The sequence below is a fragment of the Acidovorax sp. Leaf78 genome (assembly GCF_001422735.1).
GTDB lineage: Bacteria > Pseudomonadota > Gammaproteobacteria > Burkholderiales > Burkholderiaceae_C > Acidovorax.
Genome location: NZ_LMLZ01000020.1, coordinates 173,015 through 229,706 on the forward strand (window position 1 = coordinate 173,015; position 56,692 = coordinate 229,706).

The 56,692-nt window shown below is 66.2% G+C and carries 47 protein-coding genes and 1 tRNA gene (2 of these 48 cut by a window edge); 20 read left to right on the top strand and 28 right to left on the bottom strand.

Annotated elements, in window-relative coordinates:
* Positions 1-506, bottom strand: partial view of a lysophospholipid acyltransferase family protein gene (locus ASF16_RS12450; RefSeq protein WP_056169098.1) — the 5' portion only. 277 nt of this gene lie to the left of the window's left edge; only the first 506 of its 783 coding nucleotides appear in the window; the start codon lies at positions 504-506; the stop codon falls past the left edge of the window.
* Between the two features lie 146 nt (positions 507-652).
* Between ASF16_RS12450 and ASF16_RS12455 the strand changes: the two genes are divergently transcribed.
* Positions 653-1,144, top strand: a complete 492-nt coding sequence (locus tag ASF16_RS12455; RefSeq protein ID WP_056167346.1) for a tetratricopeptide repeat protein — start codon at positions 653-655, stop codon at positions 1,142-1,144.
* Positions 1,141-2,226, top strand: coding sequence for a hypothetical protein (locus ASF16_RS12460; RefSeq protein WP_156372061.1), 1,086 nt, complete (start codon positions 1,141-1,143; stop codon positions 2,224-2,226). The genes ASF16_RS12455 and ASF16_RS12460 overlap by 4 nt, the downstream gene beginning before the upstream one ends.
* A gap of 76 nt (positions 2,227-2,302) precedes the next feature.
* On the opposite strand, the gene ASF16_RS12465 is transcribed toward ASF16_RS12460, so the two are convergent.
* On the bottom strand, positions 2,303-4,132 hold the full coding sequence (locus ASF16_RS12465; RefSeq protein ID WP_162241077.1) for a M48 family metallopeptidase: 1,830 nt from the start codon (positions 4,130-4,132) through the stop codon (positions 2,303-2,305).
* A gap of 210 nt (positions 4,133-4,342) precedes the next feature.
* On the bottom strand, positions 4,343-5,254 hold the full coding sequence (locus ASF16_RS12470; protein WP_235507356.1) for a helix-turn-helix domain-containing protein: 912 nt from the start codon (positions 5,252-5,254) through the stop codon (positions 4,343-4,345).
* A 25-nt stretch (positions 5,255-5,279) separates the two neighbouring features.
* On the opposite strand from ASF16_RS12470, the gene ASF16_RS12475 reads away from it, so the two are divergent.
* Positions 5,280-6,785 carry a cytochrome P450 gene (locus ASF16_RS12475; protein ID WP_235507357.1) on the top strand — a complete coding sequence of 502 codons (1,506 nt, stop codon included), beginning with the start codon at positions 5,280-5,282 and terminating at the stop codon, positions 6,783-6,785.
* A gap of 400 nt (positions 6,786-7,185) precedes the next feature.
* Here the strand turns inward: ASF16_RS12475 and mtgA are convergent, their stop codons facing one another.
* From mtgA to ASF16_RS12495, 4 genes are all read right to left on the bottom strand, one after another.
* Positions 7,186-7,920 carry a monofunctional biosynthetic peptidoglycan transglycosylase gene (mtgA, locus tag ASF16_RS12480; RefSeq protein ID WP_056167355.1) on the bottom strand — a complete coding sequence of 245 codons (735 nt, stop codon included), beginning with the start codon at positions 7,918-7,920 and terminating at the stop codon, positions 7,186-7,188.
* A gap of 144 nt (positions 7,921-8,064) precedes the next feature.
* Positions 8,065-8,913 (bottom strand): shikimate dehydrogenase, encoded by an 849-nt coding sequence (gene aroE / locus ASF16_RS12485; RefSeq protein WP_056167358.1) that lies wholly within the window; start codon positions 8,911-8,913, stop codon positions 8,065-8,067.
* Positions 8,914-9,041: 128 nt separating this feature from the next.
* Positions 9,042-9,902, bottom strand: coding sequence for a TonB family protein (locus ASF16_RS12490; protein WP_056167361.1), 861 nt, complete (start codon positions 9,900-9,902; stop codon positions 9,042-9,044).
* 53 nt (positions 9,903-9,955) lie between these two features.
* Positions 9,956-12,034: a ribonuclease catalytic domain-containing protein gene (locus ASF16_RS12495; RefSeq protein WP_056167363.1), complete on the bottom strand. Its 2,079-nt coding sequence runs from the start codon at positions 12,032-12,034 to the stop codon at positions 9,956-9,958.
* A gap of 135 nt (positions 12,035-12,169) precedes the next feature.
* On the opposite strand from ASF16_RS12495, the gene ASF16_RS12500 reads away from it, so the two are divergent.
* Positions 12,170-13,735, top strand: a complete 1,566-nt coding sequence (locus ASF16_RS12500; protein WP_056167366.1) for a Wzy polymerase domain-containing protein — start codon at positions 12,170-12,172, stop codon at positions 13,733-13,735.
* 45 nt (positions 13,736-13,780) lie between these two features.
* Here the strand turns inward: ASF16_RS12500 and ASF16_RS12505 are convergent, their stop codons facing one another.
* The gene (locus ASF16_RS12505; protein ID WP_056167367.1) at positions 13,781-14,389 is read right to left on the bottom strand and encodes a YqiA/YcfP family alpha/beta fold hydrolase; all 609 of its coding nucleotides are present in this window, start codon (positions 14,387-14,389) and stop codon (positions 13,781-13,783) included.
* A 111-nt stretch (positions 14,390-14,500) separates the two neighbouring features.
* On the opposite strand from ASF16_RS12505, the gene ASF16_RS12510 reads away from it, so the two are divergent.
* The 3 genes from ASF16_RS12510 (at position 14,501) to ASF16_RS12520 (ending at position 18,872) form a co-directional block, all read left to right on the top strand.
* Complete coding sequence (locus tag ASF16_RS12510) at positions 14,501-16,954, top strand: serine/threonine protein kinase (protein WP_056167370.1); 2,454 nt, start codon at positions 14,501-14,503, stop codon at positions 16,952-16,954.
* A 190-nt stretch (positions 16,955-17,144) separates the two neighbouring features.
* Entirely contained in the window at positions 17,145-18,332 is a 1,188-nt protein-coding gene (rodA, locus tag ASF16_RS12515) for a rod shape-determining protein RodA (RefSeq protein WP_056167372.1), read from the top strand.
* Between the two features lie 75 nt (positions 18,333-18,407).
* Entirely contained in the window at positions 18,408-18,872 is a 465-nt protein-coding gene (locus ASF16_RS12520; RefSeq protein ID WP_056167375.1) for a hypothetical protein, read from the top strand.
* A 51-nt stretch (positions 18,873-18,923) separates the two neighbouring features.
* Here the strand turns inward: ASF16_RS12520 and ASF16_RS12525 are convergent, their stop codons facing one another.
* Positions 18,924-19,697 carry a hypothetical protein gene (locus ASF16_RS12525; protein ID WP_056167377.1) on the bottom strand — a complete coding sequence of 258 codons (774 nt, stop codon included), beginning with the start codon at positions 19,695-19,697 and terminating at the stop codon, positions 18,924-18,926.
* Positions 19,698-20,014: 317 nt separating this feature from the next.
* Between ASF16_RS12525 and ASF16_RS12530 the strand changes: the two genes are divergently transcribed.
* The 5 genes from ASF16_RS12530 to ASF16_RS12550 all read left to right on the top strand — a co-directional run bounded on the left by ASF16_RS12530 (position 20,015) and on the right by ASF16_RS12550 (position 24,584).
* Positions 20,015-20,353, top strand: coding sequence for a YegP family protein (locus tag ASF16_RS12530; protein ID WP_056167380.1), 339 nt, complete (start codon positions 20,015-20,017; stop codon positions 20,351-20,353).
* Between the two features lie 91 nt (positions 20,354-20,444).
* Positions 20,445-21,929 carry a metalloprotease TldD gene (gene tldD / locus ASF16_RS12535; protein ID WP_056167384.1) on the top strand — a complete coding sequence of 495 codons (1,485 nt, stop codon included), beginning with the start codon at positions 20,445-20,447 and terminating at the stop codon, positions 21,927-21,929.
* A 211-nt stretch (positions 21,930-22,140) separates the two neighbouring features.
* The gene (locus ASF16_RS12540; protein WP_056167386.1) at positions 22,141-22,680 is read left to right on the top strand and encodes a hypothetical protein; all 540 of its coding nucleotides are present in this window, start codon (positions 22,141-22,143) and stop codon (positions 22,678-22,680) included.
* A gap of 352 nt (positions 22,681-23,032) precedes the next feature.
* Positions 23,033-24,154: a 3-deoxy-7-phosphoheptulonate synthase gene (locus ASF16_RS12545; protein ID WP_056167390.1), complete on the top strand. Its 1,122-nt coding sequence runs from the start codon at positions 23,033-23,035 to the stop codon at positions 24,152-24,154.
* Positions 24,155-24,272: 118 nt separating this feature from the next.
* On the top strand, positions 24,273-24,584 hold the full coding sequence (locus ASF16_RS12550; RefSeq protein ID WP_056167392.1) for a hypothetical protein: 312 nt from the start codon (positions 24,273-24,275) through the stop codon (positions 24,582-24,584).
* 144 nt (positions 24,585-24,728) lie between these two features.
* On the opposite strand, the gene mpl is transcribed toward ASF16_RS12550, so the two are convergent.
* Positions 24,729-26,156: a UDP-N-acetylmuramate:L-alanyl-gamma-D-glutamyl-meso-diaminopimelate ligase gene (gene mpl, locus ASF16_RS12555; RefSeq protein WP_056167397.1), complete on the bottom strand. Its 1,428-nt coding sequence runs from the start codon at positions 26,154-26,156 to the stop codon at positions 24,729-24,731.
* A 341-nt stretch (positions 26,157-26,497) separates the two neighbouring features.
* Between mpl and ASF16_RS12560 the strand changes: the two genes are divergently transcribed.
* From ASF16_RS12560 to ASF16_RS12590, 7 genes are all read left to right on the top strand, one after another.
* A complete protein-coding gene (locus tag ASF16_RS12560) occupies positions 26,498-27,097 on the top strand; it encodes a hypothetical protein (RefSeq protein WP_056167400.1) in 600 nt (199 codons plus the stop codon).
* Entirely contained in the window at positions 27,094-27,675 is a 582-nt protein-coding gene (locus ASF16_RS12565) for a TlpA disulfide reductase family protein (RefSeq protein WP_056167402.1), read from the top strand. The genes ASF16_RS12560 and ASF16_RS12565 overlap by 4 nt, the downstream gene beginning before the upstream one ends.
* Positions 27,676-27,823: 148 nt before the next feature.
* The gene (gene accB / locus ASF16_RS12570) at positions 27,824-28,276 is read left to right on the top strand and encodes an acetyl-CoA carboxylase biotin carboxyl carrier protein (RefSeq protein ID WP_056167405.1); all 453 of its coding nucleotides are present in this window, start codon (positions 27,824-27,826) and stop codon (positions 28,274-28,276) included.
* A 7-nt stretch (positions 28,277-28,283) separates the two neighbouring features.
* Positions 28,284-29,633, top strand: coding sequence for an acetyl-CoA carboxylase biotin carboxylase subunit (gene accC / locus ASF16_RS12575; protein ID WP_010466452.1), 1,350 nt, complete (start codon positions 28,284-28,286; stop codon positions 29,631-29,633).
* 214 nt (positions 29,634-29,847) lie between these two features.
* Positions 29,848-30,750, top strand: coding sequence for a 50S ribosomal protein L11 methyltransferase (gene prmA / locus ASF16_RS12580; protein ID WP_056167408.1), 903 nt, complete (start codon positions 29,848-29,850; stop codon positions 30,748-30,750).
* 53 nt (positions 30,751-30,803) lie between these two features.
* Complete coding sequence (locus ASF16_RS25480; RefSeq protein WP_082516902.1) at positions 30,804-32,585, top strand: zinc-ribbon and DUF3426 domain-containing protein; 1,782 nt, start codon at positions 30,804-30,806, stop codon at positions 32,583-32,585.
* A gap of 51 nt (positions 32,586-32,636) precedes the next feature.
* Complete coding sequence (locus ASF16_RS12590) at positions 32,637-33,533, top strand: carbohydrate kinase family protein (protein WP_056167411.1); 897 nt, start codon at positions 32,637-32,639, stop codon at positions 33,531-33,533.
* A 232-nt stretch (positions 33,534-33,765) separates the two neighbouring features.
* Here ASF16_RS12590 and ASF16_RS12595 read toward each other — a convergent pair whose 3' ends face one another.
* The 8 genes from ASF16_RS12595 to ASF16_RS12630 all read right to left on the bottom strand — a co-directional run bounded on the left by ASF16_RS12595 (position 33,766) and on the right by ASF16_RS12630 (position 43,963).
* The gene (locus ASF16_RS12595) at positions 33,766-34,218 is read right to left on the bottom strand and encodes a histone (RefSeq protein WP_369817148.1); all 453 of its coding nucleotides are present in this window, start codon (positions 34,216-34,218) and stop codon (positions 33,766-33,768) included.
* Positions 34,219-34,399: 181 nt separating this feature from the next.
* Complete coding sequence (locus tag ASF16_RS12600) at positions 34,400-35,599, bottom strand: ribonucleotide-diphosphate reductase subunit beta (protein ID WP_056167414.1); 1,200 nt, start codon at positions 35,597-35,599, stop codon at positions 34,400-34,402.
* A gap of 136 nt (positions 35,600-35,735) precedes the next feature.
* A complete protein-coding gene (locus ASF16_RS12605; protein ID WP_056167416.1) occupies positions 35,736-38,678 on the bottom strand; it encodes a ribonucleoside-diphosphate reductase subunit alpha in 2,943 nt (980 codons plus the stop codon).
* A gap of 378 nt (positions 38,679-39,056) precedes the next feature.
* Positions 39,057-39,689: a 1,6-anhydro-N-acetylmuramyl-L-alanine amidase AmpD gene (gene ampD, locus ASF16_RS12610; RefSeq protein ID WP_056167418.1), complete on the bottom strand. Its 633-nt coding sequence runs from the start codon at positions 39,687-39,689 to the stop codon at positions 39,057-39,059.
* Entirely contained in the window at positions 39,673-41,220 is a 1,548-nt protein-coding gene (locus tag ASF16_RS12615) for a sigma-54 dependent transcriptional regulator (protein ID WP_056167422.1), read from the bottom strand. Before ASF16_RS12615 ends, ampD begins: the two co-directional genes overlap by 17 nt.
* An 11-nt stretch (positions 41,221-41,231) precedes the next feature.
* The gene (locus tag ASF16_RS12620) at positions 41,232-42,914 is read right to left on the bottom strand and encodes a HAMP domain-containing sensor histidine kinase (RefSeq protein WP_235507358.1); all 1,683 of its coding nucleotides are present in this window, start codon (positions 42,912-42,914) and stop codon (positions 41,232-41,234) included.
* Positions 42,915-42,938: 24 nt separating this feature from the next.
* The gene (locus ASF16_RS12625; protein ID WP_056167428.1) at positions 42,939-43,169 is read right to left on the bottom strand and encodes a PP0621 family protein; all 231 of its coding nucleotides are present in this window, start codon (positions 43,167-43,169) and stop codon (positions 42,939-42,941) included.
* On the bottom strand, positions 43,166-43,963 hold the full coding sequence (locus ASF16_RS12630; protein WP_056167431.1) for an inner membrane protein YpjD: 798 nt from the start codon (positions 43,961-43,963) through the stop codon (positions 43,166-43,168). The genes ASF16_RS12625 and ASF16_RS12630 overlap by 4 nt, the downstream gene beginning before the upstream one ends.
* Positions 43,964-44,065: 102 nt before the next feature.
* Between ASF16_RS12630 and ffh the strand changes: the two genes are divergently transcribed.
* A complete protein-coding gene (ffh, locus tag ASF16_RS12635; RefSeq protein WP_056167433.1) occupies positions 44,066-45,445 on the top strand; it encodes a signal recognition particle protein in 1,380 nt (459 codons plus the stop codon).
* 164 nt (positions 45,446-45,609) lie between these two features.
* Here the strand turns inward: ffh and ASF16_RS12640 are convergent, their stop codons facing one another.
* The 10 genes from ASF16_RS12640 to ASF16_RS12685 form a co-directional block, all read right to left on the bottom strand.
* A complete protein-coding gene (locus ASF16_RS12640; RefSeq protein ID WP_235507359.1) occupies positions 45,610-46,449 on the bottom strand; it encodes a C13 family peptidase in 840 nt (279 codons plus the stop codon).
* 265 nt (positions 46,450-46,714) lie between these two features.
* Positions 46,715-48,748 carry a glucans biosynthesis glucosyltransferase MdoH gene (gene mdoH, locus ASF16_RS12645; protein WP_235507360.1) on the bottom strand — a complete coding sequence of 678 codons (2,034 nt, stop codon included), beginning with the start codon at positions 48,746-48,748 and terminating at the stop codon, positions 46,715-46,717.
* The gene (locus ASF16_RS12650) at positions 48,721-50,298 is read right to left on the bottom strand and encodes a glucan biosynthesis protein G (protein ID WP_235507361.1); all 1,578 of its coding nucleotides are present in this window, start codon (positions 50,296-50,298) and stop codon (positions 48,721-48,723) included. Before ASF16_RS12650 ends, mdoH begins: the two co-directional genes overlap by 28 nt.
* Before the next feature lie 181 nt (positions 50,299-50,479).
* Complete coding sequence (locus tag ASF16_RS12655) at positions 50,480-51,898, bottom strand: sigma 54-interacting transcriptional regulator (protein ID WP_056167436.1); 1,419 nt, start codon at positions 51,896-51,898, stop codon at positions 50,480-50,482.
* Positions 51,899-51,911: 13 nt separating this feature from the next.
* Positions 51,912-52,607 carry a hypothetical protein gene (locus tag ASF16_RS12660; protein WP_235507362.1) on the bottom strand — a complete coding sequence of 232 codons (696 nt, stop codon included), beginning with the start codon at positions 52,605-52,607 and terminating at the stop codon, positions 51,912-51,914.
* Positions 52,594-54,063: a sensor histidine kinase KdpD gene (locus ASF16_RS12665; RefSeq protein ID WP_082516903.1), complete on the bottom strand. Its 1,470-nt coding sequence runs from the start codon at positions 54,061-54,063 to the stop codon at positions 52,594-52,596. Before ASF16_RS12665 ends, ASF16_RS12660 begins: the two co-directional genes overlap by 14 nt.
* Positions 54,064-54,085: 22 nt before the next feature.
* Positions 54,086-55,426, bottom strand: a complete 1,341-nt coding sequence (miaB, locus tag ASF16_RS12670) for a tRNA (N6-isopentenyl adenosine(37)-C2)-methylthiotransferase MiaB (protein ID WP_056167440.1) — start codon at positions 55,424-55,426, stop codon at positions 54,086-54,088.
* A gap of 101 nt (positions 55,427-55,527) precedes the next feature.
* Positions 55,528-55,983 (bottom strand): hypothetical protein, encoded by a 456-nt coding sequence (locus ASF16_RS12675; protein ID WP_082516904.1) that lies wholly within the window; start codon positions 55,981-55,983, stop codon positions 55,528-55,530.
* 169 nt (positions 55,984-56,152) lie between these two features.
* Positions 56,153-56,229: transfer RNA gene (locus ASF16_RS12680), tRNA-Met, on the bottom strand.
* A gap of 26 nt (positions 56,230-56,255) precedes the next feature.
* A protein-coding gene (locus ASF16_RS12685; protein ID WP_056167444.1) for an enoyl-CoA hydratase crosses the window boundary here: on the bottom strand, positions 56,256-56,692 show its 3' portion. 343 nt of this gene lie beyond the right edge of the window; only the last 437 of its 780 coding nucleotides appear in the window; its start codon lies off the right edge, out of view; the stop codon is at positions 56,256-56,258.

A 56,692-nucleotide genomic window follows, 5' to 3' on the forward strand; every position in this document is an offset into this window, starting at 1 on the left:
GAGTCGCCGCTCTCCAGCGCACGCACCAGCGGCGCCAGCGGGTCCGATTCAGGCAGGGCCGTGCGCAGCTCTTCGGGCGTGGGCGCCCGCGGCGGCGCTTCGGGTGACGGGTCGGGGCCGCCCGCCGTCGCGGTGTCGGCGTCTGATGGCGGGGTGGACATGGCGTCGATCACGCTTCCGACGTCCGGGGCTACCGGTGCCGCCGGAGCGGGCGGGCGTGCTGGCGTGGCCTGCCGGTCCACATACACGGCGTTGAACACGGCGGTGGTGATCCACTGGCGAAACGGCGTCTTGGTCCAGTAGTCCTTGGCCGCGATGGGGCGGGTGATGCTGCGCAGCTCCTCCGGCAGCGCGGCCCAGATCAGCACCATGTCGGCGTGGCTCTGGTGGTTGGCGAAATAGATGCGCTGCTCGGCCTTGGGCGGGCAGCCATACCAGCGGGCCTGGGAACCGGTCAGAAACCGCACGATCCCCAGCAGGAGAAGACTCATCAACTTGGCAAGCATGGGCGGGATCATACGGGGCGAGGTGCGCAGGCCAGGGCGGGGCGCTGCTGAATGGGGGCTGCATGCAAAGAAGTCGCAGGGTGAGGAACTCCCGGCGTCCGCCTGTTACTCAGTGGTCACTGGATTGACCAGGCAGGAGCACGACCATGAACCCCACATCCGACGCAACCCACGTCGACCTCAGCACCCCGGAAGGCATCGCCGATGCATTCGTCAACCATGGGGTCACCCTGGCCTCGGCCAAGGGGATTTCCGACGATGACCTGGAGGCGCTCTATGCCGTGGCCTACGAGCACCTGGCCGAGGGCCGCGCGCAGGACGCCGTGGAAGACCTGCTCCTGCTGGTGACGCACGACGCCTGGGAGCCGCGCTTTCAGTTCGCGTATGCGCTGGCGTTGCAGATGCTGGGGCACCATGAGGCGGCCGCGCAGCATTACGCACAGGCGCTGCTGATGGACGCCACCAACGCAGGCTGCATCCTGCGCCTGGGCGAGTGCATGGAAGCGATGGGCAACGCCCAGGAAGCCGAAGAAGCGTTTCGCGCCTGCATCCAATTGAGCTACCTGAGCCCCGAGCACCACCTGGTGCGCGCGCACGCGCAAGCCCGCCTGTCCAGCCTGACCGGAGGTGCAGCATGAGCTCCCCCATCGGCGTTGGAATGGGCCGGCCGGCCAACCTGTTCTCGACCACGGGCAGTGGGCCCGCGCAGCAAACCGCCAGCACGGCAGAGGCGGCTGCGACTCAGGCACCCGTGTCCCTGACGCTGCCCCCGCCACCGCGCAGCGATGTGACGGCGGGGCAGGCCGACCGTGTTCGCTCGGTAGCCTCCGAGCCCGTCCGCGAAGGCGCGACGACCTCGACACCTTCGCGGGCAGACGCTGCCAAGACCAAGCTGCTGGCGGCTGGCGACAAGCTGCTGCAGGCCCGGCAAGAGGGCGTGGATGTCGCCAAGACATCGTTCTGGAAAAAGGCGCTGGGTGTGGCGCTCTCGGCCGTGGCGGTGGGTGTGGCCGTGGGGCTCACGGCGATATCGTTCGGTGGCGCCACGCCGCTGCTGGCGCTGGCCTGCGTGAACTTCGCGGTCTCCACCGGCGACGCCGTCTGCGCCTACCGCAACATGCGCAACATGGAAGCCATTGCCGACCACAGGCCTCCGCCCTACGAGAAGCTGCCCATGGGCAACAGCATCGTGGCCAACGTGGTCCATGGGGCACTCACCCGGTGCGGTGTGAGTGCAGAGACAGCGTCCACTGCTGCCAAATGGACAGGCATCACGGTGGGCGTGGGCCTGGCAGTGGCTTCGGTCGCTGTCAGCGCGGGGCTGTCGGGTTTGCCCGCTGCCTATGACCTGGCGGGCAAGGTGGCATCGTCAGTCGGCACCGCGGTGGCCGTCGCGTCCACCGTCGGCGGGCTGTTGACCGACGATCTGGACCGCGAATTGCTCAAGGAAAGCCTCGACGAAGTCCGTGGGGAGGTGATGGCCTTGAAGGAGCCAGAGCATGGAAGCACTGCGTTGGATCCCGACGGCGGGCTGGTGGCGTCTGCGTTGATCCGCTCGCTGGACGGCAAAGATACGGCCTCGGCCACCGAGCTGCACGAAAGCGCGCTCACCGACGCAGGCCGCACCAAAGATGCCGTGACCGGCGCCGTGGGCGTCTTCAAGGCCGTCGACCCCGCGATCGGGGTGATGAGCATGGTTAAGGGCGCGATCATGGGGTGACGCGCATCGGAATTGGCGAGCTGGCTGCAGGCGTTGCTACACGCGAGCCACAGGCTCGGCCTGTATCAAATCACCTTCAAAGCACGTCGATTCTGATCACGTTCTGGTTCACGGCACCCAGAGGTTGCGCAATGCACACCTCTGGGTATTTGTTGATGTTCTGCAGGAGCCGGGGGTTCAACGGCTCGGTGTAGAACACCGCTTTCACGCAGGTGAGTTCATCGGGCCTGGTCACCGTCTCCAGCAGGTGGGCCAGGTGCGCCTTCATGTGGTCTTCGGTATGGTGGGGCGAGAGTTCACCCGACCCATCCATGCGGAACACGACCAGATTGATTTTGAACTGGTGCCCGTCGATGGGCCTGGATTGAAGGCTACCCACCCAACACCCGTCTATCCGCGGGTTTGCGCTGATCGCGTCGCGAAATAGCGCCCGGGCCGCGGGCTCCAGAGGCTCCAGCGGTTCGTTGGCGAACCGGCTCCAGAGGTCCCGGTCGAAGAAGGCGTCTGTCCAGCGCAACGCGGCGTCCAGTTTTCGGATGGACCGTTCGATGGCTTGCGCGCAGTCGCGTTGCAAGCGGTACTCGGAGATTCTTCGCAGCGCTGGCACCGCCATCTTCTTGTTCAGCCGGACGGCGGCCTGCAGGTGGTCGATGCCGTCCTCATCGTCGCTGTCGAGCAAGGCGCAGCCGAGTTCATAGTTCAGGTAAGCGTTGGCAGGATGGTCTGCCACCAGCGCCTTCAGCGCGTCCACTGCCGTGGTGGATGTGGACAGTGACGCCATGGCAACGGCCTGCAGTGCCACGTCGTTCGGGTGGGCATCAACCTGGGCCTGCAGCCAGCGCAAGCGGTAGTGCGCGAAGTACCACGCATCCCGGTGCTTGCCGACCCATGCCGCCTGGTGCGCCTGAAAGATGGACGCCCAGTCGCTCGGAAAGGCTTCGGCACCCGCGCAGGCGCCATGCCACTGCGGTGGCTCGATGGTGACGCGAAGGTGGTCTGCGCGCTGTTGGAGGCGGGGGTGGGTGTCGTACAGGCGTGTGGGGCGCGCCTGGGCCGCTGCCAGCATCGGGGCGAAGGACGGCGCGGCGTGACGCTGTATGTGTTCGAGGGTGGTCTCCAGGATGTTCGGGGGCGGGGCGTCTGACTGGAGCTTCCATTGCACCCAGTCCCGCTGCATCGCATGCTGCTCGATGTGATGGTGCAGCTCCACCTTCACCAGCGCGTCGATCAGGCTGCTGGCCAGGCCCGCACGCTGGGCGCAGGCGTCGGCTTCGTACTCGCACTGGTGTGACCAGGCAGAAGACTGGCGCAGGAAGTACGGAATGAACCAGCGGGCCACGAGCTTTTGCGCCGACTGGATGAAACCGTCCGTACCGGACCTGTGTGCCAGTAGATAAATGCCCCACTTGTACCTGACGCGGTAGACCCAGTGGCCCGCCCGGTTGTGCCGCAGCGAGAAGTGCCCCAGCTCATGCGCCACCACAGCCCTGACTTCGCTGCTGGAGAGGCACTGCAGCAGGGGCAGCCCGATGCTGAGGGTTCGGCGCGCGCCCAGCCCCATGAACCCGGGCGATACATAGGCCGAAGCGTTGACCTCGTCGGTCAACACGATGCGGTGAATCCTGCCCCCATCTACGGCCACCGACAGCGCGTGGACCCACTGGTGCAGCACACTGCCCGGCGCGACGGCAATCGCATCCCGGTCGTCGATGGGGTCTGGCTGGATCGCCCACACGACCACCAGAAAAAGCGTGGCGCCGATCATCAGCGCAGTGGTGGGCGGATAAAAGATGGCGCTGAGCAGCGTGAATGGCACTACAGGAACGAGCGCCAGGATGTAGTAAATGCCTTCTGCGAAAAGGCACAAAACTATCAGTTTGAGTTTTTGAAAAATCGAAAATTGCATGGCGTTTTTGGAGGTGTCGCCGATTGGAATGCGAGACCCGCCGCACATACAGACCGGGCTGCGCGATGGGGGCAAATTGCAACAGATAAATAAGAGCGCAGACAGATGCGGAACTCGACAAACCAGGACCGTGATCACCCTGCAGCATGGCGTTTGCTACACGGACGAGCAAAAGACAGCTGTGACCTGCCCATTCAGTACCAACATCCGCTACACCCAAATTCTGTACACCCAGAAAGCCTCTTCTCGGTGGATGCCCTGGTACAGCGCTTGCGGCGCATACCCCGTGATCCGCCGCGTCACGCGGCACAGGTGCGACTGGTCTGAAAACCCCGCACCGGCGGCCACGTCGGCCCACTTCACCGACTCGCCTGCGGTGTCGGACGCAATGATGTCGAAGAAGGCTTGCTCCGCCCTGCCAAAGCCGCGCAGCTCGCGCAGCGGCAGCCCGGCCCAGCGCTTGATGCGCCGCTCCAGCTGGCGCAGGCTGCGGCCCGGAGCGGACATGGCCGCGCGCTGCGCCAGGTGCGCGGCCCAGTCGCCGTAGCGTTGCGTGTGCAGCGGTTGCGTGGGGCGGCAGGCCTGCCAGCGGGGCTCCAGGAAGTCTTCCAGGCACTCCAGGCGGGCAGCGTCGTCGGCCTGGCGCTGCACGGCCTCGCACATCGCGATCCACTCCGGCGGCAACAGGGTCTGCGCGTCCACCATGCGGTCGGTCAGCGCCTGCGGCTCCAGGCCGGTGAGCTGGTGCAGCGCATCGGGCATGAACATCACCATCATCGCGTGGGTGGGCCCGGCGCAATGGCTGCTGCTGGGGCGGGTTTGCGGGCCTGCCAGCACCCAGCGGCCGGGGTAGGCCTCGCGCGGGCTGCTCAGGTCGGCCATGGTGTCGGGCCGCTGGGGCACCAGGTGTTCGCTGCGGCCGGTGAACCACCAGCTCAGGCTGCACAGCGGCGTGGCCGGAAAGCGGTTGATGCGGTCCTCATCGCTGAGCACATGGCCCACCGTGCTGCGCACGATGGTGCCGCGCAGGCAGGCCGCGAGCGTGGGGCGCGCCAGCCAGAGCTGGCCCGAGGGGATCAGCCCATCGGGCTGGCGTGCGGCAGAGGAAACCAGGGTGGCCATGCGCGGCGAGTGTAGGCCAGTGCGGATGTCGAATTCGTTCAAGACCGCCTCGCCATCGCCCCGCACCATCGGCGGCATGAACCCAACCACGTCCGTCCACATTCCCATGGCTGGTGCATCTTCGGCCTCTTTGGCGGCTCCAGCGTCCAGCGCTCCCACGTTGAAAGCCGGTGGCCCGCCCCAGCGCTGGTGGGGCCTGCCCCTGCTGCGCGCCATGCGGGCGGACTACCTGGGCTTCGTGCAGCGCCTGCAGCGCGACCACGGCGATCTGACCCGCATGCGCATCGTCAACGAAGACGCCTGGGACCTGATGTCGCCCGCGCTGGTGCGCGAGGCGCTTGTCACCCACGCCGACTCGCTCATCCGCTGGGAGCGTGGCATCGCCGTTTTCGAGCAGGTGTTCGGCCAGAGCGTGCTGGTGACCGAGGGCGATACCTGGCAGCGCCAGCGGCGCATGCTGATGCCCGCCTTCAGCCCCCGGCGCGTGGCGGGCTACGCGCAGCTCATGACCGACGCGGCGCACAGCGCGCTCGACGCAGCCGTGCCTGCAGGCCAAGCCGAGGCCCTGGTGCCCATGGACACGCTCTGGACCGATGTGGCCATGGACGTGATCCTGCGCACCCTGTTCAGCGAATCGGCGCAGGCCGATGCACGCGATGCGGCGTGGGCCACGCAGACCTTGTCGGCCGCCGCCTTCCGCGAAATGTTCATGCCGTTCACGCTGCCCGACTGGCTGCCCCTGCCCGGCAAGGCCGCCAAGCGCCGCGCGCTGAAGGTGCTGCGCGGCCTGGTGCAGCGGCACATCGATGCCCGCCGGCCAGACGTTGCGTCGCTCACGGCACCGACCACCGAGCGCACCGACCTGTTGCACATGCTGCTGGCTCTGCGCGACGAGACCACCGGCGATCCGCTATCGCCGCAGGAGGTGTTCGACCAGTGCATGGTGAGCTTTCAGGCCGGGCACGAGACCAGCGCCACGGCCCTGCTGTGGTGGAGCCGCCTGATGGCCGAGCACCCCGAGGCCGCCCGGCGCGCGCAGGCCGAGGTGGATGCCGTGCTGCAAGCCGGCACGCCGGGGCCCGAGCACATGGCGCAGTTGCCCTGGCTGACCGCCACCCTGAAGGAAGCGCTGCGCCTGTACCCGCCGGTGGCGGCGCTGATGACGCGTCGCACCACCGCACCCATCACGCTGGGCGGCGTGGCCGTGCCGCGGGGCGCCATGCTGCGCATCACCCCCTGGGTGCTGCACCGTGACGAGCGCTGGTTCGCACAGGCCGACCGGTTCGTGCCCGAGCGGTTTCTGGAGGGGGCGGCACCCATCGAGAAGGGCGCGTGGATCCCTTTTGGCGTGGGCCCGCGCGTGTGCATCGGGCAGCACTTTGCAATGCTGGAGATGACGCTGCTGGCGGCCATGCTGCTGCAGCGGTACACGCTGCGGCAGCCCGAGCCGGCAGTGGCATGTGCGCCGCAGCTGCACGTGACGCTGCGGCCTGATGTGCCGGTGGTGCTGCGGTTGGCAAGACGGCAATAAGTTTTTCGAGTGTCGAAACTAAGGTCGGCACAAACCGATTTCTATTGTGAAGCTCACCTGCGATTTCTCAGAAACCGACAGATGGCGATATAGGTCCACCACTGGGGTACGCAGAGAATGATCCAAGCTAGCTGCTTCACTGTCACGAATTCGGTAAAGCTGTGGCCATAGACAGCATTTGCCGCAAGCGAGGCAGGCAACCAAGACGGGAAGTTCAGTATTGCCAGGATGGTCTCGGCATACGAGGGAGCGCTGCAGCAAGCATAGAGTGGAAGTGCGTCATAGGCGACGCCGAGGCTCCAGACGCTAAAGAGACAGACCATTGCAATGTTGACTATTGCCGCCCAACGCTCTGTTCGCGTGAATTTCACCGGTTGATACCTCATGACGTAACGTGCCCTCACGGCAGCTCCGCACTCCCCATCCGCGCCATGATCGTGCGGGTGCGCCCTGCCAGGTAGGCCGAGCCTGGCGCTTTTTCAAACCGCTTGGGGGCCGGCAGCATCACGGCCAGGCGGGCGGCTTCGCCGGCGCTGAGTTTGCTGGCGCTCTTGCGAAAGTAATGCTGCGCGGCCGCCTCGGCGCCGAACACGCCTTCGCCCCATTCCACGCTGTTGAGGTAGATCTCCAGGATGCGCTGTTTGGAGAGCAGTTGCTCCAGCAGCAGTGTCAGCACGAACTCCTGGCCCTTGCGCAGCAGCGTGCGCTCGCCCGACAGCAGCAGGTTCTTGGCCAGTTGTTGTGTGATGGTGGAGCCGCCGCGGATCTTGGGCGCACGCTGCGGGCGGTCTGGGGCGCGGGCCTGGGCCTTGCTCGCCTGCGCCTCGGCCTTGGCATTGCGCTCCCAGGCTTTTTCGATGGCGTTCCAGTCCACGCCGTCGTGGCTGACGAAGCCGTCGTCTTCCGAGGCGATCACCGCGCGCTTGAGGTTGTCGGAAATGCCGGCATACGGCACCCATTCCTGGCGCCAGCGGACATGGCCGGTGCTGGACAGCTGGGCCCAGGCTTCGGACCGCTGGAAGCTGGTGGATTCCGGGTCGATCACGGTCATGGCCGCGATGCGGACCACGAAGAACAGCTGCAGCGCCACGAACGCGAGCACCACCAGTCCCAGCCAGCGCAGCACGGCTTTCATTGGAGCGTTTTTCTCTGTGTTGGGTGTTGTGGACGGATGGGCCTGCCCTCGCAAAACCGTTCGGGTTGAGCTGGTCGACGCCTTGCGCGGCGCTCAGACACGCTCAGCGTGAACGGTTCAAGGGGAATCATGCCGACCCGTTGCTCAAACGGCCTGCTGCATTTCCTGCAGCACCTGCGCCGACGGCGGGCGCACGCCGCGCCACAGCAGGAACGCCTCGGCCGCCTGTTCCACCAGCATGCCCAGCCCGTCGCGCGGCGTGGCGCCGTGCTGGCGGGCCCAGTCGAGGAACCCCTGCGCGGCGGGGCCGTACATCATGTCGTAGGCCAGGCTGCCGGGGCGCAGCACGTGGGCCCCCACGGGCACGCCCGCGCCGGCCAGGCTGGTGGCCGTGGCGTTGATAATCACATCGAAATCGGCCTCTACCGCTTGCGGGGTGAGCGCCAGCAGCTCTGATTTTTGTAGCGTTGCCAGCGCGCTGTGCGATTGCACCAGCGCCTGGGCTTTCTCCAGGGTGCGGTTGGCCACGGTGATGTGCCGCACGCCCGCCAGCAGCAGCGGGCCCAGCACGCCGGCCGCGGCACCGCCCGCGCCCACCAGCAGCACGTCGCGCCCTGCCAGCGATACGCCAGCGTTGCGGGTGATGTCCGCCACCAGGCCCAGGCCGTCGGTGTTGTCCGCGTAGATGCTGCCGTCCGCGCGGAAGGTGAGGGTGTTGGCCGCACCTGCCAGTTGCACGCGCGCGCTGGATTCGGTGGCCAGGCCCGGCGCGTCGATCTTGAACGGCACGGTGACGTTGCAGCCGCGCCCGCCCTGGGCCGCGAACTCCCGCACCCCTTGGGCGAAGCCGTCCATGGGCACCAGGCGGCGCTCGTAGGTGAGCGATTCGCCCGTCAGTTCGGCAAAGCGGGCGTGGATGGCCGGCGAGCGGCTGTGCGCTACCGGGTTGCCCATCACGCAGTACAGATCAGCGGGGAAAGACGAAGAGGTCATGGGAACAACAACAACGGGGGCTGCATGCAGGGGGCGGTGCCGGGCGAGGGCTGCCGCGGAACTGGCTTTGCCAGGCCGCTGGCAGCGTCCCCCCGGGGGGAAGGCGCCGCAGGCGACTCAGGGGGGAGCTACCTCACACTCGTCTCCAGCGTCTGGTCCCGGGTGAACTTGAAGCGCGCCACCATGGCGATCTGGTCGGCTTTCTTGCGCATGTCGGCGTCGAAGGTGCCAAAGGGCCCGGCGGCGCGGGCGATGGCCTCGGCGCGGCGGTCCAGGGTGGCGTTGCCCGAGCTTTGCACGATCTCGGTGTCGAGCACGCGGCCGTCGTGGTTCACGGTGACGATCATGGTGAGCTCGCCGTACAGCTTCTTGCCGCCCTGTTCGGGGAAGTTCTCGGTGCCCTTGTCTTCGACCTTGCGGCGCAGGCCGTCGTAGTAGATGGCGTAGGCCTCCTCGCGCGTGGCGGGGCTGATATAGCGCTTCTTGGGGCGCGAGTTTTCTTCGTTGATGCGCTTTTCGATCTCGGCCAGCAGCTTGACGAGCTGGCGGCGCTTTTCCTGCTCGGCCACCTGCTCGGCGCTCTGGCTGGGTTTGCGCGGGTCGGGCTCGGGCAGGGTGGCCAGCTGTTTGCGCAACTGGGCCAGCAACTGGGCCTGCTGCTCCTGCATCGCGTCCATCTTGCGCTGCGCTTCCTCGAAGTCGTCGCCGATGGCGGTGAGGGCCGAGTAGGGCAGGGGGCTGGTGGCCCGGCCCTTCTCGGCATCGCCGCCGCCTGCCAGGTTGGACTGGGCAATCGCCTGGGCCTTGTCCGGGCGCTCGTTCGACTTGGCATTGACCAGGATGACTTCGAGTGGCGTGTCCTGGAACACGCGGTTGAAGCCCTCGGGGTCGATGAAGCGCACCGAGATCAGCGCAGCGTGCACGGCGATGGACACGCCCAGCGCCAGCTGCAGCGTGCTGAAGGTGCGGAGAAAGGCGGGGAGTTTCATCGCCGGCAATTATCAGGGGGTGTTACGGGGCTGTCGGTGGCTGTTGCAGGCGGTCAGGAAGCCGCGGCTGCCGCAGCGGCTTCGGCGGGGGCCTCGTTCACATCCACCGCGATGGCGATCGGGCCGGCCACGGCGTCGTCGTCTTCCTCGGCGTCCTCCACCGGACCGTCGTCGCTGCTATCGGCCGGATCGTCCAGGCGCTCGATCACGGTGCCGTGGATGTCGAGGGTGATCTCGTCCGCCTCGCCCAGCTTGACTTTCAGGCGCGCGCCGCGCGGCAGGTTCTGCGCGCCCAGCACCGGGAAGACCAGCGGAATGTCGTCCGCCCGCACCAAAAAGCTGCCGCCCGGACCTTCCTTGAAGACGGTGGCATTCAGCTCGGTGATGCCGTTCTGCTCCACGTACTTGAGCGTCCAGAAGCGCTCCATGCCGCCCTGGTAGCCGTTGTAGGCGCTGTAGGCGGCATCGAAGCTGCTGATGATCGAGAACAGGTCGGCGTCCTTGGGCTTGAAGGGCGCGGCCAGCGCGGCGGTCTTGCCGTGGCGGGCGCAGGCAATGATCTGCCACTGGTTGACCAGGTCGGTGTAGCGGCGCAGGGGCGAGGTGGCCCACGAATACGCTTTGACGCCGATGCCTGCGTGCGGCAGCGCCTTGGTGCCCATGCGCACCTTCACGCCCGGCGCCATGCTGGCCTGGTTGCGGTAGATGCCGGGCACACCCAGCTCGGCCATCCAGCTGCCCCAGGTGCTGTTGGCCACGATCATGGCCTCGGCCACGATGAGGTCGAGCGGCGCGCCGCGCTGGCGCACGCTGATCTGCACCTGCTCGTCGCCCGTGGGTTCGGCACCGTTGTTACCGACCAGGCGGAAGTTGTAGTCCGGCCGGTTGAAGTTCTCGGGCTTGCCGCGCACCACTTCGCGGCGGGCCTTGAGGTCCTTGGCCAGGCGGTGCAAAAATGATAGCTGCGGGCGCAGGTCAGACAAGCGCTGCGGGTCGTTTTGGTGCTCGAACGCGGGGTTGGACAGCCATTCTTCCGTCACCACCGCGTCGAGCTGGTCGTGGCGCAGGTTGGCAGCCACATGCACGCGCTCCAGTTTGGTCTCGGAGCTCTTGAACTCCAGCGTGGCTTCGTCGATGGTCACGTACAGCGACACGGCCGGGTTGGCGCGGCCCTCGTCCAGCGTGTAGGTCTGCACTACGTCGTCGGGCAGCATGGTGATCTTGTAGCCCGGCATGTACACCGTGGACAGGCGCGCGCGGCCCAACTGGTCGATGGCGCTGCCCGGCTGGATCGCCAGGCCCGGCGCGGCGATGTGGATGCCCAGCACCACGGTGCCCGTGCCCAGGCCCTGCACCGACAGCGCGTCGTCGATTTCGGTGGTCTGCGAGTCGTCGATGGAGTACGCCTGCGCGGTGGACAGCGGCAGCTCGTCGGCAATGACGGGCGCCGTGACGGCCGGAAAGCCCGTGCCCTTGGGGAAGTTCTCGAACAAAAAGCGCTTCCAGTGGAACTGGTAGGCCGAGTCGATGGCGCCGGCCTTTTGCAGCAGGTCGAGCGGCGCGGTATGCGTGGCGCGGCTGGCGTCCACCACGGCCTTGTACTCGGGCGCGTTCTTGTCCGGCTTGAACAGGATCTTGTAGAGCTGGTCGCGGATGGGCTGCGGGCATTCGCCGCGTCCGAGCGCTGCCGCCCACTCGTCGATCTGCGCGAGCAGGGCCTTTTTCTTCTCGATGGCGGCCAGCGCCTGCTGCAGGATCTCGGCCGATGCCTTCTTGAACCGGCCCTTGCCCGCGCGGCGGAAGTAGTGCGGTGCGTCGTACAGGCGGAACAGGGCGCCGGCCTGCTGGACCAGGGTGGCGTTCTCGGAGAAGTAGTCCCGCGCCAGATCGGCAAAGCCGAATTCGTCTTCGGGCGCGAACTCCCAGGCCAGGTCCAGTTCGATGGACTCGGCCACGGCCTGCGCCTGGGCGATGAGTTCCGCCGGGGCGGGCTTCTCGAACTTCAGGAGGATGTTGGCGGCCTTGACCTTGACCCGCTTGCCGGAGTCGAGTTCGACCTGGGCCGATGTATCGGCCTCCGACAGGATACGGCCGGCCATGAATTTGCCGGCTTCTTCAAACAGTGCATGCATGGCGGGGATTGTCCCATGGGCGGGGGTGGGCTTCGGCGGGGCGCTCTGGTGGCGGCCCGGGCGGCCCGCTGCCCCTATGATCCGCTGACGCCGCGCCCGGCCTTCCCACCCTCTACCTGCCTTTTTGCCGCCGAGATGCCTTTTTCCGTCGCACCGTTGTTTGTCCTGGCGGTAGCGCTGCCTTTTCTTTTCTCCATCACCGACTCCCCCACCGGCAACTTCTGGCCGCTGCTGGTGTCGTGGGTGTGCGGCGGCGGGTTGCTGCTGATGGTGGCTGTGCAGGCGATGCGTCATGGTGCCCAGGGGGCCGTCGCCCGCCTGGGCTGGGCCCGCCTTCTGGCGCTAGGGCTGGCCGTGGCGGCCGCGGTGGGCAGCTTCATCGGGCTGATCCAGTACCTGGTCGGCGACGCGGGCCTGGCGCCGTGGATCCATGCCTCCACCATCGGGCAGGCGGTGGGCAATCTGCGGCAGCGCAACCAGCAGGCGTCGTTGCTCAGCCTGGGCCTGTGGGCGATCCTGTGGTGGGCATTGCATGCGCCGACATGGCGTGCGGCTCCAGACCCCGTGACAGAGGCCACGCCGCGCCGGCGCCTGCTGCAGGACATGGCCCCGGTGCTGGCCGTGGCCGCCATGGCCTGGATGGCCCTGGCGCAGGCCGCGACGGCATCGCGCACCGGCGCCGTGCAGTGGCTGCTGGTCGTGGCGCTGGTGGTGTGCTGGCGGCGCACCGGGCCGGGCGCTGCGCTGCGCCTGGCGGTGGCGGCGTTGGCCGTCTTCGTGATTGCCGCCTGGGCGTTGCCCGAGCTGCTGTGGCAACTGCAGGGCGTGCGGGCAGATGCGCTGTCCCAGCGTTTTGCGGGCGATTCGCACTCCTGCACCAGCCGGCGCGTGCTGTGGTCCAACATGTTCACCCTGATCGCGCAAAAGCCCTGGCTCGGCTGGGGGTGGGGCGAACTGGACTATGCCCACTACGTCACGCTGTTCCCGGGCGAGCGTTTTTGCGTGCTGCTGGACAACGCGCACAACCTGCCGTTGCACCTGGCGGTGGAACTGGGCCTGCCTGCAGCGGTCGCCCTGTGCGGTGGCACGCTGATCTGGGTGCTGTGGAGCCAGCCGTGGCGCGAGACCCAACCCGCGCGCCAGCTGGCGTGGGGCGTGCTGGCGGTCATCGGCCTGCACAGCATGCTGGAGTACCCGCTGTGGTACGGCCCGTTCCAGATCGTGACCTTGGCGGCGCTGGCCCTGCTGCTGTGGCCCCGCCGCAGCGTGGTGTCGGCCGGCGGCGCAGGCGTCGTGCTGTGCGGCGCGGCCCTGGTGTGGGCGCTGTGCGCCCTGGCCGCGTGGGACTACCACCGCGTGAGCCAGCTGTACAAGCCCTATGCCGACCGGGCAGCCGCATACCGTGACGATACGCAGAACAAGGTGGGCAACCCTATGATCTTCCGTGCCCAGGCCGACTTTGCCCGGTTGACTACCATGGCGCCCACCCGCGACAACGCGGTCCAGGTGAACGCCCTGGCCCACCAGATGCTGCACTATTCCCCCGAGCCCCGCATACTGGAAATACTGATCGACAGCGCCCTGATGCTGGGCCAGGACGACGAGGCCGCCTTTCACATGAAGCGCTACCGGCTGGCCTACCCGCGCGAGTACAGCCGTTACGTGGGTGGGCGCGCAGCCAAGGCATCCGCGCCGGGGTGATGGCCGGGCGAGCCGGGCGATGGGCTTGCTGTGACCTGCTGACGGTCAGGCCAGCGCCAAAAAGTCCACCACGGCTGGCAGGTACTCCTCGAAATTCACCAGCGCATGCTCGCCGCCCTCCTGCAGCAGCAATCGCGCGTGGGGATAGCGCGCCACCATCTCGCGCCAATCCAGCACCTCGTCCCCCTTGGCGATGATGGCCAGCTCGCGGCTGGCCGGGGCCTGGCCGGACGTGTCCAGCGCCTTGAGCTCGTCGATGTATTCGGGCCGGAAATAAAAACTCTCTGCCGGGTCGTGCCAGCTGGTCTGCTCGCCGATGTAGCGGGTCAGGTCGCGCGCAGGGTGCACGGCAGGGTTGAGCATCACGCTCGGGCACCCCTTGTGGTGCGCCACCCAGCTGGCGTAAAAGCCACCCAGCGACGAGCCGACCACGCCCATCGCCGCGCCGGGCCACTGGGCAATGCCCTGGGCCACCAGTGCCATCGCCTCGCGGGGCGAGGGCGGCAGTTGCGGGCACCACCAGGTGACGCCCGGATGGTGCTGCGCCACATGCGCTGCCATCTGGCGGGCCTTGGCAGACTGGGGCGACGAGCGAAAGCCGTGCAGGTACAGAAGGTGGGTGGTGGGGTGGGTGGTGGGATGGAGGGTGGTCATGGCGCGGAAAACGACAGGGCAGGGGAATCACTGCTCCAAAAATGGACAGGCGGGGCATAAGATGCACGGCATGGGCGCCGTGTCGAAGGGCCCGCTGCATTGATTCCCACCATGACTGATTTTGCCCCGCTTTCCACTGCCAAACGCTGGGCCCTGGGATCCAACAACGAGAAGCCGCCTGCGTCGGTGGGTCGGTTCGAGCTCAAGAAGATGCTCGGCCGCGGCGCCCAGGCGACCGTCTGGCTGGCGCTGGACCCGCGCCTGCAGCGCGAAGTGGCCATCAAGCTCATGCGCCCGGTGCAGGAAGAGGACGCTTCGGTGCTGGAGCAGTGGCTGCGCGAGGCGCGGCATGTGGGGCGCTTGGCCCACCCCTTCATCGTGCCGGTGTTCGAGGCCGACGTGCAGGGCCGCCAGCCTTTCATCGTGTTCGAGTACGTGCCGGGCAAGACCCTGGCCGAGCATCTGGCGCAGCAAGGCCGCTGCACGCCGCACGACGCGGTGGCGCTGATGGTGGACGTGCTCGATGGCCTGCAGGCCGCGCACCAGGCGGGCATCGTGCACCGCGACCTGAAACCGTCCAACATCATGATCGACACCCAGCGACACGCGCGGGTGATGGACTTTGGCATGGCCGCCCCGGTCCAGGCCGAGCAGGATGCGCAACTGGCCAGCGGCACGCCCGCCTACCTGTCGCCCGAGGCGGCGGCTGGCGCGGCGCCAGCGCCCGCCATGGACGTGTATTCCGCGGCGCTGGTGCTGGTGGAGATGCTCACCGGCCAGCCGTTGATCCACCAGAAGGACACCTGGCAGGCGCTGTACCGCATCGCCAACGAAACCCTGCAGCTGCCGCAGGATCTGGGCCCGGGCGTGGACGACGGCCTGCGGGCCATCCTGCAGCGCGCCATGGCACGCCAGCCCGGCGAGCGCTATGGCTCGGCGGCGGATTTTCGGGATGCGCTCCGCACCTGGGCGGCGCCAGCCAGCGCGTCCAGCGCCGCAAGCAACGCCACGCTCGACTTTCTACTGCGGCGCATGCGCCACAAGAGCGACTTCCCGGCGCTGTCCGACTCGGTGGCCCGCATCCAGCGCGTGGCCAATTCGGAGGACGACAGCATCAGCGACCTCACGCACGAAATCCTGAAGGACGTGGCGCTGACCAACAAGCTGCTGCGCCTGGTCAACAGCGTGCACTACGCCCACGCCGCGCGCGGCACCATCAGCACCGTGTCGCGGGCGGTGAGCCTGGTGGGCTTCAACGCCGTGCGCAACATGGCGCTCAGCCTGGTACTGCTGGACCACATGCAGGACAAGGCCCATGCCAGCCAGATGCGCGAGGAGTTCCTGCGCGCGATGATGGCCGGCTCGGTGGCCGCCGAGCTCTGCGAGCCCGGTCAGGCCGCGGAAGAGGCGTTCATCGGCGCGATGTTCCAGAACCTGGGCCGCATGCTGTGCGAGTTCTACTTTCCCGAAGAAGCGCGCCAGATCCGCAGCATGGTGGCCTCCGGCCGCATCGAAGGCGGCGAAGAGTCCGCAGCTTTGCAGGTGCTCGGCCTGGGGCTGGAAGACCTGGGCGTGGGCGTGGCCCGCGTCTGGGCGCTGCCCGACAGCCTGCAGCGCTGCATGCGCAAACCGCTGGGCTCGCCCATGCAGCGCGCGCCCGAGCAGGGCGTGGAGCGCCTGCGCTGGGTGGCCCTGGCAGCCAATGAGGTCGCCACCACACTGCTCTTGACCGAGCCGGGCCAGGCGAATGCGCACCTGGGCCAGGTCGGCGCGCGGTATTCGCGCACGCTGGCGCTGTCGGCCCAGGACATCGCCGAAGCCACCGTGCGCGCCCGCCACAAGCTGGTGGCGCTGGCCGAGGCGCTGGACCTGCGAGTGGACCCGGGCACGCCGGCCGCGCGGCTGCTCAAGCTGCCCGTGGCCGCGGGGGCCGCGGCGGGTGGGGCGGCGGTGCAGGACGATGCGCTCAAGACCCACGAGCTGCGCGAGAGCGAAACCCAGCCGCTGCCCGCAGTGCTGGAGTCGCAGGCCCGCAGTGCGGTGTCGGTGGCTCAGATCAACGAGGTGCTGGCCGCCGGCATCCAGGACATTACCAATGCCATGGTGGAGAGCTTTCAGCTGAACGACGTGCTGCGCATGATCCTGGAGACCATGTTCCGGGCGCTCGGGTTTCGCCGCATGGTGTTTTGCCTGCGCGAGGCGCGCACCGACATGCTGACCGGCCGCTTCGGGCTGGGCGAGGGCAGCGAGGCGGCTGTGCGCGCGCTGAAAGTCCCGCTCAAGGTGCCCGGCGACCTGTTCGCGGCGGTGTGCCTGCGGGGCGCGGACACGCTCATCAACGATGCCACCGAGCCCCGCATGCAGGCCCGGCTGCCGGCCTGGTACCGCAGCGGGCTCGACGCCCCCTCGTTCCTGCTGCTGCCCCTGCAGATCAAAGGGCAGACCTTTGCGCTCATCTATGCCGACCAGTCCACGCCCGGCGGCATCGTGGTGGACGACAAGGCCCTGGGCCTGCTGCGCACCCTGCGCAACCAGGCTGTGATGGCCTTTAGGCAGGCGGGTTGAGGGGGCTTGGAGCGGCTGGCAAAACGCTTCGGGCGTCGTTGCCGCGTCTGGTCGTACTACTTGCACTGCTTGTACTGCCTGCGACGCGGCGGCTGGTCAGAACCGTTTCGCTGTGTTTTGTTGTCCGTTCTGAATGCCGTTAGGGCCGCTCGGGCTGCTGCGGCCATTGGGGGTCGCCGATAATCGGAGGATGTCCGCCGTTTTTGACAAACCCACGCTCGCGCAGCGTTTCATGCCCCTGTTCCGTGGGTTCGACCTGCCGCTGCTGCTGGTGGTGATGCTGCTGGCCGGTGCGGGGCTGGTGGCCATGTACTCATCGGGCTATGACCATGGCACGCGCTTCATGGACCATGGCCGCAACATGCTGATCGCGGGCGCCATCCTGTTCATGGTGGCCCAGGTGCCGCCGCAAAAGCTCATGGTGTTTGCGGTGCCGCTGTATGCCGCCGGGGTGGCGCTCTTGGTGGCGGTGGCGCTGTTCGGCATCACCAAGAAGGGGGCCCAGCGCTGGGTGAATGTGGGCATCGTCATCCAGCCCAGCGAGATTTTGAAGATCGCCATGCCGCTGATGCTGGCCTGGTGGTTTCAAAAACGCGAGGGTACCCTGCGCCCGCTCGACTTTGCGGCGGCAGGGCTGCTGCTGCTCATCCCGGTGGGGCTCATCATGAAGCAGCCCGACCTGGGCACATCGCTGCTGGTGCTGGCCGCCGGGCTGTCGGTGATCTTTTTTGCCGGGCTGTCGTGGAAGCTGGTGCTGCCGCCGGTGCTCATTGCCGGGGTGGGCATCTTCACCCTGGTGCTGCTGGGCGACCAGCTGTGCGCCGACGGCGTGCGCTGGGTGGTGCTGCACGACTACCAGCAGCAGCGCGTGTGCACGCTGCTCGACCCCACGCGCGACCCGTTGGGCAAGGGCTTTCACATCATCCAGGGCATGATCGCCATCGGCTCGGGCGGGGTGTGGGGCAAAGGCTTCATGGCCGGCACGCAGACGCACCTGGAGTTCATCCCCGAGCGCACCACCGACTTCATCTTCGCGGCGTTTTCCGAGGAGTTTGGCCTGGCAGGCAACCTGTTCCTGACCGTGTGCTTCCTGCTGCTGGTCTGGCGCGGCCTGGCCATCGCGGTGGGCGCCACCAGCCTCTTCGGGCGTCTGATGGCGGGCGCGGTGTCGATGATCTTCTTCACCTATGCGTTCGTGAACATGGGCATGGTCAGCGGTATCCTGCCCGTGGTGGGCGTGCCGCTGCCTTTCATCAGCTACGGCGGCACCGCCATGGTGACCCTGGGCATGGCCCTGGGCATCCTGATGTCGGTGGCGCGGGCGCAGCGGCAGGACCCGAAGGATGCGCGGCCTGCGCTGCTGGGGGCGTCTGGTTAGGTCTCCGCAGTGGCAGGTGAGCCACGTTCACCCATTAGCAGGCCAAGCCCAGTAGCCCCGCGGCTAGACTGTGCAATGCAAAAAATTCCGTTCAGCGCCAGGGCTGCGATTCGTTGGCTGGCCTTGGCCGTCGTGTGCTTCGGCATTGCCACTGTCGGCAAGACGGTGATTTTGTATCAGCTCACGCGCTGGGGGCGGCTGGTCTGCCCGGAGGGCTGGTGGCGCTCATCGCCTGGAATCTGTGCCTTTCCACCCGTATCCATTTCCATCTGGTCGCTGAGCTACGCTGCAGTGTCGACGCTGCTCCTGTGCGCTGCCGTGGTGCTCGCCCCCGCGCACAAGCTGAGAGTGTGTGCAACGCTCCTGATGGCGTTGGTGTGTTGGCAAGCCAGTGTGCTCATCTTCAATGCCTTCTCCTGGGTGGCTCTTGGCTCGCTCTGCGCGGCCCTTGGCATCGCGACGTGCTTCAGTCTTGGCGCCTTGGCCTCGCACAACACCCGTTCCGGCGACAAAGCCCTGCCCATCCGCACCCGCGTATAAGGCGCCACCCGTATGACTAGGTGGCACTGCAATCGCCCGGCGCGGTTTAGTTCACCAGGGGCGACCCACCACGAAGCGCACCGGTTGCCGCACGGTCTTCATGCCGTCGTACAGCTCCGCCTGCAGTTCGCCCTTGGCCGGCGGTGCATCGAACTTCCATGTCTGGCTGTAGTCCGCGTTCGTGCGCTGCCAGCCGCCGCGCTCGGCCTTGATCATCTGTCCGGACGGCAGCTTGAGAGACAGTGTCTTGATCCGCAGGAGCGTGTCGTTGCCCTGGAAGTGCACGCTGGTGCCGTCGATCTTGAACTGCAGGATGTCGACGCTGCCCAGCTTGAGCGGACCAGGGCGTTGGGGGTCCAGCGCCTGGGCGGCCTTGCTGGTGCCGTTGGCCACGCTCAAGGGCAGGGTGCCCTCGAAGATCAGGCCGCTCACCGGTTTGTCGGGCAAGCGGTTGATGACCAGATTGAAGCTGCGCGTGCGGCCATCCGCAGAGAACTTGGCGAACCCGCTCATCTCGGCATTGCCGAACGCCTGGCTGCTCTTGTCGGCGAAGACTGCGGTGACCGTCACATCGCCCTTGTCGGGGAAGCCGCCCGACGTTTCGACAAACTGGAGTGAGCGGCTCGTGGCGACGGCGTGGACCTCCACCTTTTCTTGCGATGGGGACGCGCCAAACGCCGTGAGGTTCTTGTCACGGCCCGGCGGGGCTTCGATGAAGGTGACGCCCGTCACTTTCAGATCAACGTCTTCGCGGGCATGCAGGACAGGGCTGAAGGCGGCAAAGGCTGCCATCAGGGGGAGGGCAAAGGCTGGAAGGTGGCGCATCGGTAGGGGTGCTGTGGGGGAGAAAGGAAATCCTGTCGGGGCGAGAATTTTCTCTCACAGTTCGATGGTTCGGGAGGGCTGGTTTTGGCTCCTGGCAACCGGCAGTCGTCGCGCAAGGGTTGGCGGCAAGGCGCAGCGGCTGCGGGCCATGGGGGAGCCCGCGCAGTGCGGGATGCGCGCGTGCGTCTGGCTGCCTTGCAGTACATCCCGACCCGACCAGGGGTCTCTGCCCCGGCGTTGCATGTGCTGCGGCAAGCGGGTACAACGCGGCTGGCGGTCCCCGCATTTCTTGGCCTGTGCAACCGGAGGGCATCCCCATGGCGGCGAAGTTCGAGCTGAAGAAGTCGAAGAACGACAAATTTGTGTTCAACCTGCTGGCCACCAACGGCCAGGTCATCCTGACCAGCGAGATGTACGAGTCCCGTGCCAGTGCGCTCAACGGCATCGAGTCCGTGCGCAAGCACGCGCCGCAGGGCGGCCGGTTCGGGCGCCTGAGCGCCAAGGACGGATCGCCTTATTTCACCCTCAAGGCCGGCAACGGACAGGTCATCGGTCAAAGCCAGATGTACGCCGGGGCCAAGGCACGGGATGCGGGCATCGAGTCCGTGCAGGCCCATGCGCCCGAGGCGGGTGTGGACGACCAGACGGCCGCCTGACGGCAGTTTTGCGCAGGCGTCTTGCCGGGTCCGCGCAGGGGCTTGTGCAGCGGTGCCGTGCAGTGCGGGGCGGCGCGCCTAAAATGCCCTGATGACTCTCCGCACCTCCACTGCCGCCCCCCAGCGCGCGGCGACCAGCCAGCGCATCGATGTTGCCCGCGAACTGCTGCTGACGCCGTTCGGTCTCGATGAAAGCCACCTCGCCCGTGCCCTGGCCGAGATCCGCACCCACCAGGTGGACGATGCGGACCTGTACTTCCAGTACACGCGCAGCGAAGGCTGGAGCCTGGAGGAGGGCATCGTCAAGACCGGCTCGTTCAGCATCGACCAGGGTGTGGGCGTGCGGGCCGTCAGCGGTGAGAAGACCGCGTTTGCGTACTCGGACGACATTTCCGAGGCGTCGCTGCTGGATGCCGCGCGCACCGTGCGGTCGATTTCGGCTGCATCGCGCTCTGGTAAAGCACGGGTAGCTCCTAAAAAGGTAGCGGCAGGCCGCAGCCTGTATCCGGGCGTGGACCCGATCGCCTCGCTCGACAGCACCGCCAAGGTGGCGCTGCTGGAGCGGCTGGAGCAGCGCGCCCGCGCCAAGGACCCGCGCGTGGCACAGGTCATGGCGGGCCTGGCCAGCGAATACGACGTGGTGCTGGTGGCCCGCGCTGATGGCACGCTGGCGGCCGATGTGCGCCCGCTGGTGCGGCTGTCGGTGACGGTGATCGCCGAGCAGAACGGCCGCCGCGAGGTGGGCTCTGCCGGCGGTGGCGGCCGCTTCGGCCTGGCGTACTTCGACGACGCGCAGATGAACCAGTACGTGGACGAGGCCGTCAACGCGGCGCTGGTGAATCTGGAATCCCGCCCCGCGCCCGCTGGCGAGATGACCGTGGTGCTCGGCCCCGGCTGGCCCGGCATCCTGCTGCACGAGGCTATCGGCCATGGGCTGGAGGGCGACTTCAACCGCAAGGGCTCGAGCGCGTTCAGCGGCCGCGTGGGCCAGCGCGTGGCGGCCAAGGGCGTCACTGTGCTGGACGACGGCACCATCGCCGACCGCCGCGGTTCGCTCAACGTGGACGACGAAGGCAACGCCAGCCAGCGCAACGTGCTGATCGAAGACGGTATCCTCAAGGGCTACATCCAGGATTCGCTCAACGCCCGCCTGATGGGCGTGGCGCCCACCGGCAACGGCCGCCGCGAGAGCTATGCGCACATTCCCATGCCGCGCATGACCAATACCTACATGCTGGGTGGCGACAAGGACCCCGCCGAGATCGTTGCCAGCATCAAGAAGGGCCTGTACGCCACCAACTTCGGTGGCGGCCAAGTGGACATCACCTCGGGCAAGTTTGTGTTCTCTGCCAGCGAAGCCTACTGGGTCGAGAACGGCAAGATCCTGTACCCCGTGAAGGGCGCCACCATCGTCGGCAGCGGCCCGGAGTCGCTCAAGAAGGTCACCATGATTGGCAACGACATGCGCCTGGACAGCGGCGTGGGCACCTGCGGCAAGGAAGGCCAGAGCGTCCCGGTGGGGGTGGGCCAGCCCACGCTGCGCCTGGAAGGACTGACGGTGGGCGGCACGGCCTGAGGCCTGAGGCCTGACCTGGGTTCCCGGGCTGTGCCATTCAGCACGGCCCAGGCTGTCGGCTGATCGGAACTGAGTAGAACGGATCAGAACCAATCAAAACTGAGCGCAACCAATCGGCAGCACAACGCTGCGGTGTTGCAAGCGCCACCATTGGTGGGTACGGGATGCATAAATTGCGCGGGCCCTCCTTGGAGCAGCGCAAAATGTCGCCATGCCCGCCACGCTCCCGAGCCAGCAGTTGACCCTTCAGTCGTTTGGCGACATCAGCCGCTTTCTGCGCGAGGGGGTGGCCGATGAGGAGTCCCGCCAGCTGCGCGACAGCCTGGGCGCACTGTCGAGCCAGATCGACGAGGCCGTGCGCACCCGGCGCACCAGCAGCGACACGTCAGCCATCATGCAGCGCGTGGTGAGCCTGGCGCAGTGCGCGCGCGAACACCAGCTGTTCCTGACCGGCCTGGGGTCGGCCTGGCATGCCTTGTACGAGTTCGGCGCCTACCAGCGGGCCCTGCGCGAGCTGCGCAATGCCATCGCCCACTGGCAGCAGATGCTGGAGCGCCGCAGCGCCAAGGAACGTGCGGGGTTCGACCATTTCGAGCTGCTGGCCTGGCGCACGCTGGGGGAGGCGCTGCTGCTGATCGACATGTACGAGCACCACAGCGATCCGCCCAGCGATTTGTCCGATGTCGAGCGGCGGGACAAAGTGCCTGCGCTGCAGCGCGTGCGGGAGTGGTTTCGCCGGTGGCGGCGCTGAACAGGCCTGCCCTTGCAGGCACTCCCCACCAACCCGCTGAAGCCGCGCTGAAAACGTGTGCCGCGCGCCCTCTGGCGCGGGCTCTGGCGCACCGCCCTGTTGTGCGGCTGCAACGCACACCGCTTGCTGCACTGCCGCGCTCCTGTGCTACATTGCCTTCCATGCAAGTTCGCAGCGCGTTTTATTTTTGGTTTTTTATCTCAGTCCCCGGCGGATGAGAGGCTAACGCGCAAGCACACACAACCTCCCCATACCAACCGCCGACGCTGCAAAGCCCGGCGGTTTTTGTTTTTCCAGCCCCCTGTTTTTCCCTTTCTTCACCCAACCAACGACTCCACGAGGAAGCAGCACCATGACGGTCTCCAACACCCCCACCAGCGATGCCTGGTACCGCAGCGTCGAGAAAACCAGCCAGACCGACGACGAACGTATCAAGGACATCACCGTGTTGCCTCCTCCAGAGCACCTGATCCGCTTTTTCCCCATCAGCGGCACGCCGGTGGAATCGCTGATCACCCAGACCCGCAAGAACATCCACAACATCATGGCCGGCGAGGACGACCGCCTGCTGGTCATCATCGGCCCCTGCTCCATCCACGACCCGGCCGCCGCGCTCGAATACGCCCGCCGCCTGAAGGTGGCGCGCGAGCAGTACAAGGACACGCTGGAGATCGTGATGCGCGTGTACTTCGAGAAGCCCCGCACCACGGTGGGCTGGAAGGGCCTGATCAACGACCCCTACCTGGATGAAACCTACCGCATCGACGAAGGCCTGCGCATCGCGCGCCAGTTGCTGATCGACATCAACCGCCTGGGCATGCCGGCGGGCAGCGAGTTCCTGGACGTGATCTCGCCCCAGTACATCGGCGATTTGATCAGCTGGGGCGCCATCGGCGCGCGCACCACAGAAAGCCAGGTGCACCGCGAACTGGCATCGGGCCTGTCTGCGCCCATCGGCTTCAAAAACGGCACGGACGGCAACATCCGCATCGCCACCGATGCCATCCAGTCTGCAAGCCGCGGCCACCACTTCCTGTCGGTGCACAAGAACGGCCAGGTCGCCATCGTCAACACCAACGGCAACAAGGACTGCCACGTCATCCTGCGCGGCGGCAAGGCCCCCAACTACGACGCCGAGAGTGTGGCCGCCGCCTGCAAGGATTTGGAGGCCGCCAAGCTGCCCGCCACCCTGATGGTGGACTGCAGCCATGCCAACAGCAGCAAGCAGCACCAAAAGCAGATGGACGTTGCGCGCGACGTGGCCGGCCAGATCGCGGGCGGCTCGCGCAGCGTTTTCGGACTGATGATCGAAAGCCACCTCACGGCCGGCGCGCAGAAGTTCACGCCCGGCAAGGACGATGCGGCAGCACTGACCTACGGGCTGAGCATCACCGACGCCTGCCTGGGCTGGGATGATTCCCTGCAATCGCTGGCCGAACTGTCGAACGCTGTGGTTGCGCGCCGCGCGCGTTGATCGAAGCTGCAAGGGCAAGGGGCAGGCCGCGGGCCGTGGCCCTAAACTGATGGCCGTGGGGCCGGTGCACGGGCACTAGCCCCCCACGGCCCCGGTTTCAGAAGAAAGGCAACCCACCATGCACAGCGAAGTCTCCGTCCGTCTGGCCGGCAACCAGGAATTCCGCATCGATTTGAAGAACGCCGAGCCCATGGGCCACGAGGCCGGCCGGCGCTGGCTGGATGAGCAGTTCACCGTGCTCGATTGCGAGCCACTGCGCGCGAGCGGCAAGGTGCTGCTGGCCGACAAGGTGCTGACCGTGGCGCGCGCCGCAGGCGAGAAGCTGCTGGCCGACCCGGCCTGGCTGCAGGACTTTGCGCGGGCAGCTACCGCTGCGCTGGCCAAGCCGGTGGTGCGCGTGGACGTGCCCGCGATGGCCGTGACGTTCTGATGCCGGGCTGCCACCCCGCGGCGGGGTGTGCCTTGATCTGCAAGGCGGCCGGTGTGTGGTCAACGCATCGCACGCCTGGAGTGTGTTGAGGCGAGGATTTAGCAGTAAAAACCGCTCTACCGCTCGTCCAACAAGCGCTAGCAGCTATTTATTTTGTAGCGCCTGCAACAGCTTGGCGTGGATACCGCCGAACCCCCCGTTGCTCATGCACACGATGTGATCGCCCGGCCTTGCGGCTTCGGCAACCTGCTGCACCAGGGTGTCGATGTCTGCGGCCGTCTGGGCGCGCTGCCCTGGGCCCACGCCCAGCGGCGCCAGGGCTTGTGCAGCGTCCCAGTCCAGCCCTGCGGTGTGGCAGAACGCCAGATCGGCCGGCTCCAGAGACCACGGTAGCTGCGCCTTCATGGCGCCCAGCTTCATGGTGTTGCTGCGCGGCTCGAACACCGCCAGGATGCGGGCATCGGTGCCGCCGATGCTGCGGCGCAGACCGTCCAGCGTGGTGCGGATGGCCGTCGGGTGGTGCGCGAAGTCGTCATACACCGCGATGCCGCGCACGGTGCCGCGCAGCTCCATGCGCCGCTTGACGTTCTGGAACGCGCCCAGCGCCAGCGCCGCCTGCTGCGGGCCCACGCCCACATGGTGCGCCGCGGCGATGGCGGCCAGCGCGTTGAGCTGGTTGTGCACGCCGGTCAGGCCCCACTCCACGCGCGCGACCTTCTGGCCCCGGTGCAAGACGTCGAACGCATGGGGCGCTCCGTCGGCGGAGAAATCGCTCACCGCCTCGCCGAAGCTGCTCACCTCGCTCCAGCAGCCCTTGTGCAGCACACGCACCAGGCTTTCTTCCAGCCCGTTGACCACCACGCGGCCCGACGGCGGCACGGTGCGCACGAGGTGGTGGAACTGCCGCTCGATCGCGGGCAGGTCGTCAAAGATGTCCGCGTGGTCGAACTCCAGGTTGTTCAGCACCGCGGTGCGGGGGCGGTAGTGCACGAACTTGCTGCGCTTGTCGAAAAAGGCGGTGTCGTACTCGTCCGCCTCGATGACGAAGAGCGGGGCCTCGCCCAGCGCCGCGTTGCCCGGGGCAGGGCGCCGGGCAGCGCCCAGACGGGCCGACAGGCCGAAGTTGAGCGGCACGCCGCCGATCAGGAACCCGGGCTGCTGGCCTGCGCTGTCCAGAATCCACGCCAGCATCGACGTGGTGGTGGTCTTGCCATGCGTGCCGGCCACAGCCAGCACGTGCCGACCCTGCAGCACGTGCTCGGCCAGCCACTGCGGCCCGCTGGTGTAGGGCAGGCCGGCCTCCAGGATGGCTTCCATCAGCGGAAATTTCGCCGTTCCGTCCGGCAAGCGGGCACGGCTGACCACATTGCCTACCACGAACATGTCCGGCTTCAGGGCCAACTGGTCGGCGCCGAACCCTTCGATGAGGTCGATGCCCAGCGCGCGGAGCTGGTCGCTCATGGGCGGGTAGACGCCTGCGTCGCAGCCGGTGACCTTGTGGCCCGCCTCGCGCGCCAGCGCAGCAAGGCCGCCCATGAACGTGCCGCAGATGCCCAGTATGTGTATATGCATGGGCGCAGATTCTAAGAGCGTGCCCAGGGTGCCCTGGCAGTGGCGGCGTGCATGGGCATGTGGTGGGCGCGACCTGGCTGCAGCAGGCGCAGGCGTCGGGCCAGTGCAGAGGCGGGCGGCAATGGCGCCGGGATGGCATGGGCGTTGACCCGACGCTGCGCAGGGTGCATATGTGAAGTGAAAATTGCCCCTGCCGCTCATGTGTATTGCGCTGAAAGCTATAAAAATAGGAGCATCTGCCGGGAATGCGCCCCATCCCGCCACGTCCAAGGGTCAACCCTCACCCCGGGCGGCACTTGGAGCCACAATGCAGTGGTGTCCTTCTTCCATCCTTGCCTGCCATGCACACACCTCTGAGCGAAGAAATCGCACACACCACGGCCCGGCTGGTGGTGGAAGAAGGCCTGGAGTGGGGGCCGGCCAAGCGCCGGGCGCTGCGCCAGATGGGCTTGCCCGCCCGGACGCCGCTGCCGGATAACGACCTCGTCGAGGCGGCAGTGCGCGAGTACATCGACCTCTTTTGCGCCGACACCCAGCCGCGCGAGTTGTTGGCGCTGCGGCAGCTGGCGCTGGTGTGGATGGAGCGCATGGCGACGTTTCGCCCGCACCTGGCCGGGGCCGTCTGGCACGGCACGGCCACGCGGCTGTCGGATATCTACATTCAATTGTTCTGCGATGACTCGAAATCTGCAGAAATAGCGCTCATCGACCACCATGTGGACTACGAGCCGCGCACGGTGACCGGGTTTCATGGCGAGTCCGTGGAGGCCCTGAGCCTGGGCAGCAAGTCGCCTGAGCTCAACGAAATGATCGGGGTGCACCTCATGGTCTACGACCTGGACGACATGCGCGGCGCGCTGCGGCCCGACTCCAAAGGCCGTGTGCCGCGTGGCGACATCGCTGCGGTGCGCCGGCTTCTGCAGGAAAATGCCGCTCCATGAACGCACCGCAATCGCCAGATTCCCCTTTGCCGGCAGCCGCGGCACACCTCCCGTCGCCCGCGCGCCGGCGCATGTTGTATGCGGGCGTGGCGGGCGCTGCAGCACTCGGTGGCGCGGGCCTGGCCTGGTGGAAGTTCCAGCCGCACGCCATCGACAGCGGCGCCGAGCAGGCGCTGTGGACGCAGGAATTCGAGCGGCCCGAGGGTGGAACGCTGGCTTTGCAGTCCTTGGCAGGCAAGCCTCTTCTGCTGAACTTCTGGGCCACGTGGTGCCCGCCGTGCGTGGAAGAGCTTCCCATGCTCAATGCGTTTTACCGTGAACAGGCCGCCAATGGATGGCAAGTGCTGGGTTTGGCGATCGATCAACCCTCTGCGGTACGCAAGTTTTTGGCACGCATTCCGCTGGAGTTTCCGGTCGGGCTGGCGGGCCTGGGCGGGACGGAGCTCGGCCGTTCGTTGGGTAACCTTACGGGGGGCTTGCCCTTCACCGTGGTGCTGGGTAGCAACGGGCGGGTGCTGCACCGTAAAATGGGGCAAGTCACACCGCAGGATCTGCAGCTCTGGTCCGCGCTGCGCTGAACTTTTTGGCTGATATCCATGCCGCCGGGGAGGGTAGGTACTGCAAATTGTCAGCAGAAGTTCATGAAAAATAACTGTGGAAGACGGTGATAGGGTGAAATTGGAGTAAATTCGCGCCCTATTCAGTTTTATAGCCGTTGGAGCTTCCATGGATCTGCGAAAACTCAAAACCCTCATCGATCTCGTGTCCGAGTCGAACGTGTCCGAACTCGAAATCACTGAGGCCGAGGGCAAAGTCCGCATCGTCAAGAGCGGTGGCGCGGTCGTTCAGCAATACGTGCCGGCCCCTGTGCAAGCCCCCGCCCCTGCACCTGCCGCAGCCGCTGTGGGCGAGCTGCCCGCCCCGACCGCCGCAGCAGCGCCTGCGGGCCACATCGTCAAGTCCCCCATGGTGGGCACGTTCTACCGCTCGTCCAGCCCGGGCGCCAAGGCCTTTGTCGAAGTAGGCAGCCAGGTCAAGGAAGGCGAGACCATCTGCATCATCGAGGCCATGAAGATCCTGAACGAGATCGAGGCCGACAAGTCGGGCACGGTCACCCGCATCCTGGGCGAAAACGGCCAGGCCGTGGAATACGGACAGCCGCTGTTCGTGATCGAATAAGGCGCTCATGTTCAAGAAGATTCTTGTTGCCAATCGCGGCGAAATTGCCCTGCGAATCCAGCGCGCCTGCCATGAGCTGGGCGTGAAGGCGGTGATGGTCTACTCCGAGGCCGACCGCGACGCCAAGTACGTCAAGCTGGCGGAAGAAGCGGTGTGCATCGGCCCCGCCCCGTCCCCGCTGTCCTACCTCAACATGCCGGCCATCATCTCGGCCGCCGAGGTGACCGACGCCGAAGCCATCCACCCCGGTTACGGCTTCCTGTCCGAGAACGCCGACTTTGCCGAGCGCGTGGAAAAGAGCGGGTTCCAGTTCATCGGCCCCACGCCGGACAACATTCGCACGATGGGCGACAAGGTCTCGGCCAAGCAGGCCATGATCCGCGCCGGCGTGCCCTGCGTGCCGGGGTCCGAAGGCGAGCTGCCCGATGACCCGGTGCAGATCCGCCGCATTGCCAAGGCCGTGGGCTACCCCGTGATCATCAAGGCCGCCGGCGGTGGCGGCGGCCGCGGCATGCGCGTGGTGCACACCGAAGCCGCCCTGGTCAATGCCGTGCAGATGACCAAGGCCGAAGCGGGTGCCGCGTTCGGCAATCCTGCGGTGTACATGGAGAAGTTCCTCCAGAACCCGCGCCACATCGAGATCCAGATCCTGGCCGACAAGCACCGCAACGCGGTGTACCTCGGCGAGCGCGACTGCTCCATGCAGCGCCGCCACCAGAAGGTGATCGAAGAGGCTCCGGCCCCGGGCATTCCCCGCAAGCTGATCGAAAAGATCGGCGAGCGCTGCGTGGCCGCCTGCAAGAAGATCGGTTACCGCGGTGCGGGCACGTTCGAGTTCCTGTACGAGAACGGCGAGTTCTACTTCATCGAGATGAACACGCGCGTGCAGGTGGAGCACCCGGTGACCGAGTGGATCACGGGCGTGGACATCGTGAAGACGCAGATCATGGTCGCCGCGGGCGAGAAGCTGCCGTTCACCCAGCGCCAGATCGAGATCCGCGGCCATGCCATCGAGTGCCGGATCAACGCGGAAGATCCCTACAAGTTCGTCCCATCCCCCGGACGCATCACCACCTGGCATCCGCCGGGCGGCCCGGGCGTGCGGGTGGATTCGCATGCGTACACCAACTACTTCGTGCCGCCCAACTACGACTCGATGATCGGCAAGATCATCGTGCACGGCGATACGCGCGAGCAGGCCCTGGCCCGCATGCGCACGGCGCTGAACGAGACGGTGATCGAAGGCATCAACACCAACGTGCCGCTGCACCGCGAGCTGATGGTGGACGCCAAGTTCATGGCCGGCGGCACCAACATCCACTACCTGGAAGAGTGGCTGTCGCAGCACAAGCGCTAGGCAGGCGGGGTACAACCCGCTGAGTCGCGTTGCGCCTTCCCCTTCTCTCGAACTACTGCGCAGGTTGGGAAGGGGGACACCTCCAGCTGGCAAGTTCTGTGCGCTGTTCAAGAGCCATGGTTTGTGCCGGGCTGTTGCTGGCGCGGCAATGGTTGGTTTACATGCTGGCCTCTGGCAACGGGGGCCGGCATTTCATTTTTTCTGAGAGTCGCCCATGTTTGAGCTCAGCCTGATGTGCCCGGAAGACAGTATCGAAGCGGTCAGCGACGCGCTGGACGCGCTGGATGCGCTGTCGGTATCGGTGGAAGACGCCGACGCGCAGACCGATGCCGAGCAGGCGCTGTTCGGCGAGCCCGGCATGCCCCCGCCCAAGGACGGATGGCAGCGCAGCCGGGTGGTGGCACTCTTCCAGACCGAGACTGGAGCCCATGAGGCGCGGGATCTGTTGGCCGTACAGGACTTCTTCGAAGGCTGCCAAGTGCTGGGTGTCGCCAAGGTCGAAGAGCAGGACTGGGTGCGGCTCACGCAGTCGCAGTTCGCGCCGGTGGACATCACGCCCGATTTCTGGATCGTGCCCACCTGGCATGAGCTGCCCGCCGAGGCCAAGCGCAGCATCCGCCTGGACCCCGGCCTGGCCTTTGGCACCGGCACCCACCCCACCACACGCATGTGCCTGCGCTGGATCGCGCGCCACGGCGCCACCGACGCGGCCCAGGGCAACCCGCTGGGGCGTGTGCTCGACTACGGCTGCGGCTCCGGCATCCTGGCCATCGGCGCCGCCAAATTCGGGGCTACCGACATCGACGCGGTCGACATCGATCCCGCTGCCGTGGAGTCCACCGCCCTGAATGCGGCCGCCAACGAAGTGGTGTTGCACGCAGGCTTGCCGGACAAGGCGAAGGGCCAGTACCAGACGGTGCTGGCGAACATCCTGGCCACCCCCCTGCGCGTGTTGGCCCCTTTGCTGTGCGGGCACGTGGCCGTCGGTGGCCACCTGGTGCTGGCTGGCATCCTGGCGCGGCAGAGTGAGGAGCTCAAGGAGGCGTATGCCCCATGGGTTCAGCTGGAGGTGTCGGACACCGAGGACGGCTGGATCCTGATGACGGCCCGGCGCTGAGCTTGCCGCTTGCCCGTGGTGGGTCGGTACCGCGCCCCTACAATCGCCCGCAGATGAGCCAGATCACCCGTTGCCCGTCCTGCGCCACCTCGTTCAAGGTGGTGGCAGACCAATTGCGCATTTCGGAAGGATGGGTGCGCTGCGGCCAGTGCAAAGAAGTGTTCGATGCGGCAGCCCACCTGCTGCCCGCGCCGCCCCCGCCGCTGCTGCCCGATGTCTCCCTGACGGATGTGCGTCCGCCCCCGGCCCCGGTGGTGCGCAAGCCGGACACAGGGCGCGCGTGGGCCGGCACGGCTCCTGTAGCGCCACTGCCTACCGCTCCCGCTCCCTCCGTGACAGTGCCGGCGGCGCCGTTGTATGCGGCGCAGGATTTTTCGTTGTTCCCGGCGGATCCTTTGGACGATGCGCATGCGGTCGTAGGCGTAGGCTTGGGTGTGGATGCCGGTGCTGCTCTGGCCTCCGCCGATGCGCCCGACGTACCCGACATAACCGATACACCTGAATTTCCTGCTGTCCCCGAGATGCCGGAGCAAGTGCTTGCGGTGCCAGAAGCGGCCGTCCCGGCATTTCTGGCGGCAGGTAGCACCACTGGCCAGCGACAAGGCGAAGATCTTCAGCTTGAGCCTCTCACGCCATTTGGCTGGCGCACCCGCCAAGGCGCAGCCACCCAGAAGGCCGCGGGGTCTGCAACCGAAGCGCACGCTCTGCCTGCACCTGCCGTGCCGGCAGACCCCATGCCGTCAGCGGCCCGCATCGATGTGGCGTCGGCGTCGCTCCCTGCAGCAGTGGTCATCGGGGCCAGATCCACACCTGTCGGGGCCAGTGAGGCGGCGATTTCACCAGTGCCCCTGGTGCCTGCCGTACCCTTGCCCGCGGGCTACGAGCTGCCCTTTGCAGATCTTCGCGACGACGAAGATCCGCTCGACATGCCGTCGTTCGAGTCGACGGTGCCTGCCGAGCTGACGCCCCTGGGTTACCCGGCGCTCGAGTTGCCCATCAGGCCTGTGACGGCGCCGCCCGCGCCCGTCGCGCCACCGCGGCTTGCGCCCAGCCCCGAGCCGCACTCTGATGACGTCTTGGCAGTCCCACCATCGTCATCGTCCGCAGCAGCTGTGCAGGTGCAGCACGCTGCACAGGGTTTGCCGTCGGTGGAGTTTGATGCGCCACCTCTGCAACCTGTGCCGCCAAGCCCCGCAGGGCTGGCGTTGGTGGAGGACGATTCCCCCGCTGCGGTGCTACAGGCCAAGCCCCGCAAGGCACCTCGGGCGGAAGCGGACGATGATGATCACGACGCAGAACCGCATGCCGAACCGCATGAAGAAGAGGTGAGCTTTGTTGTGGCCGCACGCCGCAAGGCGTTCTGGCGCAGGCCCGCCGTGCGGGCTGTGCTGGTCGTGGTCGTGCTGCTGGCCACACTGGCGCTGGCATTGCAGGTGGCCGTGCAGGAGCGCGACCGCATTGCGGCGTTGGATGCACGGGCGCGGCCATGGCTGACCAGGCTGTGTGTGCCGCTGCAGTGCGACATTGCGCCACAACGCCAGATCGCTGATGTGGTCATCGACAGCTCTTCCTTCAACAAGGCGCGGGGCGACAGCTACCAGCTCACCCTGGCCATGAAGAGCAAGGCCAGCATTGCGCTGGCGATGCCGGCGGTGGAGTTGACGCTGACCGATGCGCAAGACCAGCCGGTGTTGCGGCGGGTACTGCTGCCTGCCGACATGGGGGCGCCGTCCGAGTTGCCCGCCCGTGGCGAGTGGTCGACCGCGGTGTCGGTGGTCGTGACCACCGGCGGGGCACGTGTGGCCGGATACCGGCTGCTGGCGTTCTACCCCTGAGCCGCCCGAGCAGTCTCTTCTCCCTTTCTTTTTCCAACCTACATCACCGATATGGCTGCCCTTATTTGCGGTTCCCTGGCGTTCGACACCATCATGACCTTCGAGGGCCGGTTTGCCGAGCAGATACTGCCGGACCAGCTGCACATCCTGAACGTGTCCTTCCTGGTCCCGTCGCTGCGCCGCGACTTCGGCGGTTGCGCTGGCAACATCGCCTACAGCCTGAAACTGCTGGGTGGCGAGCCCGTGCCCATGGCCATGCTCGGCAGCGATGGCGCAGAGTATCTGCAGCGCCTGGAAACGCTGGGCATCAGCCAGCGCCATGTGGGCCAGGTGCAGGACACCTACACGGCGCAGGCGATGATCATGACCGACCGTGACAACAACCAGATCACGGCCTTCCACCCCGGCGCCATGATGCAGGCGCATGCCAACCGCATCGAGCCGGATGCAGCGGTGAAGGTGGGCATCATCTCGCCCGACGGCCGCGACGCGATGCTGCAGCATGCGGCCCAGTTCGTGGCGGCGGGCATTCCGTTCGTCTTCGATCCCGGCCAGGGCCTGCCCATGTTCAACGGCGAGGAGCTCACGCGCTTCGTCGAGCAGGCCACGTGGGTCACGGTGAACGACTACGAAGGCAAGATGCTGTGCGACCGCACGGGCCTGTCTCTGGACGCACTCTCGCGCAAGGTGCGGGGGCTGGTGGTGACCCTCGGTGCCGAGGGGTGCGACGTGTGGGTCGACGGTGCCAAGACCCATGTTCCCGCGGTGGCTCCGGCGCAGGTGGTCGACCCCACGGGCTGTGGCGACGCCTGGCGCGGTGCGCTGCTGTTCGGCCTGGAAAAGGGCTGGCCACTTGTGCGCTGTGCGGAGCTGGGCAACCGTGTGGGCGCGCTCAAGATCGCGCAGCGCGGCCCGCAAAACTACACGCTCGACTTCACGCCGCAGTGATGCGGTGATGCAGCAGTGATGCAGGGTGGCCTGTCGCTGATCGATCTGCGCTGATCGATGCTGCGGCGGCCGGCCCTGCGCTTGGCCTTGCGCGGTGCGTGGGCTGGGCATGCTTAATTGCGCAAGCTCTGGACCGCACTAGGCCCAGCGCGTTGCCGATCTTCTCGCCCTGCGTTCAGGCATAAAAAAACCCGGTGCACAGGCACCGGGTCGAGGGCGACGTGCGCCAGTATCAGGGCTTGTTGCCCGTAGGAAATGGCCAGGCTGCCTGAGGGTTCAGCGTGGTCTGTGCAGCAGGCGCTGCGGCCGCAGGGGCAGGGGCCTTGGGGGCTTTCTTGGCGGGCGAAGCCTTCTTGGCAGCAGGAGCTGCCTTCTTGGCGGCGGGTGCTGCCTTCTTYGCTGSCGYTGCCTTCTTGGCCGGTGCAGCCTTCTTCGCTGCTACTGCCTTCTTGGCGGGAGCGGCCTTCTTCGCTGGCGCTGCTGCCTTCTTGGCAGGAGCGGCCTTCTTCGCTGCTACTGCCTTTTTGGCGGGAGCGGCCTTCTTGGCCGGTGCTGCTGCCTTCTTGGCGGGCGCAGCCTTCTTGGCCGGTGCTGCCTTCTTTGCTGCTACTGCCTTCTTGGCAGGAGCGGCCTTCTTCGCGGGGGCTGCCTTCTTAGCAGCGGTCTTTTTCGCAGTTGCCATCATGTTCTCCTTGGGTCAATTTGCAAAGAGCACTTCCTGTCTTCAATGGACAAGAAGCGATCCATGGAGATGGAGGTCGACCCCATCCCCATGAACACGGGAACGCTCCACACGGCAAGGCTCTCGGGCGCTGTCGGTGTGGTGCGTGGTGTAGATATCCATGGTGGTGCAATGCTAAAAAGTGCTAGTCCCAGGACAGCGCACCACCAGACTGGTATTCAATAACCCGGGTCTCGAAGAAGTTGCGTTCCTTCTTGAGGTCGATCATCTCGCTCATCCACGGGAACGGGTTTTCTTCATTGGGGAACAGCGTCTCCAGGCCGATCTGCGTGGCGCGGCGGTTGGCGATGTAGCGCAGGTAGCCCTTGAACATCGACGCATTCATGCCCAGCACGCCACGCGGCATGGTGTCTTCGGCGTAGCGGTATTCCAGCTCGACGGCCTTCATGAACAGCGCGTTGATCTCGGCCTTGAACTCGGCGGTCCACAGGTGCGGGTTCTCCAGCTTGAGCTGGTTGATCAGGTCGATGCCGAAGTTGCAGTGCATCGACTCGTCGCGCAGGATGTACTGGTACTGCTCTGCAGCGCCGGTCATCTTGTTCTGGCGGCCCAGCGCCAGGATCTGCGTGAAGCCGACGTAGAAGAACAGGCCTTCCATCAGGCAGGCGAACACGATCAGCGACTTGAGCAGCGTCTGGTCGGTTTCGAACGTACCGGTGTGGAAGTTGGGGTCCATGATCGCTTCGATGAAGGGGATCAGGAACTGGTCCTTGTCGCGGATCGAAGGTACTTCGAGGTAGGCGTTGAAGATCTCGCCTTCATCGAGGCCGAGCGACTCCACGATGTACTGGTAGGCGTGGGTGTGGATGGCTTCCTCGAACGCCTGGCGCAGCAGGAACTGGCGGCACTCGGGGGCAGTGATGTGGCGGTACGTGCCCAGCACGATGTTGTTGGCAGCCAGCGAGTCGGCAGTCACGAAGAAGCCGAGGTTGCGCTTGATGATGCGGCGCTCGTCTTCGGTCAGGCCGTTGGGGTCCTTCCACAACGCGATGTCGCGCGTCATGTTCACTTCTTGCGGCATCCAGTGGTTGGCGCAGGTGGCGAGGTACTTTTCCCACGCCCACTTGTACTTGAACGGGACCAGCTGGTTGACGTCGGTCTGGCCGTTGATGATGCGCTTGTCGGCGGCATTCACGCGGCGGTGCGTGGCGGCTGCTGCAGGAGTTGCCTGGGGTGCTGCGGATGCGGTCATCGAAGCGTGGACGTCCTGCAGTGAGGGGGTCTGGAAAGACACGGGCGGCTGCTCCGCCGGGTGGCTCTTGTTCAGTCCACCGTCCAGTTGATTTTGCGATGAGGGCTTGACTTCTTCGTCCCAGGACAACATAGATTTTCCAGTGTTCGGATTATGAAAGCAGTGCTGCAAAAAGGAAAGCACTGCAGCGTTGTGCAGCAACGATTTGTTGCTTCACAGCACCGAAGCGAGCGTGCATTGAACGCGATGCACGCCGCTTCGTAGGACCTTACTGACAGGCCTCGCAGCTGACGTCGTCGATCGCGGTGAACTGAACGTCCGTGGCGGGTCGTGACGCGGCCTGCGCAGACGCTGCAGTGACTGCTGTTTCCTGCGCGCCGGGCTTGGATGCAGCGGCTGCAGAACCCTGCTGCGAGGCACCGTCGTTGCCGGAGGACACGGCGTTGAGCTGGCGTGTGTTCACGGTGCTCATCTCGACGTGCGTGGCGCTTTGCGTGCGCAGGTAGTACGTGGTCTTGAGGCCACGGATCCACGCCAGCTTGTAGGTGTCGTCCAGCTTCTTGCCCGATGCGCCGGCCATGTAGATGTTCAGGCTCTGCGCCTGGTCGATCCACTTCTGGCGGCGCGATGCGGCTTCCACCAGCCATTGCGCTTCGACTTCGAAGGCGGTGGAGTACAGCGCCTTGATGTCGGCCGGCACGCGGTCAATGGGGTGCAGCGATCCCTTGAAGTGCTTGAGGTCCATGATCATCACGTCGTCCCACAGGCCCAGGCGCTTGAGGTCGCGCACCAGCCCGCCGTTGATGACGGTGAACTCTCCCGACAGGTTGGACTTCACGGACAGGTTGCCGAACGATGGCTCGATCGATGCGTCCACGCCGATGATGTTGGAGATCGTGGCGGTGGGGGCGATGGCCACGCAGTTCGAATTGCGCATGCCGTCCTGCGCAATCTTCTTGCGCAGGGCGTCCCAGTCGAGCGTGGACGAACGGTCCACTTCCACATAGCCGCCACGGGCCTCGGACAGCATGTCCAGCGTGTCGAAAGGCAGGATGCCGCGGTCCCACAGCGAGCCTTTGTAGCTGGTGTACTGGCCGCGTTCGCGGGCCAGCTCGGTCGACGCCCAGTAGGCGTAGTAGCAGATGGCTTCCATCGACTTGTCGGCAAACTCCACGGCCGCTTGCGAGGCGTAGGGGATGCGCAGTTCGTACAGGCTGTCCTGGAAGGCCATCAGTCCCAGGCCCACGGGGCGGTGGCGCATGTTGGAGTCGCGGGCCTTGGGCACAGCGTAGTAGTTGATGTCGATCACGTTGTCCAGCATGCGCATGGCCACGGTGATCGTCTTCTTGAGCTTCTCGTGATCGACCTGGCCATCCTTCAAGTGCTGCAGCAGGTTGACCGAGCCGAGGTTGCACACGGCGGTTTCGGTGTCGCTGGTGTTCAGCGTGATCTCGGTGCACAGGTTGGACGAGTGCACCACGCCGGCGTGCTGCTGGGGCGAGCGCACGTTGCAGGCATCCTTGAAGGTGATCCAGGGATGCCCGGTCTCGAACAGCATGGTCAGCATCTTGCGCCACATGTCGGTGGCCTGCACCGTCTTGGACGGCTTGATCTCGCCGCGCGCAGCCTTTTGTTCGTAGGCCACGTAGGCCTTCTCGAAGGCGGTGCCGAACAGGTCGTGCAGGTCGGGCACGTCGGAAGGCGAGAACAGCGTCCAGGTGCCCTTTTCCATCACGCGGCGCATGAACAGGTCGGGAATCCAGTTGGCCGTATTCATGTCGTGCGTGCGGCGGCGGTCATCACCGGTGTTCTTGCGCAGCTCCAGGAACTCTTCGATATCCAGGTGCCACGTTTCCAGGTACGTGCACACGGCGCCCTTGCGCTTGCCGCCCTGGTTCACGGCCACGGCCGTGTCGTTGACCACCTTGAGAAAAGGAACCACGCCTTGGGATTCACCGTTCGTGCCCTTGATGTGCGAGCCGAGGGCGCGCACGCGGGTCCAGTCGTTGCCCAGACCGCCGGCAAACTTGGACAGCAGCGCGTTCTCCTTGATGGAGTCGTAGATGCCTTCCAGGTGGTCGGGCACGGTGGTCAGGTAGCACGAGGACAACTGCGAGCGCAGCGTGCCGCTGTTGAACAGCGTGGGCGTGCTGGACATGAAGTCGAAGCTCGAGAGGATCTCGTAGAACTCGATGGCGCGGGCTTCACGGTCGGCTTCGTTGAGCGACAGGCCCATGGCCACGCGCATGAAGAAGCACTGGGGCAGCTCGATGCGGGTCTTGCGCACGTGCAGGAAGTAGCGGTCGTAAAGCGTCTGCAGACCCAGATAGTCGAACTGCAGGTCGCGGTCGGCCTTGAGGGCGGCGCCCAGGCGGGCCAGGTCGAACGTCAGCAGGCGGGGGTCCAGCAGTTCGTTGTCCACGCCCTTCTGGATGAACTGGGGAAAGTATTCCAGGTACGCCTGGCCCATCGCGGACTGGGTCACTTCCTTATCCAGCACCTCGCGCACGATGGTGTGCAGCAGCAGGCGGGCGGTGGCGTAGGTGTAGTCGGGGTCTTTTTCGATCAGCGTGCGCGCGGCCAGGATGGAGGCCTTGTAGACCTCGTCCATCGGGACGCCGTCGTACAGGTTGCGCATGGTTTCCGCGACGATGGGGTCGGCCTTGATGTCGGCACCCAGGTTCACGCAGGCCGACTCGATCAGGCCCTGCAGGCGATTCAGGTCCAGCGCCACGCGCTTGTCGCCGTCGATCACATGCAGCAGCGGTGCAGCGGGCACGGCAGCCTGTTGCTCGGTGTGGCGCGCGCGCTCCTGCGTGCGGCGTTCGCGGTAGAGCACATAGGCGCGGGCGATTTCATGGTGCTCGCCGCGCATCAGGCCCAGCTCCACCTGGTCCTGCACGTCTTCAATGTGGAAGGTGCCGCCGGCAGGGCGCGAACGCACCAGCGCGCGCACGACGTTCTGCGTCAGCGTGTCCACGACTTCGCGCACGCTGGCAGAGGCTGCGCCCTGGGTGCCATGCACTGCCAGAAAGGCCTTCATCATCGCCACCGCGATTTTCTGGGGCTCGAAGGGCACCACCGCGCCGTTGCGGCGAATGATCTGGTAGTGCGGGAGCGATTGGGTGGCGGCCACTGGCGCTGCATGGGATGCAGGGGCATCGGCCGTGGCGGTGTGGGTGGTGACAGGCGTGTTCAAAGCAGCTTGCATGGGTGTCCTCTTCTATGGGCTGTCTGGGGTGTGATGCTCGGCTGGGAATGCAGCCGGGCCGGGAGAGCGGTGCGCAGGGCTTTTGTCTGGGCACACTATATATGGTGTGTCTCATGCGTTCAAGACACTACCGGTAGTGTATCGCGGTAAAACTGCCTCCAGGAGGACACGGCTTGTGCTAGGCATGCGAAGCGGGGGCTGGGCACCTCGTCGCAATCCATTGAAACGCGGGGATGTGGGGCAGACGACCCGCATGCCGACAGGCGTTGCGAGGGATTTTGCCGCCGAGGCCGCATGCTGCCTTGGGGTCGCCGGGCACTGCAACAATGTGCAAACGCACAAAGAAAAATCTTGGATGTGGCGCTGGGGCTGCAGTGATCAGCCCGGTGGTGGGTGGCTGGTCAGCGTGGTAGCAGGAAACCTGCGCAATGGCCAGCTGAGCGCATCCTGAAGGCGGCGCCAGTCGAACCCTGGCCCGGGATCTTGTTTGCGCCCCGGGGCGATGTGCTCGTGGCCGGCGATGTGCTCGATGGCATAGCGCTGCTCGATATCCCGGCACAGCTGGGCGAGCATGTGGTACTGCGCCGCCTCGAACTCCAGGCCTTCCAGGCCCTCCAGTTCGATGCCGATGGAGTCGTCGTTGCACTGGCTGCGGCCGCGGTAGGCAGACTGGCCGGCATGCCAGGCGCGCTGGTCGCAGCTCACGAATTGCCAGAGCGCGCCGGTGCGCTCTATGAAAAAGTGCGACGACACCGCCAGGCCGCGGATGCTTTGAAAGTACGGATGGGCATCCCAGTCGAGTGCATTGGTGAACAGTTCCTGCACCTTGCCGGTGCCGTATTCACCCGGCGGAAGGCTGATGGAGTGCACCACGATCAGGTCGATGGCCTGCTCGCCCTGTACCGGGCGCTCCCCGTAGTTCGGCGAGGGGAGCCGGTGTGCCCGCTGGTACCAGCCGCCGTCCCAAAGTGGGCCCGAGTCGTCCTGCTCGGCTTCAACCGATCTCGTCATTCGCATCCTGGTCGTTGGGCGCGGCAATGTTCAGGCGTGCGATGCGGTAGCGGATCTGGCGCAGGCTGATACCCAGGCGCGCCGCGGTGGCTGTGCGGTTGAAGCCGGCCTCGCGCAGGGCCCGGATGAGGATGTCGCGTTCTTGCTGGTCCAGCCAGGCCTGCAGGTCGCTGGGCAGTGGCACCGAACTGCCTGGGTTGGGGTGGGCCGCCGCAGCGGGGCCTTGCGCGGAAGTGGGCGCGTCGCCTGCAGAGCCTGCCGAGGCGCTGGTGGCGAGCGCTGCCTGCGGCGGCATGGGCCGCGCACCCGATGCGTCGTACGGCAGCGCCGGCCCGTCCACATGGAGCTCCTCTCCATCACTGAGCGCCACCGCGCGGTGCAACAAGTTTTCCAGCTCACGCACGTTGCCAGTCAGGGGATGCGCTGCAATGGCGGCCAGCGCCTGCTCGGTCAGCCGTGGCACGGCCATGCCCGATTCCTGGGCGATGCGTGCCAGCAGGGCCACGCACAGCGCGGGCAGGTCTTCGCGCCGCTCTCGCAGGGGCGGGATCACGATCTCGATCACGTTCAGCCGGTAGTACAGATCCTGCCGGAAGCGGCCCGACTGCACGTCGGCAGCCAGGTCGCGGTGCGTGGCGCTGACGACGCGCACGTCCACGGTTTCTTCCTGCGTGGAGCCCAGCGGCCGCACGCTGCGCTCCTGGATCGCACGCAGCAGCTTGGACTGCATGGCCAGGGGGAGGTCGCCGATCTCGTCGAGAAACAGTGTGCCCCCCCGCGCCGCCTGAAAGTAGCCATCGCGATCCTGCGAGGCGCCGGTGTAGGATCCCTTGCGCGCGCCGAAGAACTCGGCCTCCAGCAAGTTTTCGGGGATGGCGCCGCAATTGACAGCCACGAGCGGGCCATCGGCGCGCTGGCTGCTGGCGTGCAGCGCCTGCGCCACCAGTTCCTTGCCGGTGCCCGATTCGCCATGGATCAGCACAGGCGCCATGCCGCGGGCCACCTTGGCCACTCGCTGTTTGACGTTGCGGATGGCCATGGACTCTCCCACCATCCGCTCCAGGGCCGGGGTCGATCCGGCCAGGTCCACGGCCGCCGAGGCCGCACTTTTGTTCTGGTTGCCGCCACTGCGCGCTGCGCGTGGGGCCGGCACGCCGCCCGTGCCCTGGATGGCCGATGCCACCACCGACCGAAACTGCTTGAGGTCCACCGGCTTGGTCAGGTAGTCGAAAGCCCCGGCGCGCAGGGCCTCGACCGCGTTCTCGGCAGAGCCGTAGGCCGTCATCACCACGCAGCGCTCCTTGCGCTGCTGCTCGCGCAGGTCCTGCAGCAGCTCCATGCCGAACCCGTCGGGCAAGCGCATGTCGGTGATGACCGCATCGAAGCGATGGGCCTTGAGCTGATCGCGCGCCTCCTGCACGCTGGAGGCCGTCTGCACGCGGTAGCCCTCGCGCAGCAGCGTGAGTTCATACAGGGTGCGCAGGTCGGGTTCGTCGTCTACGACGAGGATGGAGGCAGGGGTGGCGTTCATGGCGGTGGAGGTCAGACCACGATGGTGTCGAACAGGGTGGCGGATTCGGCAGGGCGGGTCGTACGGCGAAAACCGACGGTGAAGGCATTGCCCCCGGTCTCACCCCGTGCCGTGGCACGCGCAAGGCGCTGGTAGCTGATGGAGGCGCCGTGTCGCTGGCACAGTTCTCGGCAAATATAAAGGCCCAGCCCGCTGGACCGGCTCTCGGACGAAAAGAAGGGCTCGAACAGATGGCGCTCCACCGACTTGTCCATGGGAGCGCCATCGCTCCACACCTGCAGGCTGACCTGGCCCGACGGCAGGGCGCGCGTGCTCACCAGCAGCGCATCGGGCTCCTGGCTCATGTAGCGCAAGGCGTTGTCCAGCAGGTTCACCAGAACGCGCCGCAGATGTTCGGGGTCGAACTCGACCTGGGTGCCCTCGGCTTCTAGCGTCACCACGGCCAGGCGCTTGGCCGGGTTCTGGGACTGCCAGTCGTTCCATATCTGCGCCACGGTCTCATCGAGCGGCACGGTGGATGCCGGGGCATGGCTGATCTGGTGCTGCACGCGGGCAATGTCCAGCACTTCTTCTGCGATGCGGGCCAGGCGGTCGGCGTTCTGCTGCACCATGTGCGCGAGGCGTTTTTGCGCCGGGTCGTGCAGGTCTTCTTCGAGCAGGGCGTTGGCTTGGACGATGGCGGCCAGCGGGTTGCGGATCTCGTGGGCCACGGCGGCCGACATGCGGCCCATCGCCGCGAGCTTTTCGGTGCGCAGCCGCGCCTCCATCTCCCGCAGGTCGTGCAGGAACATCACGCACAGCCGTTCCGTCTGAGTCTGCTGAGATGCCTCGCGCGTAGAAGTCAGCCAGGTGCGCACGTGCAGGCCGGTGGGGCTTTGCCCGGGGTGCAGCAGGTCGACATCGGCGGTCTGGGGTTGCTCCTGCCGAAACGTGCGCCGCGCCAGGATGATCAGGGGGCTCCATGGGGGCTCCGTGGTCAGCATGAACGGCAGCTCTGGCAGGCTGCCCCCGCCCAGCAGCTGCAGGCCCGCCGGGTTGGCGATGCGCACGGTATCGCTTTCGTCCACCACCAGCACGCCGTCGGTCAGGTTCTGGATCACGAGTGCGCTGACCTGGGTCTGCACGCGGGCCGCGACCTGGCTTTGATGGGCTAGCTCCTGCTCGCGCGCCAGGCGGGTGGCCAGCTGGTGCACCAGGTAGCTCACGATGAAATAGCCGGTGCCCGTCAGCGCGCTTTGCAGGTAGCGCGGGGCGGCGTCGCCGGTCATGCTGATGCCCTGCCACCAGGCCCAGCCCAGCAGCAGCAGGGTGGCCGCCGCCGTGGTCCCCAGGGCCAGCGTCAAGGTGCCGAGCACGGCCGCCATGAGAATGGGCAGGCCGAACAGGGGGGTGAAATTCATGATGCCGGCATGCAGCAACTGCACGAGGGCGATGGCCAGCAGGTCGACCCCGATCGAGGGCAGCCACCGGGCACCTGCCCGCGGCGATGGCGGAGCATGTCCCGCCAGCACACGCAGCATGGCGGTGGCGACCAGGTACGCTACACACACGCCCAGCACTGCTGGCTCCGGTGCCTGATTGACGATCTGCCCAATGCCTTGCAGCATCAACAACGCCAGCGCCACCACCACCCGACCGGTCAGAAAACCGCGCCACAGCCTGACAAATGGTGCGTCCACAGTGGGCGTAAACATCCCGGCGGGTGGTACTTGCATGGCTCAGGCCGGGCCCAGGCGACTGTGCTCCGGGCAGCAATAGGCCTGGTTGCCCAGCATCAGGGCCTCTGCCTTCGGAATATGCACACCACAATGCGCGCACGCGAGGATGTCCTGCGGACCTGCCAAAGGCGGTGGGGGCCTGCGTGATTCCGCGTCGGTGTCCTTGTCACGCCGGCTGCGCCAGATACCGATGGCGACGACCAGGACGATCAGCAGTACCAGGTATTTCATGCGCTGCGCCCCAGCACCACTTCCATGACGAAGCGTGAGCCCACGTAGGCCAGCAGCAGCAGGGTCGAGCCCGCATACAGCACGCGCACCGCGTTGCGCCCCCGCCAGCCAAAGCGCGCGCGGCCTATCAGTAGCGCGGCGAAGGTGAGCCAGGACAGCAGCGAGAAAACGGCCTTGTGGTCCCATCGCCAGGCGCGGCCATACAGCGTTTCGCCAAACAGCCAGCCGGCCAGCAGCGTGGCCGTCAGCAGGATGAAGCCCGCCGTCACGAAGCGGAAGGTCAGGCGCTCCAGCGTCAGCAGCGGGATGCCGCTGTGCGGGTCTTCAGCCTGTCGGATGTGCCGCTCGGCGCGGGTCATGAGCCAGGCATGCACCACCGCAGCACCAAAGAGGCCGTAACAGGCAATGCCCAAGGCCAGGTGCAGCGGCAGCCAGGCAGAAGCCGTGACATGCAGTGGCTGCCCCGGGAACACCAGGGCCAGCACCACGGCCACCGCGCCCAGCGCAGCCAGCACCCAGCGCGACTGCATCTGGGGAAAGAGCTGCCGCTCGACCGCATAGACGGTGAGCACCAGCCAGGCCGTCATCGACAGGGCGGGCGCAAACCCGAAGCGCGGTGCGTCGCCCCACAGGCCCCACACCAGGACGGCGCCATGCAGCACCCAGGCCACCAGCAGCGCATTGCGGGCTGCCGTGGTGCCCAGGCGCTTGGCGGCGACGGCGGGAACGCCATATGCCACCGCGGCGGCCAGGGCCAGCAGCCAGCTGAAGGGGGAGCTACTCGCTAAAATCATGGATCGCAGTTTAGCCTTTTGCCCCCACCGCCCGTACCTGGGCGTGCCTGCCAGCCACAACCGTTGTGTTGATCGCGCGCAGGCAACACCGGAACATTGCCCATGGCCTCCGCCCTTACCGACAAACTCTCGCGCCTCGTCAAGGAGATGCGTGGCCAGGCCCGCATCACTGAATCCAACGTGCAGGACATGCTGCGCGAGGTGCGCATGGCGCTGCTGGAGGCCGACGTGGCCCTGCCGGTGGTGCGCGACTTCATTGCGCGGGTGAAGGAAAAAGCCCTGGGCGAGGAGGTCATCGGATCGCTCAAGCCCGGCCAGACGCTGGTCTCCATCGTCAACCGCGAACTGGCGGCCACCATGGGCCAGGGCGTCTCGGACATCAACCTGGCGGCCCAGCCGCCCGCCATCATCCTGATGGCTGGCCTGCAGGGCGCCGGCAAGACCACGACCACCGCCAAGCTGGCCAAGCACCTGATCGAAAAGCGCAAGAAGAAGGTGCTCACCGTTTCTGGCGACGTGTACCGCCCCGCGGCCATCGAGCAGCTCAAGACCGTCACCAGGCAGGCGGGCGCGGAGTGGTTCCCGAGCACCCCGGACCAAAAACCGCTGGACATTGCGCGCGCCGCGCTCGACTACGCCAAGAAGCACTATTTCGATGTGCTGCTGGTCGATACGGCCGGTCGCCTGGCCATCGACGAAGCCTTGATGAAGGAAATCAAGGACCTGCACGCCGCCCTGAACCCGGTGGAGACGCTCTTCGTCGTCGATGCCATGCAGGGCCAAGACGCGATCAACACGGCCAAGGCCTTCAAGGAGGCTCTGCCTCTCACCGGCATCGTGCTGACCAAGCTCGACGGCGACTCACGCGGCGGCGCGGCGCTGTCGGTGCGGCAGATCACGGGTGCGCCTATCAAGTTTGCAGGTGTGTCGGAAAAGATCGACGGCCTGGAGGTGTTCGACGCCGAGCGCCATGCGGGCCGCATTCTGGGCATGGGCGACATCGTGGCGCTGGTCGAGCAGGTCACTGCCGGTGTGGACATGGAGGCCGCGCAGAAGCTGGCCGCCAAGGTCAAGAGCGGCGACGGTTTCGACCTGAATGATTTTTTGTCCCAGATCCAGCAGATGAAACAGATGGGCGGCCTGTCCAGCCTGATGGACAAGCTGCCGTCCCAGCTCACGGCCAAGGCCGGCGCGGTGGACATGGACAAGGCCGAGAAGGACATCAAGCGCAAGGAAGGCATCATTCAGAGCATGACGCCGCTGGAGCGCCGCAAGCCCGACCTCATCAAGGCGACCCGCAAGAAGCGCATTGCCGGCGGGGCGGGCGTGCATGTGCAAGAGGTCAACCGCCTGCTCAAGGAGTTCGAGCAAATGCAGGGCATGATGAAGAAGATGAAGGGCGGCGGCCTCATGAAGATGATGAAGCGCATGGGCGGCATGAAGGGCCTGGGCGGCGGTGGCATGCCCAAGATGCCTTTTTGAGATCACCTATCTGAGCTGCTCAACCCTCAGCCCGGATCAACGGGGCTGCCTGACGCCCTCATTCAACCCAGCAACGGACGTGCTGCATGCGTGGGCCGCTCAAACCTCTATGCCGCAGCGGTTGGGCGATGAGGGATGAGCCATCTTGAGCGCAGGCCAGGCGCTCAAGGCGCTTGCAGCCAGTCTTTCAACGGCTGGCCTGCCCAGGCCTTGGCTTCTTCGCCGACGAAGGTCTGCGGCTTGGATGCGGGCAGCTTGCGGCGCTTTTCTTGCGCGGCGATGGATTTTCTGGCTTCATCCATCCAGTCGGTCACTGACAAATTTTCGGCATCCACCTGGCCGAACAGCGCTTCGGCGAACGGCGTGTGGGTGCCATCGTATTGGCAGCGGAACGAGGTGAGACGCGTGTCGGAGGCCGTGAGCACCACGCGGTTCGGCGCCCTCAGCGGCTTGATGAATGCGCCGCTGTAGCAGGCGGACAGCACCACCAGGGTCGGTACCTTCAGCGGCGCGAGGGCATCGCTCAGCAACCTGGGTGTGATGGGCGGCTGGTTCTTGCCAGCCACGGTGATGTTGAGCAGGCCAGGGTTGGCGTGCGTGGAGATCAGCAGCAAGACCCGGTCCCGCGGTTGCACCACCTCGGCCATCTTGGACATCACCAGCGCGAAATTTTCGACCGTCGCCTGAGGCCACTCTGCGCTCTCGCCCCGTGCCGGGTTGGCCAGCTTGAGCATCAAGGCGTTGGAGTCGAGCTCACGCACCAGCTTTTCAGCCAGCAATACATCGTTGCGGAAGGCCTTGGACTGCGAGTGCATCGCAAAGCCGGCAAAGATGATGCGGCCCGGTGGCTCAGCAGGCACCACTGGCGCGGGTGCGGCAGGGGGCGCGGTGGGCGCCTCGGCCATCGGCGCTGGCGGCGCGATGCACCCTGCGGCTGCGATGGCCAGTGCCAGTAAGCTGACTCTCAAAAAGCGCCGCAGGGTATCGGGGGCAGGGGAAGACATGGGCATGGTGATCAAGAAGCTGAGACGGATGGAAAGGTGACCGCTGTCCGGTGGCGGCATGCGTCCGGCCGTGTCCAAAGCGTGCCGTATCGTAAAGGAGTGCCGTACCCCTGCCGCATTTGCTGGGACAGTGTTTCAAGTGCTTGCATCGTCAGCATCCGACCGCGTGGACCCTGAATACTGCCAAAGCGCGCGCACCGTAAAAAAGCCGGTGCATGCACCGGCTTCCTGGGGGGACGTGGGCGTGACGTCGATCACATGGCGGTTAGGCCGCGCGCAGTGCGGGCTGCGCCAGGCGGCTGGCATGCAGCCACGCACGGCGCAATACCGGCGGCGACCACGACTCCTCGGGGATCAACAGCAGTTGCTGCGCGCGCAGTGCCTTGCCCAGAGCGATCTGGCTGGTCAGCACCGCCAGCGGAATCGCCAGTGCCAGGGGCAGGCCCACGGGCATCAGCCACAGCAGCGCGCTGCTGTCGATGAAGGCCACACCCAGCGCCATCACGGCGATGATCGCGCTCATGGGGGCCAACTGGCGCATGGCGTGGAGCCATGGCACGGCATGCGCTTCACGGGGCGGCGACTTCCATTCCAGCTTCAGGCCGGTCAGTGCAATCACCACGAACAGCGAGTGCGCCAGCATGCGGATGGGGGCTTGCAGAATGGCCAGCACGCTTTCCAGCACCGCACTCTTGAGCAGGCTGAAGGCGCCACCGTACTGCGATTGCTCGCGGCGCATGAACACCGCGGCCACGCCCAGGATGCGGGGCAGGAACAGCAGGCACAGGGTCCAGGCCCACAGCGCCAGCAACTCGGCCGGCAGGATGTGCCAGTCGGCCACCAGCTTGGCGCCCGACAGCCACAGCGCCGTGCCCAGCGTCAGGAACGCAAGCCACAGCGGTGCCGACAGATAAGCCATGGCGCCCGTCACGAACATCGAGCGGTGCACGGGGTGGATGCCAGGCTCGGCCATCAGGCGGGCGTTTTGCAGATTGCCCTGGCACCAGCGGCGGTCGCGCTGCAGTTCAGCCAGCAGGTCTGGTGGTTGTTGCTCGTAGCTGCCGATCAGGTCGGACACCAGCCACACGTGGTAGCCGGCGCGGCGCATCAGCGCGGCTTCGACGAAGTCGTGCGACATGATGCCGCCCGCCAGGCCGCCCGTGCCCTTGATCGGCGCCAGCGCGCAATGTTCCATGAACGGCGCCACACGGATGATCGCGTTGTGGCCCCAGTAGTGCGACTCGCCCAGTTGCCAATACTGCATGCCCAGCGTAAACAGCCGGCCGGTGACGCGCGAGGCAAACTGCTGCGCACGGGCGTGCAGCGTGACGTGGCCGATGGCCTGCGTGGCGGTCTGGATGATGCCGGCAGAGGGGTTGGCTTCCATCAGCTTGGCCATGGAGACGATGCAGTCGCCGCTCATCACGCTGTCGGCATCCAGCACCACCATGTAGCGGTAGTCCTTGCCCCAGCGGCGGCAAAAATCTGCCACGTTACCGGCCTTGCGGTGGGTGCGGCGGGTGCGCAGGCGGTAGTAGACCTGCACCTGGGGTTGCTGGCCGTTCTGGGCCAGCGCGCTGCGCAGCTCTTCCCAGGCGGCGCGCTCGGCGGCGGCAATGGAGGGGTCATAGCTATCGGACAGCACGAACACGTCGAAGGTGGCGCCGTGGCCGGTGGCCGCCACGGATTCACACGTGGCCCGCAGACCGGCGAACACGGTGGACACGTCTTCATTGCAGATCGGCATGATGATCGCGGTGCGCGCATCCGGCGCCAGCTGGTGCTCGGTGACGCTGCGGACCGACAGCGCATGCTTGTCGCCCCGCACCATCACCCAGAAACCCATTAGGCCGGTCAAGAAGCCCGTGACCACCCAGGCCGACAGCAGCGCGAACAAGGCGATCTGCCCGTAGCCAAGCCAAGGGTTGTCATACGTGGGCTGCACGCCTGCAAACAGCAGGCTGGCAAGTGCCGTGGCCAGCACGGTCAGCACCATGAAGGTCCAGCGGCGGCGCTGCGCTGCGCCCTGCCAGGCCTGCGTGTGCTCGTCTGTCGGCTCTGCAGGGCCGGCATTGCGGGCGCGGCCCGTGAGGCGCAGCAGCACGGCGGTGCTCATGCTGTTCCAGAACCCGCGCCAGGGCACGGGCGTCATCGACCCGCGGTGCAGCGGCGGTGCCGTCACAGCGTTGGGATGGCGCTCTTCACGCACGACGCTGCGCAGGCTGGGAACAGCGCGCAGGTGGGCTGGTGAGCGAAGGGGCGCCTTGGGGCTTACTCGGGAAGAATGATGTGCGTCCATGTTTCACTCACAGCGTTGTTGTCGTGTTGAAGAAAAGCGCGCAGTTCGATCGGGCGATCGGCTTTGAGGCGCTGTACGCGAACGGTCATGCGCCACTGGTCGGTGGCGGGATTTCGGTAGACGATGTTTTCAAGCACCTTGCCGTTGGCATCGGTGCTCACCACCGCCTTGACGGCGGCTTCCGGTGGCAGGGCCTTCAGTGAAGGGCCGTCGAAGTCGACGACGAACTGGGCCTGCTGGCGCAGGGCGGCTGCCGTCTCCTTGGTGTAGCCCATGCCGCGGCGCGATTGCGTCACCCAGCCACCCGGCGGGCGCTGCTGCTCTTCGCCCTGCCAGCTCAGCTCGTAGGCAAATTCCAGCGGTTGGCCTGGGGCGGGCAACTGGGCGGGCACCCAGTACGCAACGATGTTGTCGTGCGTTTCATCGGGTGTGTTGAGCTGCACCAGTTCCACACGGCCAGGACCCCAGTCGTTCAGGGGGCGCACCCAGGCACTGGGGCGGCGTTCATAGCGGGCTTCCACGTCCTCGTAGCTGGCCCACTGGCGGTCCCGCTGCATCAGGCCAAAACCCTTGGGGTTCTTGGTGGCGAACGACGTGACCAGGGTCTGCTTGGGGTTCTGCAGCGGGCGCCAGAGCCATTCGCCCTCGCCGGTGGCGATCATCAGCCCGTCGGAATCATGCACCTCGGGGCGGAAGTCGTCCTTGCGGGGCTGGTTCTCGCCAAAGAAGAACATGCTGGTCAACGGGGCAACGCCCAGCGTGCCGATGGGCTTGCCTGCACCAGCCCGCACAAAGATGCGGCTGCGCACGGTCGTGGTGGTCGTTGCGCCGGGCTCGATGTCGAAGCGGTAGGCCCCCGTGGCGCGTGGCGAATCGAGCAGCGCGTACACCGTGACCTTGGTCGACAACGGGTCGGGACGCACCAGCCAGAATTCGGTGAAGCGAGGAAACTCCTCGCTCTGGCCGGGCGCCGCGCCTACCGTGTCGATGGCCAAGCCGCGGGCCGACAAACCGTACTGCTGGCCCTTGCCCAGTGCGCGGAAATAGCTGGCGCCCTGGAAGACCACCAACTCGTCCTTGTAGGCGTTGGAGTTCAGGTGGTTGTGCAGCCGAAAGCCTGCAAACCCAAGGTCGCCCCAGGCCTCGGGCTTGACCTGGTTCTTGCCATAGTCGAAGTCGGCACGGCTGTAGCTGATGTGGCGGGCACCCTGCGGCGTCACCTCGTTGATCAGCACCGGCTCCTTCTGGTACAGGCCCAGATGGAAGAACATGGCCTCGAAAGGCAGTTTCTCGGCGCGCCACAGGGCGCGGTCGGGACGCCAGCGGATGTCGCGCACCTGGTCGTAATTGAGCTTGGCCAAGTCGGCGGGCAGCTTGTCGCCAGCTGCCCGATAGGGCTTCCCGGCACGCTCGCGCGCCAGCTGGGTCACGCTGTCGAAGTCGAAGCCCTGTGCCTGGGCCTTCGCGGCCACCAGGGCCAGCGCCAGCAGACCGACGGTCCGTCGGGCATGCCGAAGCAAAGGCGAAGATGGAGAAAAAACAGCTTGCATGCAGCATCTAGGGCAAACCCTGTGCCAGCTCTGAAAAACTGTTCTATATCAACGACTTAAGCCTCGATGTACATGTAAGCGATTGTGCAAGCAGTTTCTGCGGCCCTAAAAGCCTCGTATTTGTCGCTGTGTGGCGACAAGCACCAAGCCTAGGACAAGAAATTCTTTTGAAATCAACGGCTTAGTCGTGTCGCTCTTCGGCGACATCTTCACCGCTCGCCGTTTCGTTCTTGAAATTGCCGGGGGTGAGGGCATGCTTTTGCAGCAGCCGATAGAACTCTGTGCGGTTGCGCTGGGCCAGGCGGGATGCGTCTGCGACATTGCCATCCGTCATCTTGAGCAGGCCCACCAGATATTCGCGCTCGAAGCGTTGCCGGGCCTCGGTAAAGCTCAGCACCTGGGCCGACGGGATGCGCAGCGCACGCTGCACCAGGGTCAGTGGCACGAGCGGCGTCGTGGACAGGGCGCACACCTGCTCCACCACGTTGAACAGCTGGCGCACGTTGCCAGGCCACGCGGCCATGGTCAGCGCCTTCAGGGCCTCGGGCGCAAAGCCCGAAAGGCGCTTGTCGTACTTGCGTGCGAGACGGTCGAGAAAGTGGTTCGCCAGCAGTGCAATGTCCTCGCGCCGGTCAGCCAGCGTGGGCAGCGCCAGCGTCACCACATTCAGGCGGTAGTACAGGTCCTCGCGGAACTGGGCGGTGGCCATGGCCGCTTCCAGGTCGCGGTGGGTAGCAGAGATGATGCGCACGTCGATGGGCGTGGACTGGCTCGAACCCACGGGCCGCACGGCGCGCTCCTGCAGCACGCGCAGCAGCTTAACCTGCAGGGCCGGGGGCATGTCGCCAATTTCGTCCAGCAGCAGCGTGCCGCCGTCGGCCGCCTGAAACAGGCCCTTGTGGTTGCTGGTCGCGTCCGTGAAGGCGCCTTTGACGTGACCGAACAGCTCGGATTCGAGCAGGGCCTCGGGGATGGCGCCGCAGTTGACTGCCACGAAAGGTTTGGCGGCGCGCGGGCTCGCCCGGTGGATGGCTTGCGCCAGCAGCTCCTTGCCCGCGCCGCTGTCGCCCAGCAGCAGCACGCTGGCATCCGACTGGGCCACCATGTAGGCTTCGGCCAGCAGATCGGTCATGCGGTTGGACCGGCTCACGATCTCGGCGCGCCAGGCCTCGTTGGCATGGGCGTGGGTGATGGCGGGGGCGCTCAGCGCCAGGGCCTGTCCGATCTTTTCGAGCAGGTCTTTGCCGTCGTACGGCTTGGTGAGGTAGGTAAACACACCGCGCGAAGTCGCTTCCACTGCATCGGGAATGGTGCCGTGCGCAGTCAGCAGGATCACCGGCAGCGAGGGGTGCCGCGCGCGCACTTCGTCGAACAGCGCCAGCCCGTCGCGCCCCGGCAGCCGCACGTCGCTGAGCACCAGCTGCGGCCGCGCCATGTCGAGCTGCGCCAGCGCGGCTTCGGCAGAGCCCACCGCAATCACTTCGTAGCCAGCGGCACTCAGGCGCAGCGACAGCAGCCGCAGCATGTCGGCATCGTCGTCCACCACAAGAATGCGGGCCGATGCGCCAGCGCGGGATGCAGGGGTGGAGGTGGATGCCATGGTGGTGTGGGTGTCAGGGGGCTGAACGTTGCGGGCTGCTGCCGGGCGAAGACGCGGGGGCGGCCGGCACGGGGGGGCGGGTGGTCAGGCTGCGCTCGATGGCGCGCACGGCCTCCAGCCGCTCGTTGAGTTGGTCGTTGCGGCGCTGGGCGTCGCGCAGTTGCTGCGTTTGCCGCTCCAGCTGGTCTTCCAGCCGGCGCTGGGTCAGCAGGCGGGCCTCCATCAGGCGTGCCAGCGGGTGCAGGGCCTGGGACACTGCGCTCTGGTTGGCCAGCACGCGCTGCACCAGCCCCAGTGCGCGCGCCGTGTCCACGGCCTGGCGGGTCTGTGCGAGTGCTGTGGCCAGCAGCAGGGGGTTTTCGGCCGCAGCCTCTTCGGCATCGCTCAGGCGCGCGATTTCCTTCGGCAAATCTGCCGGCGGCATGCGCAGCATCAGATCGGTCTGTGCCAGCACCTGCTGCACGGGGTGGGGCGGGGGCAATGGGGGCAGCTCTGCAGGTGGCGTACGCTCCGCTTTCACTTTGACCGGCACCGCCACCGCGACCGTCACCGGGGGCGGTGGTGGTGGTGGCGCAGCGACCTGCTGCGGAGCCGTCGCGCCGCAGCCGACCAACAGCCACGCCGCCGCCAGCGGAAGAAGGGAGGATGCCCCGGGGCTCGGCAACGTGCGCTCGGTGGCAGCGGTAAGGTGAAAGTCACTGGGCTGCATGCGGTAGTTCTATGCGAAAGAATGATTGGGCGCCTTCGTCCACCAGACGCACCGTGCCGCCGTGGGCCGCGATGTATTCCTGGACGATGGACAGGCCGATGCCGGTGCCGCGCACGGCATCGTCCGGCTGGCGCACGCCGCGGTAAAACGGCTCGAAGACGTGGTCGCGGTCCGCCGGCGCCACACCCGGGCCCTGGTCGATGACATCCACCCGGGCGACCCCTGCAGGGCGCGACAGCAGGATGCGCAGTGTGCTGCCCTTGGGTGAGAAACGGATTGCGTTGGACAGCAGGTTGCTCACGGCCGACGCAATCTTGTCGGCATCGATCGGCAGTGATATCGACGGGCCTTCCACCTGTACCTTCAGACCCCGGGCCTGCCATTGCAGCCGCTGGGTCTCGACCTGGGTCTCCAGCAACGCCAGGAGATCGGTGTCGCGACGGTTCAACTGGCGCGCCTCGAAGGCGGCAGCATTGAAGCGCAGCAGTGCCTCGATCTCGCTCTGCAGCACCAGCGTGTTGTGGTGCAAGATTTGCGTGACCTCGCGCTGCCCGCCATTGAGCTCGCCCGTCACGCCGTCCTGCAGCAGCGCCACGCCTTCGCGCAGTGCGGCCAAGGGTGTCTTGAGTTCGTGCGATACATGGCGCAAGAAGCGGGCTTTGTCCGCATCCAGTTCCACCAGGCGCAGGCGCAGCCATTCGAGCTGCTGGCCGACGCGGCGCACGTCGTCGGGGCCCGAGATCACCACGGGTTCATCCAGCTGGTTCTCGCCCAGTTGGCGGATGGCGCCCTCCAGCCGCTTGAACGGACGGGCCAGCCAGATGCCCAGCGCCAGTGCCAGCAACAGCGCCAGCACGATCACGCCCACCACCTGATGCGTCACATTGCGGCGACTGGCTTCCACGCGGTCCTGCAGCTCTCGGTTGCGCTGGGCGTTGATGTCCTGTATCGACTGCGCGATGTTCAGGTTCAACGTCTCGATGGCCACGAACTCCTCGGCCACCAGCCGCTCGTTGTCCAGCGCACGTTCGGGCGGCGCGTTCACAAGCTCTTTGACGGCGTCGAGGTGCCTGCGCCACTCGTCCACCTGCGCTTCGGGGAGCCCGTCCTTGTGCAACTGTTCGAGGATGCCCAGCGCCTCCAGTGCCATTTCATCGAAGCTGCGGCGCAGCGGCGCATCGCGCAGCACCAGGGACTGCCGGGCTGCGCGCTCCAGCGCTTGCCCGCGCTGGTTCAGCGACTGCGCGGCGGTGCCCAGTGCGGTGGCGTGGGCCGTGCCCTGGCGGCTTTGCACCATGAGCTGCTCCAGCGTGTGCAGCGCCCGCAGCGAGCTCACGCCCAGCAGTCCCGCAATTAGCAGGAACGCCAGCAGCAACAGTTGCTGAAACGAAAACCCGTTGAGCGGCCCGCCCGCCCTGGGCGCGCCAGCGCTGGGTGGACTACTGGGTTCGGACATGGGAGAGGCTGTTCCTGCGGTTTCAGGCCAGTGCGGCCTCGTGCGTGAGGACCTCGCCGCGCAGCGTGTAGGCCTTGGCTTCGGTGATCGTCACGTCCACCATCTGCCCGATGAGGCGCGGCTGGCCCACGAAGTTGACCACGCGGTTGCATTCGGTGCGGCCCATCAGCTCGGTGGTGTCGCGTTTGGAGGCGCCTTCCACCAGGATGCGCTGCACCGAGCCCACGCGGCTTTCGCTGATGGACTTGATGTTCGCGTTGATCACGGACTGCAGGTGCTGCAGGCGGCGCAGCTTCACGTCGTGTGGCGTGTCATCGTGCAGGCCGGCGGCAGGCGTGCCGGGGCGGGGGCTGAAGATGAAACTGAAGCTGTTGTCGAAGTGGATGTCGTCGATCAGCTTCATCATCTTGTTGAAGTCGTCTTCCGTCTCGCCGGGGAAGCCCACGATGAAGTCGCTGCTCATGGCCAGGTCGGGGCGTATGGCGCGCAGCTTCCGCACCGTGCTCTTGTACTCCATGGCCGTGTAGCCGCGCTTCATGGCCATCAGGATGCGGTCGCTGCCGTGCTGCACCGGCAGGTGCAGGTGGCTGGCCAGCTTGGGGATGCTGGCGTACGCGGCAATCAGCCGCGGTGTGAACTCGTTGGGGTGGCTCGTGGTGTAGCGGATGCGCTCGATGCCCGGAATGTCGGCCACGTACTCCAGCAGCAGCGCAAAGTCGGCGATCTCACTGGTGTCGCCCATCTTGCCCAGGTAGGCGTTCACGTTCTGGCCCAGCAGCGTGATCTCTTTGACGCCCTGATCGGCCAGGCCCGCCACTTCCACCAGCACATCATCGAACGGCCGGCTGACCTCTTCACCGCGGGTGTACGGCACCACGCAGTAGCTGCAGTACTTGCTGCAGCCTTCCATGATGGAGACAAAGGCGCTGGCGCCTTCGACACGCGCTGGCGGCAGGTGGTCGAATTTTTCGATCTCGGGGAAGCTGATGTCCACCTGCGGACGGTCAAGGCGCTCGCGCTGGTTGAGCAGCTCGGGCAGGCGGTGCAGGGTCTGCGGGCCGAACACGACGTCGACATACGGCGCGCGCTTGATGATCTCGGCGCCTTCCTGGCTGGCCACGCAGCCGCCCACGCCGATCTTCACGCCGCGGGCTTTCAGGTGCTTGATGCGGCCCAGGTCGCTGAAGACTTTCTCCTGCGCCTTTTCGCGCACCGAGCAGGTGTTGAAGAGGATGAGGTCGGCCTCATCCACGTTTTGGGTGGGCTCGTAGCCCTGGGCTGCGTTGAGTACGTCGGCCATCTTGTCCGAGTCGTACTCGTTCATCTGGCAGCCGAAGGTTTTGATGAAGACTTTTTTGGCCATGGCAATCAATCTCGTGTCCGAATGGGGATGCGGCGGCTCGCGCGGGCGGCCACTGGGGCAGGGCAGTGGGCGGGCGCGCAGCGGGCCTGCCCATGCCGGGGCTACTTCTTGGTCGGGTCCGAGTCGGTGCGGAAGTTGAACTGGATCGTGTCAGAGCCATTGCGCGGTTGGGCGGCTTCGCCCTCGGTCAGGATCCAGGCGGACAGCAGCATGCCCGTGCTGTTCTCAATCAGGTAGTTGACCTTGAACGTCTGGCCCTGCACCGTGTGCAGCATGACCAGCGAATTCTGCGGGCTGAACAGGCGCATGCCGGGCGCCATGCGAATGGTGCGCCCACTGAGCACGGCATCGGAGCCGCCCTGGATGGTCAGGCTGCCCCGCAGCGACGCATCGGGAAAGTTGCGCACCACGCCCATGCCCGGCTGCACCTGCGCCTGGGCGGGCGCTGCCATGCATGCCAAGGCGGCCAGGCTGGCGGCTGCGATGGCGCGTGCAGCGTTCAGACATCGGCCAGGGCCGGCGGGGGAAGAGGTCAGGGCAGGGAGGCAGCGGTTCATGGTGTGTATCCAGAGGCTGAGGACAAGGTGGGGGAGGCTGATTTTACGGGCCAGGGGGCCGGAAAAACCGTTTTCGTACAAGGACTTACCGCCACGGCCGCCGCGCTGCGGCCACAAAAAAGCCCGCAATCACTGGCGCGTTGCGGGCTTTTGGCAGGTCTCTCGAATGTGGTGGTCGTAGGTGGACTTGAACCACCGACATCAGCATTATGAATGCTGCGCTCTAACCAACTGAGCTATACGACCGTAAGACCAAGATTATAGAACAAAAATTATTGGTGTGTGAAGTTGGCAGCGCGTTTGTTGATGAAGGCGTCCATGCCTTCCTTCTGGTCCTGTGTGGAGAACAGCGCGTGGAACAGGCGGCGCTCGAACATCACGCCATCCGACAGGCTGCCTTCGAAAGCGCGGTTCACGGATTCCTTGGCGGCCATCACGGCGATCTGCGAGAAGCCGGCAATGATGATGGCCGCACCCAGTGCTTCGTCCATGAGCTTGTCGTACGGCACCACGCGGCTGACCAGGCCGGCGCGCTCGGCTTCGGTGGCATCCATCATGCGGCCGGTGAGGGCCATGTCCATCGCCTTGGCCTTGCCCACTGCGCGCGGTAGCCGCTGCGTGCCGCCGGCGCCGGGGATCACGCCGAGCTTGATCTCGGGCTGGCCGAATTTGGCATTGTCGGCTGCGATGATGAAGTCGCACATCATAG

Excerpts from the sequence above, each read along its gene's own strand:
- ffh (WP_056167433.1), top strand. The coding sequence starts at position 44,066 with ATGGCCTCCGCCCTTACCGACAAACTCTCGCGCCTCGTCAAGGAGATG.
- ASF16_RS12460 (WP_156372061.1), top strand. The coding sequence starts at position 1,141 with ATGAGCTCCCCCATCGGCGTTGGAATGGGCCGGCCGGCCAACCTGTTC.
- accC (WP_010466452.1), top strand. The coding sequence starts at position 28,284 with ATGTTCAAGAAGATTCTTGTTGCCAATCGCGGCGAAATTGCCCTGCGA.
- ASF16_RS12640 (WP_235507359.1), bottom strand. The coding sequence starts at position 46,449 with ATGTCTTCCCCTGCCCCCGATACCCTGCGGCGCTTTTTGAGAGTCAGC.
- ASF16_RS12605 (WP_056167416.1), bottom strand. The coding sequence starts at position 38,678 with ATGCAAGCTGCTTTGAACACGCCTGTCACCACCCACACCGCCACGGCC.
- ASF16_RS12520 (WP_056167375.1), top strand. The coding sequence starts at position 18,408 with ATGCAAAAAATTCCGTTCAGCGCCAGGGCTGCGATTCGTTGGCTGGCC.
- ASF16_RS12470 (WP_235507356.1), bottom strand. The coding sequence starts at position 5,254 with ATGGCCACCCTGGTTTCCTCTGCCGCACGCCAGCCCGATGGGCTGATC.
- ASF16_RS12550 (WP_056167392.1), top strand. The coding sequence starts at position 24,273 with ATGCACAGCGAAGTCTCCGTCCGTCTGGCCGGCAACCAGGAATTCCGC.
- ASF16_RS12675 (WP_082516904.1), bottom strand. The coding sequence starts at position 55,983 with ATGAACCGCTGCCTCCCTGCCCTGACCTCTTCCCCCGCCGGCCCTGGC.
- ASF16_RS12630 (WP_056167431.1), bottom strand. The coding sequence starts at position 43,963 with ATGATTTTAGCGAGTAGCTCCCCCTTCAGCTGGCTGCTGGCCCTGGCC.
- ASF16_RS12500 (WP_056167366.1), top strand. The coding sequence starts at position 12,170 with ATGCCTTTTTCCGTCGCACCGTTGTTTGTCCTGGCGGTAGCGCTGCCT.
- ASF16_RS12590 (WP_056167411.1), top strand. The coding sequence starts at position 32,637 with ATGGCTGCCCTTATTTGCGGTTCCCTGGCGTTCGACACCATCATGACC.
- tldD (WP_056167384.1), top strand. The coding sequence starts at position 20,445 with ATGACTCTCCGCACCTCCACTGCCGCCCCCCAGCGCGCGGCGACCAGC.
- ASF16_RS12620 (WP_235507358.1), bottom strand. The coding sequence starts at position 42,914 with ATGTTTACGCCCACTGTGGACGCACCATTTGTCAGGCTGTGGCGCGGT.
- ASF16_RS12540 (WP_056167386.1), top strand. The coding sequence starts at position 22,141 with ATGCCCGCCACGCTCCCGAGCCAGCAGTTGACCCTTCAGTCGTTTGGC.
- ASF16_RS12510 (WP_056167370.1), top strand. The coding sequence starts at position 14,501 with ATGACTGATTTTGCCCCGCTTTCCACTGCCAAACGCTGGGCCCTGGGA.
- ASF16_RS12625 (WP_056167428.1), bottom strand. The coding sequence starts at position 43,169 with ATGAAATACCTGGTACTGCTGATCGTCCTGGTCGTCGCCATCGGTATC.
- prmA (WP_056167408.1), top strand. The coding sequence starts at position 29,848 with ATGTTTGAGCTCAGCCTGATGTGCCCGGAAGACAGTATCGAAGCGGTC.
- ASF16_RS12495 (WP_056167363.1), bottom strand. The coding sequence starts at position 12,034 with ATGCATGCACTGTTTGAAGAAGCCGGCAAATTCATGGCCGGCCGTATC.
- ASF16_RS12505 (WP_056167367.1), bottom strand. The coding sequence starts at position 14,389 with ATGACCACCCTCCATCCCACCACCCACCCCACCACCCACCTTCTGTAC.
- ASF16_RS12465 (WP_162241077.1), bottom strand. The coding sequence starts at position 4,132 with ATGCAATTTTCGATTTTTCAAAAACTCAAACTGATAGTTTTGTGCCTT.
- ASF16_RS12475 (WP_235507357.1), top strand. The coding sequence starts at position 5,280 with ATGTCGAATTCGTTCAAGACCGCCTCGCCATCGCCCCGCACCATCGGC.
- ASF16_RS12490 (WP_056167361.1), bottom strand. The coding sequence starts at position 9,902 with ATGAAACTCCCCGCCTTTCTCCGCACCTTCAGCACGCTGCAGCTGGCG.
- ASF16_RS12650 (WP_235507361.1), bottom strand. The coding sequence starts at position 50,298 with ATGCAAGCTGTTTTTTCTCCATCTTCGCCTTTGCTTCGGCATGCCCGA.
- ASF16_RS12615 (WP_056167422.1), bottom strand. The coding sequence starts at position 41,220 with ATGAACGCCACCCCTGCCTCCATCCTCGTCGTAGACGACGAACCCGAC.
- aroE (WP_056167358.1), bottom strand. The coding sequence starts at position 8,913 with ATGACCTCTTCGTCTTTCCCCGCTGATCTGTACTGCGTGATGGGCAAC.
- miaB (WP_056167440.1), bottom strand. The coding sequence starts at position 55,426 with ATGGCCAAAAAAGTCTTCATCAAAACCTTCGGCTGCCAGATGAACGAG.
- ASF16_RS12545 (WP_056167390.1), top strand. The coding sequence starts at position 23,033 with ATGACGGTCTCCAACACCCCCACCAGCGATGCCTGGTACCGCAGCGTC.
- mtgA (WP_056167355.1), bottom strand. The coding sequence starts at position 7,920 with ATGAAAGCCGTGCTGCGCTGGCTGGGACTGGTGGTGCTCGCGTTCGTG.
- mdoH (WP_235507360.1), bottom strand. The coding sequence starts at position 48,748 with ATGGACGCACATCATTCTTCCCGAGTAAGCCCCAAGGCGCCCCTTCGC.
- rodA (WP_056167372.1), top strand. The coding sequence starts at position 17,145 with ATGTCCGCCGTTTTTGACAAACCCACGCTCGCGCAGCGTTTCATGCCC.
- ASF16_RS12525 (WP_056167377.1), bottom strand. The coding sequence starts at position 19,697 with ATGCGCCACCTTCCAGCCTTTGCCCTCCCCCTGATGGCAGCCTTTGCC.
- accB (WP_056167405.1), top strand. The coding sequence starts at position 27,824 with ATGGATCTGCGAAAACTCAAAACCCTCATCGATCTCGTGTCCGAGTCG.
- ASF16_RS12455 (WP_056167346.1), top strand. The coding sequence starts at position 653 with ATGAACCCCACATCCGACGCAACCCACGTCGACCTCAGCACCCCGGAA.
- ASF16_RS12600 (WP_056167414.1), bottom strand. The coding sequence starts at position 35,599 with ATGTTGTCCTGGGACGAAGAAGTCAAGCCCTCATCGCAAAATCAACTG.
- ASF16_RS12565 (WP_056167402.1), top strand. The coding sequence starts at position 27,094 with ATGAACGCACCGCAATCGCCAGATTCCCCTTTGCCGGCAGCCGCGGCA.
- ampD (WP_056167418.1), bottom strand. The coding sequence starts at position 39,689 with ATGACGAGATCGGTTGAAGCCGAGCAGGACGACTCGGGCCCACTTTGG.
- mpl (WP_056167397.1), bottom strand. The coding sequence starts at position 26,156 with ATGCATATACACATACTGGGCATCTGCGGCACGTTCATGGGCGGCCTT.
- ASF16_RS12665 (WP_082516903.1), bottom strand. The coding sequence starts at position 54,063 with ATGTCCGAACCCAGTAGTCCACCCAGCGCTGGCGCGCCCAGGGCGGGC.
- ASF16_RS12655 (WP_056167436.1), bottom strand. The coding sequence starts at position 51,898 with ATGGCATCCACCTCCACCCCTGCATCCCGCGCTGGCGCATCGGCCCGC.
- ASF16_RS12660 (WP_235507362.1), bottom strand. The coding sequence starts at position 52,607 with ATGCAGCCCAGTGACTTTCACCTTACCGCTGCCACCGAGCGCACGTTG.
- ASF16_RS12560 (WP_056167400.1), top strand. The coding sequence starts at position 26,498 with ATGCACACACCTCTGAGCGAAGAAATCGCACACACCACGGCCCGGCTG.
- ASF16_RS25480 (WP_082516902.1), top strand. The coding sequence starts at position 30,804 with ATGAGCCAGATCACCCGTTGCCCGTCCTGCGCCACCTCGTTCAAGGTG.
- ASF16_RS12530 (WP_056167380.1), top strand. The coding sequence starts at position 20,015 with ATGGCGGCGAAGTTCGAGCTGAAGAAGTCGAAGAACGACAAATTTGTG.